This window comes from Pandoraea commovens (genome assembly GCF_024704525.1).
GTDB classification, from domain to species: domain Bacteria; phylum Pseudomonadota; class Gammaproteobacteria; order Burkholderiales; family Burkholderiaceae; genus Pandoraea; species Pandoraea commovens.
This window is the reverse complement of sequence record NZ_CP102780.1, coordinates 5,169,411-5,227,081: the sequence shown is the minus strand read 5'-3', so window position 1 is coordinate 5,227,081 and position 57,671 is coordinate 5,169,411. Positions and strand designations below refer to the sequence as shown.

50 protein-coding genes (2 of these 50 cut by a window edge) are annotated in these 57,671 nt (G+C 62.8%); 24 read left to right on the top strand and 26 right to left on the bottom strand.

The window, feature by feature from the left end; all coding sequences use genetic code 11:
• The 10 genes from leuS to NTU39_RS23480 all read left to right on the top strand — a co-directional run.
• A protein-coding gene (gene leuS / locus NTU39_RS23525; RefSeq protein WP_150666546.1) for a leucine--tRNA ligase crosses the window boundary here: on the top strand, positions 1–2,512 show its 3' portion. The gene continues 80 nt to the left of window position 1, outside the view; only the last 2,512 of its 2,592 coding nucleotides appear in the window; its start codon lies beyond the left edge, outside the window; the stop codon is at positions 2,510–2,512.
• A 110-nt stretch (positions 2,513–2,622) separates the two neighbouring features.
• On the top strand, positions 2,623–3,138 hold the full coding sequence (locus NTU39_RS23520; RefSeq protein ID WP_257958701.1) for an LPS-assembly lipoprotein LptE: 516 nt from the start codon (positions 2,623–2,625) through the stop codon (positions 3,136–3,138).
• A gap of 53 nt (positions 3,139–3,191) precedes the next feature.
• Positions 3,192–4,271: a DNA polymerase III subunit delta gene (holA, locus tag NTU39_RS23515; protein ID WP_150666544.1), complete on the top strand. Its 1,080-nt coding sequence runs from the start codon at positions 3,192–3,194 to the stop codon at positions 4,269–4,271.
• 91 nt (positions 4,272–4,362) lie between these two features.
• The gene (locus NTU39_RS23510) at positions 4,363–5,631 is read left to right on the top strand and encodes a glutamate-5-semialdehyde dehydrogenase (RefSeq protein ID WP_257958700.1); all 1,269 of its coding nucleotides are present in this window, start codon (positions 4,363–4,365) and stop codon (positions 5,629–5,631) included.
• A gap of 22 nt (positions 5,632–5,653) precedes the next feature.
• Positions 5,654–6,289, top strand: coding sequence for a HutD/Ves family protein (locus NTU39_RS23505; RefSeq protein ID WP_150666542.1), 636 nt, complete (start codon positions 5,654–5,656; stop codon positions 6,287–6,289).
• 205 nt (positions 6,290–6,494) lie between these two features.
• Positions 6,495–7,436, top strand: coding sequence for an AraC family transcriptional regulator (locus tag NTU39_RS23500; protein WP_150666541.1), 942 nt, complete (start codon positions 6,495–6,497; stop codon positions 7,434–7,436).
• A gap of 277 nt (positions 7,437–7,713) precedes the next feature.
• Positions 7,714–8,157 (top strand): (2Fe-2S)-binding protein, encoded by a 444-nt coding sequence (locus tag NTU39_RS23495; protein WP_150575938.1) that lies wholly within the window; start codon positions 7,714–7,716, stop codon positions 8,155–8,157.
• 76 nt (positions 8,158–8,233) lie between these two features.
• A complete protein-coding gene (locus NTU39_RS23490) occupies positions 8,234–10,435 on the top strand; it encodes a xanthine dehydrogenase family protein molybdopterin-binding subunit (protein ID WP_246184766.1) in 2,202 nt (733 codons plus the stop codon).
• A complete protein-coding gene (locus NTU39_RS23485) occupies positions 10,435–11,418 on the top strand; it encodes an XdhC family protein (protein WP_257958699.1) in 984 nt (327 codons plus the stop codon). Before NTU39_RS23490 ends, NTU39_RS23485 begins: the two co-directional genes overlap by 1 nt.
• Before the next feature lie 67 nt (positions 11,419–11,485).
• On the top strand, positions 11,486–12,541 hold the full coding sequence (locus NTU39_RS23480; protein ID WP_257958698.1) for a porin: 1,056 nt from the start codon (positions 11,486–11,488) through the stop codon (positions 12,539–12,541).
• Positions 12,542–12,615: 74 nt separating this feature from the next.
• Here the strand turns inward: NTU39_RS23480 and NTU39_RS23475 are convergent.
• A protein-coding gene (locus tag NTU39_RS23475) for an IS3 family transposase (RefSeq protein WP_257958696.1) occupies positions 12,616–13,994 on the bottom strand; the annotation gives its coding sequence in 2 pieces (ribosomal slippage) (positions 12,616–13,532 and positions 13,532–13,994; 1,380 coding nt in all).
• Positions 13,995–14,081: 87 nt separating this feature from the next.
• Here NTU39_RS23475 and NTU39_RS23470 point away from each other — a divergent pair.
• A protein-coding gene (locus NTU39_RS23470; protein ID WP_444511782.1) for an IS3 family transposase occupies positions 14,082–15,199 on the top strand; the annotation gives its coding sequence in 2 pieces (ribosomal slippage) (positions 14,082–14,331 and positions 14,331–15,199; 1,119 coding nt in all).
• 118 nt (positions 15,200–15,317) lie between these two features.
• On the opposite strand, the gene purH is transcribed toward NTU39_RS23470, so the two are convergent.
• The 7 genes from purH to NTU39_RS23435 form a co-directional block, all read right to left on the bottom strand.
• Positions 15,318–16,883, bottom strand: coding sequence for a bifunctional phosphoribosylaminoimidazolecarboxamide formyltransferase/IMP cyclohydrolase (purH, locus tag NTU39_RS23465; protein WP_150666683.1), 1,566 nt, complete (start codon positions 16,881–16,883; stop codon positions 15,318–15,320).
• A gap of 106 nt (positions 16,884–16,989) precedes the next feature.
• Positions 16,990–17,223, bottom strand: a complete 234-nt coding sequence (locus tag NTU39_RS23460; RefSeq protein WP_039393174.1) for a Fis family transcriptional regulator — start codon at positions 17,221–17,223, stop codon at positions 16,990–16,992.
• Complete coding sequence (dusB, locus tag NTU39_RS23455) at positions 17,220–18,200, bottom strand: tRNA dihydrouridine synthase DusB (RefSeq protein ID WP_052252314.1); 981 nt, start codon at positions 18,198–18,200, stop codon at positions 17,220–17,222. The genes NTU39_RS23460 and dusB overlap by 4 nt, the downstream gene beginning before the upstream one ends.
• A 200-nt stretch (positions 18,201–18,400) precedes the next feature.
• Positions 18,401–19,756 (bottom strand): UbiH/UbiF/VisC/COQ6 family ubiquinone biosynthesis hydroxylase, encoded by a 1,356-nt coding sequence (locus NTU39_RS23450; RefSeq protein ID WP_257958694.1) that lies wholly within the window; start codon positions 19,754–19,756, stop codon positions 18,401–18,403.
• Positions 19,757–19,777: 21 nt separating this feature from the next.
• Positions 19,778–21,109, bottom strand: coding sequence for an aminopeptidase P N-terminal domain-containing protein (locus NTU39_RS23445; RefSeq protein WP_373275333.1), 1,332 nt, complete (start codon positions 21,107–21,109; stop codon positions 19,778–19,780).
• Between the two features lie 52 nt (positions 21,110–21,161).
• Positions 21,162–21,902: an N-acetylmuramate alpha-1-phosphate uridylyltransferase MurU gene (gene murU / locus NTU39_RS23440; protein WP_257958691.1), complete on the bottom strand. Its 741-nt coding sequence runs from the start codon at positions 21,900–21,902 to the stop codon at positions 21,162–21,164.
• Between the two features lie 10 nt (positions 21,903–21,912).
• Positions 21,913–22,998: an aminoglycoside phosphotransferase family protein gene (locus NTU39_RS23435; RefSeq protein ID WP_150666679.1), complete on the bottom strand. Its 1,086-nt coding sequence runs from the start codon at positions 22,996–22,998 to the stop codon at positions 21,913–21,915.
• Positions 22,999–23,161: 163 nt separating this feature from the next.
• Between NTU39_RS23435 and NTU39_RS23430 the strand changes: the two genes are divergently transcribed.
• From NTU39_RS23430 to rsmA, 4 genes are read left to right on the top strand one after another with little or no spacing between them, the layout of a single operon-like run.
• Positions 23,162–25,525, top strand: coding sequence for an LPS-assembly protein LptD (locus NTU39_RS23430; protein WP_150666678.1), 2,364 nt, complete (start codon positions 23,162–23,164; stop codon positions 25,523–25,525).
• Positions 25,518–26,885: a peptidylprolyl isomerase gene (locus tag NTU39_RS23425; RefSeq protein ID WP_150666677.1), complete on the top strand. Its 1,368-nt coding sequence runs from the start codon at positions 25,518–25,520 to the stop codon at positions 26,883–26,885. Before NTU39_RS23430 ends, NTU39_RS23425 begins: the two co-directional genes overlap by 8 nt.
• 5 nt (positions 26,886–26,890) lie before the next feature.
• Complete coding sequence (gene pdxA, locus NTU39_RS23420; protein WP_257960128.1) at positions 26,891–28,003, top strand: 4-hydroxythreonine-4-phosphate dehydrogenase PdxA; 1,113 nt, start codon at positions 26,891–26,893, stop codon at positions 28,001–28,003.
• A 10-nt stretch (positions 28,004–28,013) separates the two neighbouring features.
• Complete coding sequence (gene rsmA / locus NTU39_RS23415; protein ID WP_257958690.1) at positions 28,014–28,847, top strand: 16S rRNA (adenine(1518)-N(6)/adenine(1519)-N(6))-dimethyltransferase RsmA; 834 nt, start codon at positions 28,014–28,016, stop codon at positions 28,845–28,847.
• Here the strand turns inward: rsmA and NTU39_RS23410 are convergent.
• On the bottom strand, positions 28,822–29,712 hold the full coding sequence (locus NTU39_RS23410; RefSeq protein WP_257958688.1) for a DMT family transporter: 891 nt from the start codon (positions 29,710–29,712) through the stop codon (positions 28,822–28,824). The two genes, rsmA and NTU39_RS23410, sit on opposite strands and share 26 nt — an antisense overlap.
• A gap of 307 nt (positions 29,713–30,019) precedes the next feature.
• Between NTU39_RS23410 and NTU39_RS26945 the strand changes: the two genes are divergently transcribed.
• Positions 30,020–30,466, top strand: a complete 447-nt coding sequence (locus NTU39_RS26945) for a rubredoxin (protein ID WP_308340626.1) — start codon at positions 30,020–30,022, stop codon at positions 30,464–30,466.
• Between the two features lie 111 nt (positions 30,467–30,577).
• On the opposite strand, the gene gloA is transcribed toward NTU39_RS26945, so the two are convergent.
• From gloA to NTU39_RS23325, 16 genes are all read right to left on the bottom strand, one after another.
• A complete protein-coding gene (gene gloA, locus NTU39_RS23400) occupies positions 30,578–30,979 on the bottom strand; it encodes a lactoylglutathione lyase (protein WP_150666672.1) in 402 nt (133 codons plus the stop codon).
• 117 nt (positions 30,980–31,096) lie between these two features.
• The gene (locus NTU39_RS23395; RefSeq protein WP_150666685.1) at positions 31,097–31,999 is read right to left on the bottom strand and encodes a M48 family metallopeptidase; all 903 of its coding nucleotides are present in this window, start codon (positions 31,997–31,999) and stop codon (positions 31,097–31,099) included.
• A gap of 87 nt (positions 32,000–32,086) precedes the next feature.
• Complete coding sequence (locus NTU39_RS23390; RefSeq protein WP_150666671.1) at positions 32,087–32,863, bottom strand: lysophospholipid acyltransferase family protein; 777 nt, start codon at positions 32,861–32,863, stop codon at positions 32,087–32,089.
• A 120-nt stretch (positions 32,864–32,983) separates the two neighbouring features.
• Complete coding sequence (gene gmhB, locus NTU39_RS23385; protein WP_150666670.1) at positions 32,984–33,568, bottom strand: D-glycero-beta-D-manno-heptose 1,7-bisphosphate 7-phosphatase; 585 nt, start codon at positions 33,566–33,568, stop codon at positions 32,984–32,986.
• Between the two features lie 27 nt (positions 33,569–33,595).
• On the bottom strand, positions 33,596–35,716 hold the full coding sequence (glyS, locus tag NTU39_RS23380) for a glycine--tRNA ligase subunit beta (RefSeq protein WP_150666669.1): 2,121 nt from the start codon (positions 35,714–35,716) through the stop codon (positions 33,596–33,598).
• Positions 35,713–36,663 carry a glycine--tRNA ligase subunit alpha gene (gene glyQ, locus NTU39_RS23375; RefSeq protein ID WP_150666668.1) on the bottom strand — a complete coding sequence of 317 codons (951 nt, stop codon included), beginning with the start codon at positions 36,661–36,663 and terminating at the stop codon, positions 35,713–35,715. Before glyQ ends, glyS begins: the two co-directional genes overlap by 4 nt.
• 206 nt (positions 36,664–36,869) lie before the next feature.
• Positions 36,870–38,417, bottom strand: coding sequence for an apolipoprotein N-acyltransferase (lnt, locus tag NTU39_RS23370; protein ID WP_257958686.1), 1,548 nt, complete (start codon positions 38,415–38,417; stop codon positions 36,870–36,872).
• A 24-nt stretch (positions 38,418–38,441) separates the two neighbouring features.
• Positions 38,442–39,317 carry a CorC family transporter gene (locus NTU39_RS23365; RefSeq protein WP_150666666.1) on the bottom strand — a complete coding sequence of 292 codons (876 nt, stop codon included), beginning with the start codon at positions 39,315–39,317 and terminating at the stop codon, positions 38,442–38,444.
• 185 nt (positions 39,318–39,502) lie between these two features.
• Positions 39,503–40,198, bottom strand: a complete 696-nt coding sequence (locus tag NTU39_RS23360) for a gamma-glutamylcyclotransferase (RefSeq protein WP_257958685.1) — start codon at positions 40,196–40,198, stop codon at positions 39,503–39,505.
• Positions 40,199–40,218: 20 nt separating this feature from the next.
• Positions 40,219–40,731, bottom strand: coding sequence for an rRNA maturation RNase YbeY (gene ybeY / locus NTU39_RS23355; RefSeq protein WP_257958683.1), 513 nt, complete (start codon positions 40,729–40,731; stop codon positions 40,219–40,221).
• On the bottom strand, positions 40,728–41,804 hold the full coding sequence (locus NTU39_RS23350; RefSeq protein WP_174985168.1) for a PhoH family protein: 1,077 nt from the start codon (positions 41,802–41,804) through the stop codon (positions 40,728–40,730). The genes ybeY and NTU39_RS23350 overlap by 4 nt, the downstream gene beginning before the upstream one ends.
• A gap of 50 nt (positions 41,805–41,854) precedes the next feature.
• Positions 41,855–43,198, bottom strand: coding sequence for a tRNA (N6-isopentenyl adenosine(37)-C2)-methylthiotransferase MiaB (miaB, locus tag NTU39_RS23345; protein ID WP_150666663.1), 1,344 nt, complete (start codon positions 43,196–43,198; stop codon positions 41,855–41,857).
• 237 nt (positions 43,199–43,435) lie between these two features.
• Complete coding sequence (locus tag NTU39_RS23340) at positions 43,436–44,389, bottom strand: metal ABC transporter solute-binding protein, Zn/Mn family (protein WP_150666662.1); 954 nt, start codon at positions 44,387–44,389, stop codon at positions 43,436–43,438.
• An 11-nt stretch (positions 44,390–44,400) separates the two neighbouring features.
• Positions 44,401–45,264 (bottom strand): metal ABC transporter permease, encoded by an 864-nt coding sequence (locus NTU39_RS23335; protein WP_150666661.1) that lies wholly within the window; start codon positions 45,262–45,264, stop codon positions 44,401–44,403.
• Positions 45,261–46,040 (bottom strand): metal ABC transporter ATP-binding protein, encoded by a 780-nt coding sequence (locus NTU39_RS23330; RefSeq protein WP_150666660.1) that lies wholly within the window; start codon positions 46,038–46,040, stop codon positions 45,261–45,263. Before NTU39_RS23330 ends, NTU39_RS23335 begins: the two co-directional genes overlap by 4 nt.
• On the bottom strand, positions 46,037–46,159 hold the full coding sequence (locus NTU39_RS23325) for a hypothetical protein (protein ID WP_257125706.1): 123 nt from the start codon (positions 46,157–46,159) through the stop codon (positions 46,037–46,039). Before NTU39_RS23325 ends, NTU39_RS23330 begins: the two co-directional genes overlap by 4 nt.
• Positions 46,160–47,112: 953 nt before the next feature.
• Between NTU39_RS23325 and NTU39_RS23320 the strand changes: the two genes are divergently transcribed.
• From NTU39_RS23320 to NTU39_RS23305, 4 genes are read left to right on the top strand one after another with little or no spacing between them, the layout of a single operon-like run.
• Positions 47,113–49,035, top strand: a complete 1,923-nt coding sequence (locus tag NTU39_RS23320) for a PrkA family serine protein kinase (RefSeq protein ID WP_150575965.1) — start codon at positions 47,113–47,115, stop codon at positions 49,033–49,035.
• Between the two features lie 18 nt (positions 49,036–49,053).
• Positions 49,054–50,316, top strand: a complete 1,263-nt coding sequence (locus tag NTU39_RS23315) for a YeaH/YhbH family protein (RefSeq protein WP_046289793.1) — start codon at positions 49,054–49,056, stop codon at positions 50,314–50,316.
• Between the two features lie 58 nt (positions 50,317–50,374).
• Positions 50,375–51,919, top strand: coding sequence for a SpoVR family protein (locus NTU39_RS23310; RefSeq protein ID WP_150666659.1), 1,545 nt, complete (start codon positions 50,375–50,377; stop codon positions 51,917–51,919).
• A gap of 10 nt (positions 51,920–51,929) precedes the next feature.
• On the top strand, positions 51,930–52,358 hold the full coding sequence (locus NTU39_RS23305) for a VOC family protein (RefSeq protein ID WP_150666658.1): 429 nt from the start codon (positions 51,930–51,932) through the stop codon (positions 52,356–52,358).
• 42 nt (positions 52,359–52,400) lie between these two features.
• Here NTU39_RS23305 and NTU39_RS23300 read toward each other — a convergent pair whose 3' ends face one another.
• The gene (locus NTU39_RS23300; RefSeq protein ID WP_257958682.1) at positions 52,401–53,768 is read right to left on the bottom strand and encodes a GGDEF domain-containing protein; all 1,368 of its coding nucleotides are present in this window, start codon (positions 53,766–53,768) and stop codon (positions 52,401–52,403) included.
• Between the two features lie 901 nt (positions 53,769–54,669).
• Here NTU39_RS23300 and NTU39_RS23295 point away from each other — a divergent pair.
• The 4 genes in view from NTU39_RS23295 to NTU39_RS23280 are tightly spaced (at most 49 nt apart) and all read left to right on the top strand, a layout consistent with a single transcriptional unit that may run on beyond the window.
• Positions 54,670–55,404: an ABC transporter permease gene (locus NTU39_RS23295; RefSeq protein ID WP_257958679.1), complete on the top strand. Its 735-nt coding sequence runs from the start codon at positions 54,670–54,672 to the stop codon at positions 55,402–55,404.
• Between the two features lie 20 nt (positions 55,405–55,424).
• Positions 55,425–56,348: a glycine betaine ABC transporter substrate-binding protein gene (locus NTU39_RS23290; protein ID WP_257958678.1), complete on the top strand. Its 924-nt coding sequence runs from the start codon at positions 55,425–55,427 to the stop codon at positions 56,346–56,348.
• A 49-nt stretch (positions 56,349–56,397) separates the two neighbouring features.
• Positions 56,398–57,045 (top strand): ABC transporter permease, encoded by a 648-nt coding sequence (locus NTU39_RS23285; RefSeq protein WP_039393117.1) that lies wholly within the window; start codon positions 56,398–56,400, stop codon positions 57,043–57,045.
• A protein-coding gene (locus tag NTU39_RS23280; protein WP_150666655.1) for an osmoprotectant ABC transporter ATP-binding protein OsmV crosses the window boundary here: on the top strand, positions 57,042–57,671 show its 5' portion. It continues 570 nt past the right edge of the window; the window shows 630 of its 1,200 coding nt (coding positions 1–630); its start codon is at positions 57,042–57,044; the stop codon falls past the right edge of the window. Before NTU39_RS23285 ends, NTU39_RS23280 begins: the two co-directional genes overlap by 4 nt.

Genomic DNA, 57,671 nt, shown 5'->3' with positions numbered 1-57,671 from the left:
TGAGCGCGCGGACAAACAGAAATTCTATTGCGTCTCGATGCTGCCGTATCCGTCGGGCAAGCTGCATATGGGTCACGTGCGCAACTACACCATCAACGACGTGATGTACCGTCAGATGCGCATGCGCGGCTATAACGTGCTGATGCCGATGGGTTGGGATGCGTTCGGCATGCCGGCGGAAAACGCGGCTATGGCCAACGGCGTGCCGCCGGCCAAGTGGACGTACGACAACATCGACTACATGAAGAAGCAGATGCAGGCGATGGGTCTCGCGATCGACTGGTCGCGCGAAGTCGCCACCTGCAAGCCCGAGTATTACCGCTGGAACCAGTGGCTGTTCCTCAAGATGCTGGAGAAGGGCGTCGTCTATCTGAAGACGGGCACCGTGAACTGGGATCCGATCGATCAGACCGTGCTCGCCAACGAGCAGGTGATCGACGGCCGTGGCTGGCGTTCGGGCGCGCTCGTCGAGAAGCGCGAAATCCCGATGTATTACATGCGCATCACCGAATACGCCGACGAATTGCTCGGCGACCTGGACGACCTCGGCTGGCCCGAGCGCGTGAAGGTGATGCAACAGAACTGGATCGGCAAGAGCTTCGGCGTGAACTTCGGCTTCCCATACGAACTCGACGGCGAGCAAAAGCTGCTGCGCGTATTCACCACGCGCGCCGACACGATCATGGGCGTGACCTTCGCCGCAATCGCGGCCGAGCACCCGCTGGCGACGCGTCTGGCGGCCGATCGCCCCGACTTGCAGGCATTCATTGCCGAATGCAAGCAGGGTGGCGTGGCCGAGGCCGATATCGCCACGATGGAAAAGAAGGGCATGCCGACGGGCTTCTTCGTCACGCATCCGCTCACGGGCGACAAGGTTGAAGTCTGGATCGGCAACTACGTGCTGATGGGTTACGGCGAAGGCGCTGTGATGGGCGTCCCGGCGCATGATGAGCGCGACTTCGCGTTCGCCCGTAAGTACAACCTGCCGATCAAGCAGGTCGTCGCCGTGCAAGGCGAGACGTATTCGACCGACGCCTGGCAAGCCTGGTACGGCGAGAAGGAAGGCACGCTGATCAATAGCGGCAAGTACGACGGTCTGGCCTTCGCGGCCGCCATCGATGCCATCGCCGCCGATCTCAAGGCGAAGGACGCTGGCGACAAGCAGGTGACGTTCCGCCTGCGCGACTGGGGCATCTCGCGTCAGCGCTACTGGGGCACGCCGATCCCGATCATCCATTGCGACACCTGCGGTGCTGTGCCGGTCCCGGAAAAGGATCTGCCGGTGGTGCTGCCGGAAGACCTCGTGCCGGACGGCACCGGCAACCCGCTCGCCAAGTCCGAAGCGTTCCTCAAGTGCGATTGCCCGAAGTGCGGCAAGCCCGCACGTCGCGAGACGGATACGATGGACACGTTCGTGGATTCGTCGTGGTACTTCTCGCGCTACGCCTGCCCGGACGCCGAGACCATGGTCGACGAGCGCACCAATTACTGGATGCCGATGGATCAGTACATCGGCGGTATCGAGCACGCGATTCTGCACTTGCTCTACTCGCGCTTCTGGACCAAGGTCATGCGCGATCTGGGCCTCGTGAGCTTCAAGGAACCGGCGCAGAACCTGCTCACGCAGGGCATGGTGCTCAACGAAACGTTCTACCGCGAAGACACGTCGGGCAAGAAGACGTGGTTCAACCCGCTCGACGTTCAGGTGCAGTTCGACGACAAGGGCCGCCCGGCGGGCGCCACGTCGAAGGCTGACGGCGCAGACGTGACGCTCGGCGGCATCGAGAAGATGTCGAAGTCGAAGAACAACGGTGTGGATCCGCAGTCGCTGATCGATCAGTACGGTGCCGATACGGCGCGTCTGTTCGTGATGTTCGCGGCCCCGCCGGAGCAGCAACTCGAATGGTCGGGCGCGGGCGTGGAAGGCGCGAGCCGCTTCCTGCGTCGTCTGTGGGGCTTCGGTCAGTCGCAAGCGGCGTTGCTGCGTCAGACGGATGCTGCCATCGATACGAGCAATCCGGCCGCTCAGGCGCTGCGTCTCGAGATTCACAGCGTGCTCAAGCAGGCCAACTACGACTACCAGCGCGTGCAGTACAACACGGTGGTGTCGGCAGCGATGAAGATGCTCAACGCGATCGAGAGCGACAAGGGCGCGGCGGGTGCCGGCGCGGTGCGCGAGTGCTACGGCATTCTGCTGCGCGTGCTGTACCCGGTGGTGCCGCACGTCACGCACGGTCTGTGGGTCGAACTGGGCTATGCCGCGCAATCGGGCGACCTGCTCGACGCGTCGTGGCCGGAAGTCGATGAGGCCGCACTGGTGCAGGACGAAATCGAACTCGTGCTGCAAGTGGCAGGCAAGGTGCGTGGCGCGGTGCGCGTGGCGAAGGACGCTTCGCGCGAAGCCATCGAACAAGCCGCGCTCGCACACGAAATGACCGCCAAGTTCGGCGAAGGCAAGCCGGTGAAGAAGGTGATCGTCGTGCCGGGCCGTCTGGTGAACGTGGTGGTCTGAGCGCGATCAGAGAATGCGGGGGCGGTGGTTGCCGCCCCAGTCGGTTGATGACGTTTGGTGAGAAGAGGGCACATCACGTGCAAATGACTTCCGGGCTACGAGGCGTCGGTGTGACGCGCAGGATTTTCGGCTGGATCGCGCTGCTGGGTTGCGCACTGACGTTGACGGCGTGCGGCTTCCAGCTGCGCGGCGCGAGCGAGTACGCATTCCATCGTCTGTACATTTCGGGCGGCGGTCAGATGTCGGTCGATATTTCGCGCTACATCCGCTACGGCAGCAAGGGCACGGTTGTTGTGACCGAGCCGAAGGATGCCGATGCGCGACTGGAGATCGTGAACATCACGAACACGCGTACGGCCGTGAGTCTGGATTCGAACGGTCAGGCGCGCGAGTACGAAATGCGCAGCGCCTATACGTTCCAGCTCGTGACGCCGGACGGTCGGCCGATCATTCCGCTGACCACGATCCGCCTGGTGCGTAACCTGCCCTACAGCGATAACGAGACGACCGCACGCGACACCGAAGCGGCTTTGCTCAATCGCGACATGCAGAAGGACGCCGTCGATCAGATCATCCGCCGTATGGAAGCTGTGAAATCCATGCCGGAAGCGAAGCCGGAAGAGTAATCACCGGACCCGCAGCACTACAGACGTCCGTTAAGGAAAGCCACACCGCCGCCATGCAATTGCGCCCCGACGCGCTCGACGCGCACCTCGCCAAGACGCTCTCGCCGATCTACACGATCTACGGCGACGAGAGCCTGCTCGTGCAGGAGGCGGTGGACCGCGTGCGTGCAGCGGCGCGTGCGGGCGGCTATACCGAACGCGACGTACTCAGCGTCGAGCGCAGCTTCGATTGGGGCGCGCTCGCCAACGCAGGACAGTCGATGTCGCTGTTCGGCGACAAAAAGCTCATCGAGTTGCGCATCCCCGGCGGCAAGCCGGGCAAGGACGGCGGTGCGGCGCTCAAGGCGCACGCCGACGCGGCCAACAGCGATGTGCTGACCATCATTACGCTGCCCCGGCTCGACGCCACGGCAAGCAAATCCGATTGGTTCACGTCACTCGACCGGGCCGGTGTGACGGTCAAGGTCGATCCGGTCGATCGTGCGCGTTTGCCTGACTGGATTGCGCAGCGTCTTTCCGCTCAAGGGCAACGGGTCGAAGCCGGTGAGCCGGGACGACGTGTCCTGCAATTCATTGCCGATCGCGTCGAAGGCAATCTGCTCGCGGCGCATCAGGAAATTCAGAAGCTCGGTTTGCTGTACCCGGCGGGCGCGCTCGCGTTCGAGCAGGTGCAGGATGCCGTGCTCAATGTGGCGCGTTACGATGTTTTCAAGCTCAGCGAAGCGGTGCTCTCGGGCGATGTTGCGCGGCTGGTGCGCATGCTCGACGGGCTGCGCGGAGAAGGCGAGGCTGCGCCGCTCGTGCTGTGGGCGCTCACCGAAGAGGTGCGCACGCTCGCCAAGATCACTCGCGGCATGGCGTCGGGCAAACCGCTTGGTGTGCTGCTACGCGAATACCGGGTCTGGGGCCCGCGTGAACGGCTGATGGAGCAGGCCGTGGGGCGTGTCACGGCCCCGATGCTCGCGCAAGCCCTGCAATTGGCAGCGCGTCTGGATCGTCAGGTCAAGGGTCTGCGCGCTGAAGGTCTGCCAAGCGATCCGTGGGACGGCATGCTGCAACTCGGCCTGCTGCTCGCCGGTGAGCGACCGCCGGTGGCGCGCGCCACTCGCGCCGCGCGCCCAGCACACGCCTAAAATCGCTCAACGCGTCCGGTCACGGCGGCAATGCCGCTCACCGCGCCCGGCATCCTGACATCTCGATATCCCGAATTCTCAGAACCACGATATGGACATCAAAGCCTACATGCAATCGCTGGGCCAGCGCGCCCGCGAAGCATCGCGCGCCATGGCGCGTGCTGACACTGCCGCCAAGAACCGCGCCTTGCTCGCCATTGCCGACGCCATCGAACGCGACGGCGCGAAGTTGCAGGACGTGAACCGTCGCGACCTCGAACGCGCGCGCGCCAATGGCCAGGACGCCGCCTTCATCGACCGTCTTACGCTGTCGGACAAGGCGTTGCGCACCATGATCGAAGGCCTGCGCCAGATTGCCGGGCTGTCCGATCCCATCGGCGAGATCAGCGACGTGCGTGTGCAACCGAGCGGCATTCAGGTCGGTCAGATGCGCGTACCGCTAGGCGTGATCGGCATCATTTACGAGTCACGTCCGAACGTCACCATCGACGCTGCGGCGCTGTGCCTCAAGTCGGGCAACGCCACCATTCTGCGCGGCGGCTCGGAAGCCATTGAAAGCAACACGGCGCTGGCGGCGCTTATCGCTCAGGCGCTCGCGTCCACGGGCCTGCCCGGCGACGCCGTGCAAGTCGTGAGCACGCCGGACCGCGCTGCGGTGGGCGAACTCATCACCATGACCGAGTACGTCGACGTGATCGTGCCGCGCGGCGGGAAGAGCCTGATCGCGCGCCTGATGCAGGACGCGCGCGTGCCGATGATCAAGCATCTCGACGGCATCTGCCACGTGTATGTCGACGGCCGCGCCGACCCGGTCAAGGCACTCGCGATCTGCGAGAACGCCAAGACGCATCGCTACGGTACGTGCAACACGATGGAGACGTTGCTCGTCGATCAGCAGGCCATCGATCAACTGCCTGCCATCGCCCGCATGTTCCAGAGCAAGCAGGTCGAACTGCGCGGTTGCGAACGTACGCTCGCCGCACTGACCGCAGCCGGTGTGAGCGGCGCGATGGCTGCGACCGAGGAAGACTGGTCGACGGAATATCTCGCGCCGGTGTTGGCGATCAAGATCGTCGACGGCATGGCACCCGCCATCGCCCACATCAACCGTTACGGCTCGCACCACACCGACGCCATCGTGACGGAGAACTACTCCGACGCCATGCAGTTCCTGCGCGAGGTCGATTCGGCGAGCGTGATGATTAACGCCAGCACGCGTTTTGCCGACGGTTTCGAATTCGGTCTGGGCGCGGAGATCGGCATCTCCAACGACAAACTGCACGCACGCGGCCCGGTCGGCCTCGAAGGGCTGACGAGTCTGAAGTACGTCGTGTTCGGACACGGCGAAGTGCGTCAATGATCGTGAACGAAGGCGTAGTCGCATGAAACTGCAAGCACTCGGCCCGGCCGATTTTCTGAAGATGCCGTGGAAGAACGGTCAGGGCGTGACGACGGAACTGGCGGTGGCGCGTCGCCCCGGCGAAGACGGCTTCGACTGGCGTATCAGCACGGCGACGGTCGCCGTACCCGGACCGTTCTCGGTGTTCGCGGGCATCGACCGGTCGCTGGCGATCGTTCGCGGCGGCACGCTGACGCTCAATGTGGAAGGGCGTCCGGACGTCACGCTAACGACACGCACGGCGCCGTATGCTTTCGGCGGAGAACTCGCGGTGAGCAGCACACCGGCGCTTGAGGCGGACGGCGTGCCCATCGACGACTTCAACGTCATGACGCGACGCGACGGCTGGCAGCACACGCTGACGCAACATCGTCTCGACGGCGATGCGCTGACGTGGGCGCTGCCTGTAACGGCCGACGCGCTCGCGTTCCTCTACTGCGCGCATGGACAAGTGCATGTGACGTTCCATGACGGCCGGACGGTGAGCGTCTGCGCAGGCCATGCCCTTCGTCTCGACGAAATGAACGCCACCGAAGCTTTCGACGCGACTCACGTCTGCGAACTGCGCGCTGGCGCACCCTCGACCGATGTCTTCCTGACGACGCTCGCCCGTCGCTGAGCGTCAGCGGCCTGTGCGTCGAAGGCTCGACCGCACGGGCCCATTTCGGTGTCCCTTCCCCGTATTTCACCCATCTCGACCGCCCTCAGGTCAAACCCGATATTTTTCCGCGCAGTAAAACGGCATACTTCGACGTAATTCATATATAAATCGAAGTTCCACCCATGAAACGACGAAACGATCATCCTGCGCGAGGCAGGGCGCGATGGATCCGCTAAGCGACGTGCTGAGCGACTTGCGCGCGGACGCGGTCGTCACTGGCCGCTTCACGTTCGGTGCGCCGTGGTCGCTGCGCAAACCGGCGCTCGACGGCGCACCGTTTCGCATGGCGATGGGAGCGCCGTTCTACCTGATCGTGGCGGGCATGACACCGGTGCGTGTCGAGCCGGGCGACTGCGTGCTGTTGCCGCATGGGCACGAGCACGTGATGTGTTCGTCACCGGACGAACCGCCGATAGTCTTCGAGGAGATGATGTCGGCGCAGGGCATCGAGCCGCGTCTGGACACGCCGCTGGCGTTCCGTGCGGGCGGGGACGGTCCCGTCAGCGATCTCTACACCGGCGTGGTGATGTTCCGCGACCGGCTGCGCAACCCGCTGCTGGCGTCGCTGCCGCCCCTGATCCATATTCGCGCAGGCGACCCGGCGGTGCCCGCGTTGCTGACGAACACCATCGCGGGATTTATCGAAGCGTCGATGCAGCGCGGTGCGGGATGGCGAGTTGTCGTAGCACGCCTGGCCGACGTCTTGTTCGTGCAGATCCTGCGGGCGTATCTCGAAGCCTGCGGCAGCGCCAGCACCCACTGGCTGCGCGGCATGACCGATCCGCAACTGGGGCGCGCCATCGCATCCATGCACGAAACGCCGCAGCGCTCGTGGACGGTCGAGCAACTCGCCGCCATCGCGGGCATGTCGCGCTCGAAGTTCTGTCTGCGTTTTCGCGAGCTCGTCGGCGAATCGCCGATGACCTACCTCACCACCCATCGCATGTACCTGGCGGCGGAGCATCTGTCGGGCGCAGGCGCGCGGATCTCCGATGTCGCGGAAGCGGTCGGCTACGCCTCGGAAAAGGCCTTCACACGCGCCTTTCGCCGCTGCTACGGCTTGCCGCCGCGCGAGTACCTGCGCAGCTGCGAACTGGGTCATTAGGCCGCAGTAGTCGCTTCTTCCTCCCTTTAATGCGTTCCGTCGCGCGCGCCGTTTGCGCGCGTTGTGCATGACGTCTGCATGCGGCTGACGGCTGCCGGGGATCGACGTCTGTGTGAGATCGACGGTTGCACAAGGGTTTTCCCGTCTCTGGACGAACGGCATCCTTTTCGGGCCGGGCGGCCGTTGTCCGGCAATTTCCTCGTTGTGAGAATTCACTCGCCATCTGCCCGTGCTGCGAGCGTCACCGTCGCACACGGCAGTCACAACGGGAGAGTCAATGGAATTCCAACTCAACGGGCGACCTTTCGTCTTCGACGGAGAGGACGACACGCCTTTGCTGTGGGTCATCCGCGATGCCGCGGGGCTGACCGGAACGAAGTACGGATGCGGCATCGGGGCGTGCGGCGCGTGCACCGTGCACCTCGAAGGCGTGGCCACGCGCACGTGCGTGTTGCCGGTCTCCGCCGTCGCAGGCAAGCGCATTACGACCATCGAAGCGTTGTCGCCCGCGCGCTCGCATCCGATCCAGCAGGCGTGGATAGCCAAAGACGTGCCGCAGTGTGGCTACTGCCAGTCCGGCATGGTGATGGCGGCTGCCGCACTGCTCGACAAGCATCCGCATCCGACCGACGCGCAGATCGACGAGGCGATGACCAACCTCTGCCGTTGCGCGACCTATCACCGCATCCGGGAGGCGATCCATGACGCAGCAAAGCGCTGAGCGCACGGCATCCTCCGTGAACGACACGTCCCTCACGGCGCCCGCTTCGTCGTCGCGCCGCCAGTGGCTCAAGGGCATGTCGCTCGCCGCTGGCAGCCTGCTGATCCCCATTTCCGCGTCGTGGCTGACAAGCCCTGAGGTCCGCGCTGCCGAAGCAGGAGACGGCCATCTCGTCGAGATCAACGACTGGATTCGCATCGACGCCGACGGCACGACGGTGCTCGGACTCTCGCAGTGCGAAGTCGGGCAGGGCGTGTACACGGGCTTGCCGCAAGTGTTGGCGGACGAACTGGACGCAGACTGGCGACGCGTGCGCGTCGAGTTCGTGACTGCACGCGACGCGTACCGCACGGCCGCCGCGAACGAAGCGTTACAGCAGTTCGTCGGCGCGTCGATGTCGGCGACGTTGTTCTACGAGCGACTGCGGATTGCCGGAGCGCAGGCGCGTGAGGCGCTCGTCGCGGTTGCGGCTCGCCGGTTCGGCGTTCGCACGACCAACTGCGTGACGCGCGACGGTCGTGTGATGCATCCGCAGTCGGGCCGTTCGCTTGGCTATGGCGAGCTGGTGGCTGAGGCGGCAAAGCAGCCCCTCAATCCGCATCCGCGTCTGAAGAACGAGGCCGCACATTCGCTGATCGGCAAAGCCGTCTCTCGTCTCGATACGCCCTCGAAGGTCGACGGCTCGGCTGTCTTCGGCATCGACGTGAAGGTACCGGACATGCTCATCGGTGCCATTCTCATGGCCCCGACGTCAGGCGGCACACCGGTATCCGTGCGCAATCGCGACGAGATCAAGACACGCAAAGGCGTGCACGATGTGGTGCTGGCGAAGGACGCTGTCATCGTCGTGGCCGACGATTACTGGCGTGCGAAGAAAGCCTGCGACGCGCTCGACGTCGAATGGAAAGCCGGTCCCGCAGCCGACAGCACGACGATCCTGTCGCAGCGCCGCGAGGCACTCGTCAAAGCGAAGGGTGGTGTCGCCACGAACATCGGCGACGCCCCCGCACTGATCGCCGCAGGCGGCAAAGTGGTGACGGGCGAATACCACACGCCGTACATCGTCCACGCGACGATGGAGCCGGTGAACGCCACCGTGCACGTGCGTCGCGACAAAGGCGAGATAGAAGTGTGGGGCCCGATTCAGGGACAGGACAAAGTGCGCTGGGCGCTGGGCGGCATCTTCAAGCTGCCGCCTGAGAAGGTCACGGTCCATACGACGTTCCTTGGCGGTAGCTTCGGACGCAAGTACGTGCCTGACTTCGTGATTCATGCGGCGGTGGCGTCGGCGGCCGTGGGGCGTCCCGTCAAAGTGATCCGCTCGCGCGAGGACGATATCCGTCACGGCTTCTATAGGCCCTGCGCATCGGGACGCTTTCAGGCCGTGCTCGGTGACGATGGCCTGCCCAAAGCCATGCACCTGCGCGTGGCCGGGCAGTCGATGTACAACGTCATCAAGAAGGATCACTACGAGAAGGCGGGTTACGACGAGACCATGCTCGACGGCCTGTACGACCTGGTCTACGCCGTGCCGAATCTGCGCGTCGAAGGCATCGACGTGCCGCAGCCGAATATTCCCGTGAGCTTCATGCGCTCGGTCGGCTCGACATCGAGCGTGTTCTTTCTCGAAAGCTTCATCGACGAGATGGCGGACGCCGCAGGCGTCGAGTCGATTGAGTATCGCAAGCGTTTGCTCAAGCACGATCCGCTCGCTACACGTGTTGTCGAAGAGACGGAGAGGGCGGCCGGATGGCGGACGAAGGCGAAAGCGGGCGTGCATCGTGGCTTCGGCTATTGCACTTACACGGGACGCGGCGCAGCGTTCTCGACGTATGTCGCCGTGGCGGTGGAGCTGCGTGTCGTGGGCGATCGCTTCAAGGTCGAACGCGTGGTGTGCGGCGTCGACTGCGGTCGCGCGATCAATCCGAACCTCATCCGCGCGAACATCGAAGGTGGTATCGGGTTCGCGTTGACGAACACGTTCAAGAGTCAGATCACGTTCGCGAAGGGTGGCGTCGAACAGAGCAATTTCGGCGACTACCCGCTGCTGTATCTCACGGAGATGCCGAAAGTCGAGACGGTGATTCTGCCGAGCGATCGTCCGCCGCAAGGCTGTGGCGAAGTGTCGCTGCCGCCGATGGCACCGGCGGTCGCGCAGGCAATCCGTCGCGCGACGGGCGTGCGACCGCGTTCGATGCCGCTGCCGCAAACGGTGACCGAAGCGCGCGCGCTGAGTCGGGCGGCCACGGTTGACGATATCGGCAAGGGGCAAGGGTAATGGACGGCGTCGATGCCGAGGTGCTGGACGCCATCGCGCGCTGGCAGTCGCAGGGCGACGACGTGCTGCTCGCGACCGTCGCCCGCACCTGGGGCTCGGCACCGCGGCCGGTCGGCGCGATGATGGCGCTCACCCCGCGCGGACGCGTCGCCGGATCGGTCTCGGGCGGTTGCATCGAGGACGATCTGCTCGCGAAGGTTGCGGGCGGCTTTCGCCCGGGATTGCGTCCGCATGTGCAGACGTACGGCCTCAGTGCCGACGAAGCGCACCGGTTCGGGCTGCCGTGCGGCGGCACGCTGGAACTCGTCGTCGAATGCGTCACGCCGCGCAGCGAACTCGACGCCATGCGCTCGGCCATCGCGGCCGGACGTCTCGGGGTTCGCGAACTCGATTTGCGCACCGGGCAGGCGCGCGTGCATGGCGTCGGTCAACCGGCGGCGTTCGCCTATACGCCGACCCGGCTGTCGGTTCCGTTCGGGCCACGCTGGCGAATCATCGTGATCGGCGACGGACAACTGACGCAGCATCTCGTGCACATGGCATTGCCGCTCGGCTATCAGATCGTGATCTGCGACCCACGCGATATTCATGACACCGAGCATGAGACACATGCGCACGTCACGCGCACGAAGGAGATGCCGGACGACCTCATCGTGCGCCTGCGTCCCGACGGCAATACGGCCATCGTGGCCCTCACACACGATCCCAAACTCGACGACATGGCGCTGCTCGAAGCGCTGAAGTCGGAGGCGTTCTATGTCGGTGCGATCGGCTCGCATCGCAATCAGGCGTCGCGGCGCGAACGGCTGGCGATGTTCGATCTGACCACCACGCAGATCGCACGATTGCACGGGCCCGTTGGCTTGCCGCTCGGCTCGCGCACGCCGCCCGAGATTGCGCTGGCGATTCTGGCGCAGATGACGGCGTTACGTAATGGTGTCAGGCATGGGGCCGAGGTGCATCCATGTGACAGGGCGGCGTGAGAGTGTGCCGTACTTGCAATCGGTGTTTCAAATGTAATTCGTAGTCCAATGTAAATAAGGGAATGTCATGAAACGCAAGGTTTGGATGGCAATGGCACTGACGCTCGCGGCAGGCGGCGTCAAGGCGGACGGGTTGCAGATCTACGGGATTCTCGACAATAGCGTCGAATATCTCAGCAACGCCGGTGTCGGCGCGAACGGCAGCAAACAATCGGTCGTGCGCGCGAACAACGGATCGCAGGTGCAGAATCGCTTCGGCTTCAAGGGATCGGAAGATCTCGGCGGCGGCCTCAAGGCCATCATGCAGCTGGAGTCCGGCTTCAACCTCAACAACGGTGTGTTGCAGCAGGGCGGGCGGATGTTCGGTCGTCAGGCCTACGTGGGGTTGCAGAACGAATGGGGCGCGCTGACCGTTGGCCGTCAGAAGAATCTGATTTATGACGCGTTCCTCGAACTCGACCCGCTCGGCTATTACAGCTACGCGTTGCCCGCACTCGACGCGCAGTTCGCGGGTAAGGCGGATAACTCGATCAAGTACGCGGGCAACTTCAACGGCTTCAAGGTCGCGGGGTTGTTCTCGACGGGCTACGACGCCACCATCGCCAACGGCGGACAGGTGCCGGGCGAGTGGCGCGTGGGCAAGGAATACAGCGTGTCGGTAGGGTACGCCAACGGGCCGTTGAATGTCTCACTCGTGTACGACCAGCAGCAGGGCACGGCCATCGCAACGCAGGGCAACACGACACAACGCGTGGCCGCCGGTGCGAGTTACGCGATCGGCAACTTCAAGCCCTACGTCGGTTATCAGTGGTATCTGAGCAATGTGCCGGGGGTGGCCGCCCGCAACGAGTTGTACTTCGCCGGGTTGCAGTATCGTCCGGTGACGGAGGTGATTCTCTCGGGCGCGATCTTCTACAACAACATCACGTCGACGAATCAGCATCCGTATCTGCTGGCGGCGAACGCGGCATATCTGCTCTCCAAGCGCACGCAGCTGTTTGCCGAAGTCGGCTTCTCGCGTAATCAGAACGGCTCGAATCTGGGTGTGACCGGTTACGGTATGAGCATCGTGCCGGGTAGCAATCAGCTCGGCGTGGCAGTGGGGCTGTCGCACTACTTCTGATCCGACGCCTGCCGCGCAAAGAAAAAAGGACACCCGAGTGAACTGACCCCAAAAAATTAGACGGTCAAGTTTGTTCAGCGGACGTCCACGGGCTGGGTTCTGTATTGCACAGGACTCAGCCCGTTTCGTTTGAGGCTGATGCGTTCGTGATTGTAGTAGCGAATGTATCGGCGCAAGCCCTCGCGTAATTGCTCGATGCTCTCGAACTGGTTCAGGTAGAAGAACTCTGACTTGAGCGTAGCGAAAAAGCTTTCCATAGCAGCGTTATCCAGGCAATTACCTCGTCTCGACATGCTTTGCTCGACGCCATTTTGTGCGAGTTTTCGCTGCCAGTCGCCCATCTGGTACTGCCAGCCTTGATCGGAGTGCAAGACGGGGCGTTGCTGGCCAGTCAGGCGCCGCATAGCTTGCTCCAACATCTTGCCTACGAAGCCGTAATGGGGCCGCTCATCGGTCTGCCAAGCGATGATCTCGCCGTTATATAAGTCCATCACTGGCGACAAATACAGCTTTTTTCCCTTGACGTTGAATTCCGTCACATCGGTGACCCACTTCTGGTTCGGGTGCTCAGCGCTAAAGTCGCGCGCAAGCAAGTTCGGCGCAATCCGGCCGACTTCCCCTCGAAATGAGCGATAGCGCTTAGGCCGCACGAGCGACTTCAACCCGAGCAATTGCATCAGTCGCTGGACCGTTTTGTGATTGACATGTTGCCCACTTGATTGAAGCTCGGCCGTGATGCGCCTGTAGCCGTAACGTCCTTTATGATGCGTATAGATCGCTGAAATCTTCGCCTTGAGCTCAGCAAATCGGTCACCGGCATCAAGCACCTTGCATTGATAGTAGAACGTTGCCCGAGCCAATTGGGCAGCCCTGAGCAAAAGCGCCAACGAGTATTGCGAGCGTAACTCGCGCACTATTTGCGCTTTTTCTTTTGCCCCGTCTGATGCTGGCCCTGCTCCTTTTGCTTGAGCAGGGCATCGAGCTTTTTTAGATACGCGTTCTCCGCACGCAAATATTCGAGTTCTTCGAGCAATTCCTCGCGGGTGCGAGTGTCGTTCTCTTTGCGCGGAGGTGCTGAGGGACTGATCGGGGGCATAACAGATGGCCGTCGGCCTTTGGGGCGCGGCTCCAGAGCGTGGATTCCGCCCTCATGATACTGGCGTTGCCAGCGAGAAACACTGGTGGCCTCTCGCAGATCGAAGCGCGCGCACGTCTGCTTGATCGACAATCGCTCGCTACACATGCACTTCAACACCGAAAGCTTGAACTCAGCACTATAGACGCTGTGTTTCTTGCGAATCCCCGCGACCCCATGCTTATCGTAAGCGGCAGCCCACCGACTCACCAGCCCGTGGTCAATGCCATGCCGCTTTGCCACAGCCTTGAGTCCCGCATCGCCCCGCAGATACTGCCGAACCACCCGCAGCTTGAATGCCTCGTCGTACTTCGTCATGAAATGACGTGTCCCCGGAATATCCGAACAGGTCAAAACTAGAGGTAAAGTTGCTTCTCAGCGCCCCGAATGGGGCGAGGAGTCGCCATGAAACGCTCGAGATTTAGTGAAGAGCAGATCGCCTATGCGCTGCGATTGGCCGAGAGCGGCACACCGGTGGTCGACGTGTGTCGGCAGATCGGTGTGTCGGAGGCAACGTTCTACACATGGAAGAAGAAGTACGCCGATTTCGGCGTTAGCGAGATGCGCAAGCTCAAGCAACTCGAAGACGAAAACGCGCGCTTGCGACGTATCGTCGCCGACCTGACGCTGGATAAACAGATCCTGCAAGAGGTGGTGCGAAAAAAAGTCTGAAGGCCGCCAAACGGCGCGAGCTGGCGGCTTGGATGCAAGAGCGTTTCCACATAAGCGTGCAGCGTTCCTGCGCGTTGGCGTTGCTGCAGCGCTCGACTTGGTACGCGAAGAGTCGTGCACGCGATCAAAGTGCGCTGCGCCAACGTATCCGGGACATCGCCTTAAGTCGTCCGCGGTTTGGCTATCGGCGGGTGCTGGTGATGTTGCGTCGCGAGGGCTGGGACGTGGGTAAAAAGCGCGTCTACAGGCTTTACAGCCTAGAGGGCCTGCAATTGCGGATGAAGGTCAAGCGCCGCAAGCGCATCGCGCTGCTGCGAGGCAAGCCACCGGCGCCCACCGGACCGAATCAGCACTGGAGCATGGATTTCGTTCATGACCAGATGCTTGATGGACGCCGCTTTCGCATTCTGACTGTCATCGATCAATGGAGTCGCGAGAGTGTTTGTCTGGAGGCCAACTTCCGACAGACCGGCCGTGCGGTGGGTCAGGCGCTGGATCGTTCTGCGGTCCTTCGCGGATGGCCCGAATCCATCACCGTGGACAACGGCACAGAGTTCACTTCTCGCGCTTTAGACGATTGGGCATACCGACGCGGCGTGAAACTCGACTACACGCGCCCCGGCAAGCCGACCGATAATGGATTGATCGAATCTTTCAATGGTCGGTTGCGAGATGAATTCCTGAACGTGCATGAATTCGTCACGCTATACGACCTCCGAGAGAAAATGACAGCCTGGCAGCATGACTACAACCATCATCGTCCACACGGCTCACTCGGCCATCTGACCCCGAGAGAGTTCGTCCAAAAATGGTCAGTAAAACCCAAAGAGGCAATCCCTCTCCAGTTTTAAACTGTCCAGTTACCGGGGACACGTCAGAAAAACACCCCAAAGGTTGGATTTATGTCCAACTTTTGGGGTGCAGTTCAGAGGGTGTCCTTTTTCTTATCGCGCTTATCGCGCTCAGTGCTTAGTGACGGAAGTGGCGCGTGCCCGTCATCAGCATGGCGACGTTGCGCTCGTCGGCTGCGGCGATGACTTCGTCGTCGCGCATCGAGCCACCCGGGTGGATCACGCAGGTCGCGCCTGCATCGACCACCACGTCGAGGCCGTCACGGAAGGGGAAGAAGGCGTCCGATGCCACGGCCGAACCGTTCAGCGACAGACCGGCGTTTTGCGCCTTGATGCTGGCGATACGGGCCGAGTCCACACGGCTCATCTGACCCGCGCCCACGCCCAGCGTCATGCCACCGGCGCAGAACACGATGGCGTTCGACTTGACGTACTTCGCCACGCGCCATGCGAACAGCAGGTCTTCCATTTCCTTCGGCGTCGGGTGACGCTTCGTGACCACGCGCAGTTCATGCGGTGCCACGTTCTTCGAGTCGGTCGACTGGACGAGCAGGCCGCCGCCCACGCGCTTGAAGTCGTACTGGTTCACGCCAGCGCCCATCGGCACTTCCAGCAGACGCACGTTCTGCTTGGCGGCGAACACTTGCTTGGCGGCATCCGTGAACGACGGGGCGAGCAGCACTTCCACGAATTGCTTGGCGACGGCTTGCGCAGCCACTTCGTCGACTTCGCGGTTGAAGGCGATGATGCCGCCGAAGGCCGACGTCGGATCCGTCTGGAAGGCCTTGGCATACGCTTCGGCGGGCGAGGCGGCCACGGCCACACCGCACGGGTTCGCGTGCTTGATGATGACGCAAGCCGGCGCTTCGAACGTCTTCACGCATTCCCACGCAGCGTCGGCGTCGGCGATGTTGTTGTACGACAGTTCCTTGCCCTGCAACTGACGGTAGTTCGCCAGCGCCCCTTCCGGCGTGACGATGTCACGGTAGAACGCGGCGCTCTGGTGCGGGTTCTCGCCGTAGCGCATGTCCTGCACCTTGGTGTACGCCAGGTTCAGCGTCGCCGGGTAGGCCGAGCGCTCGTCGTGACGCAGCGACTCGCCTAGGCTCGTCAGATAGTTCGTGATCGCGCCGTCGTACTGGGCAGTGTGAGCGAACACCTTGGTCGCCAGACGGAAGTTCGTGGTGTAACCGACGGTGTTGTTGTTCGACTTCATTTCGTCGAGCACCACGGCGTAGTCGGCCGGGTCGACGATGACGGTGACGTCGCGATGGTTCTTCGCGGCCGAGCGCAGCATGGTCGGCCCGCCGATGTCGATGTTCTCGATGGCGTCTTCGAGCGAGCAGTCGTCTTTAGCGACGGTCTGAACGAACGGGTACAGGTTCACGACGAGCAGATCGATCGTCGGAATGCCGTGCGTGTCGAGGGCTGCCATGTGCTCGGGCAGGTCGCGACGCGCCAGAATGCCGCCGTGAACCTTCGGATGCAGCGTCTTCACGCGCCCGTCGAGCATTTCCGGGAAGCCGGTGTAGTCGGCCACTTCGGTCACTTTCAGACCGGCGTCAGCCAGCAATTTGGCGGTGCCGCCGGTGGAGAGAATCGACACGCCTTGGGCCGCGAGCGACTTGGCGAAGTCGACGATGCCGGTCTTGTCGGAGACGGAAATGAGAGCTTGCTTGATCATGACGGACGGTAGTGAAACGGCAAAAACGGGCGGTTAATCACGGATTCGCACAGGTAGCGCGGATGGGCCGGAGCGGCCGGGGCAGCGGATGTTGCTGCCGCAGCCCTTACAGCAGACCGTGCTGCTGCAACTTCTTGCGCAGCGTGTTGCGGTTGATTCCCAGATATTCCGCGGCGAGCGACTGGTTGCCGTCGGCCTTGCCGAGCACGAACTCGAGCAGGGGTTTTTCGACGACGGAAACGACCATATCGTAGACATCGTGTGGCCGTGCGCCGTCCAGATCCCGGAAATACATATCCAGACTGTCGCGCACAGATTGTTCTATGTTTGCTTTGCTCATGCGGCTAATAGCTCCCTCGGAGATTCTTGTTCATAGCAGAGGCGGTCCGAGTGCACCTTCTGCTCTTCGAAAAACGCGTTGACCGCAGCCAACTGTTCCTGCGTGGTGTCGAGCGTATTCATACGCTGGCGGAACGTGGCTGCCCCCGGCAGGCCACGCGAATACCACGCGATGTGCTTCCGCGCGGTCCGTACACCGGTGTACTCCCCGTAGAACTCGTAATGGTCCACGAGGTGTTCGTTCATGATCTGCTGGATCTCGTCGACGCGCGGCGGCAAGGCGATCTCGCCCGTCGTGAGAAAGAGTTCGATGTCGCGGAAGAGCCACGGACGCCCCTGCGCCGCACGGCCGATCATGATGGCGTCTGCGCCCGTGACTTCGAGCACGTGCTTTGCCTTCTGCGCCGACGCGATATCGCCGTTGGCCACTACCGGGATGCGTGCAGCGGCCTTCACGGCGGCGATGGTTTCGTACTCGGCATCGCCGTGATACAGGTCGGCGCGCGTGCGGCCGTGCACGGTCAGCATGCTGATGCCGCACTCTTCGGCGATGCGCGCCACCGTGAGCGCGTTCTTATGTTCGCGGTCCCAGCCCGTGCGAATCTTCAGCGTGACGGGCACGACGTCGCCCACGGCGCCCACGACTGCGGACACGATACGAGCGACCAGCGGCTCGTTCTGCAACAGCGCCGATCCGGCGGCAACGTTACAGACCTTCTTGGCAGGGCAGCCCATGTTGATGTCGATGATCTGCGCACCGCGCTCGACGTTGTAGCGTGCGGCTTCGGCCATCATCTCGGGGTCGGCCCCGGCGATCTGCACCGAAATCGGGGCCACTTCACCCGCATGATTCGCGCGACGCATCGTCTTCTCGCTCTTCCACAGCTGCGCGTTGGACGCCACCATTTCCGACACGGCATAGCCCGCCCCCAGTCGTTTGCACAACTGGCGGAACGGCCGATCCGTCACACCCGCCATGGGGGCGACGAACAGGTTATTGCGGAGTTCGTGGGGACCGATACGCACGATGAAGGGGAAAAGCCGGAAAAAAGATCGCTATTTTACTGCGAAAACCCGCCCTCGTCGCCTAAAAAATGTGCAAAGTTCCGGGCGGGTCGGTCAGGACCGCATCGGAAAGACCTTGGGAGATGCCTGGTGACGGGCTTGAGATCTCGCGATCAGCCGCGCTGGCCGAACATCATCTGCCGGGCGAAGGCGGTTTTGAGCGGGGGAACGAGATCGAGGCTGGCGAGCGCCATGCCGCGCGCGAGGGCGACCGGCGAGGCGTCGATGCCGAAGAGGCGAGGCAGCAGATCGGTGATGCGGATCGTGAGCCCCCGGTCCGCGCGACGGCGGCGGGCGAACGCGCTCAGCGCAGCCGGACCCGCCACGCCCTGATGCGTCGTACCGGCGCGGGCATGGCGAACGAGGCTGTCGGCAAGGTCGAAGGCGTCGCGCAAGCCGAGGTTCAGGCCCTGACCGGCCACGGGGTGAAGCGTCTGGGCGGCATTGCCGATGGCAGCGACGCGCCCGTCGACCACCTGACCCAGTGCGTTCAGGCCGAGCGGGAAGCCCGCGCGGCCGGTAATCGAGGTAAAGCGGCCCATGCGGTCGCCGAACGCCTTGTGCAGCTCAGTGAGGAACCGGGCGTCGTCCAACGCGCGGCGGCGACTGGCCTCGGCGTTCGAGCAGCACCACACCAGCGCGTAGCCGTTCTCTTGCGGGAGGAGCGCCACGGGACCGTCGGACGTGAAACGCTCCCATGCCCAGCCGATGCGCGGACGCTCGCAGGTCACGAAGCCCACCAGGGCCGTCTGGCCGTAGTCGCGCGTGCGCGGCCGCGCCGTCTGCCCTTCGAACAATCCGCCTTCGGCGTTGACGGCGAGCGTGGCGTGCAGCGTGTGTGCGTGATCGTCGCCCACGCCTTCGAGCGTGAGCGTGACCTGCTGGGCGTCCTGACGCAGCGCGATGGCGCGATACGGGCGGAAGTGGTGCAGTCCCGGCGCGTCGCTGTCGAGCACGCTGAGCGCGGACGCTCGCGACGCATGCTCGAAGCGCGCCGGTAGCTGTGCCGTCGCGGTATCGAGCGCGCGCATGAGCGCGCCGTAACGCACCACATAGCCGAGGGCCGGTACGCCGTGATCGAGATAGTCGATCTCGGTGCTGCCGAAGCGTTGCGCCTGCGAGACGTGAATGTGCCGGATCGGCGTGCTCGGCAGCGCAGAACGCGCATTCGGATCGCGCGGCCATGCGCCCGCGCGCGCAAGAATCTCGCGGCTGCCGTGCGACAGGGCGAGCGTGCGCGGGTCGTCGTAGCTCGCTTGCGCGCCGCGCGCGTCCACCAGCGCCACGCGCAAGTGCGGTGCGCGCTGCGCGAGCAACAGGGCGAGCGCGGTGCCGACCGGACCGGCGCCGACGATGGCGACGTCGAAACGCGCGACAGGCCGTTCGGTCGCCGCGCGCTTCTCGGAAACGTCGGAAATTTCGGAAATGTCGGAGGTGCCGGAAGTACCGGAAGCCTGAGCGTTCGTCATCAGCCGTCAGTCCGAGATGCGTCAGCCGCGCATCAATGCTTCGATTTCGTCAGCATCGACCGGCACGTCGCGCGTGAGCAGCGTGCAGCCGTCGGCGGTCACCACGGCGTCGTCTTCGATGCGAATGCCGATGTTCCAGTAGCGTTCGTCGACGTCCGGCCCCGGTCGCACGTAGATGCCCGGCTCGATGGTCGTGACCATGTTGGCGGCCAGCGTGCGCCACGGACGCTCGCCGTTCGGGCCGTCCTCTCGGTACTCGCCGCAGTCGTGCACGTCCATGCCGATCCAGTGGCCGGTGCGGTGCATGTAGAAACGGCTATAGGCCTTGTTGGCGATGACGTCGTCCAGACTGCCTGCCGTGTCGCGCTTGAGCAGGCCGGTGTCGAGCATGCCTTGCGCAAGCACGCGAACGGCGGCCTCGTGCGGCGCGTCGAAGCGTGCGCCCGCGCGCGTGGCGTCGATGGCGGCCTGCTGCGAGGCCAGCACGATGTCGTAAAGCTCGCGCTGGGCCGACGTGAACTTGCCGTTGGCTGGGAACGTGCGGGTGATGTCGGAGGCGTAGCCATCGAGTTCGCAGGCGGCGTCGATCAGCACGAGATCGCCGTCGCGCAGCTCGGTGTCGCCTGCGCGATAGTGCAGCACTGTGGCGTTCGCACCGGTGGCAACGATTGAGCCGTACGCCGGAAATTGCGAGCCGTTGCGGCGGAATTCATACAGCAGCTCGGCTTCGAGATGGTATTCGCGCAGGCCGACCCGCGACGCCTTCATGGCGCGCACGTGCGCGTCGGCGGAAATCTTGCCCGCGCGGGCCATGATGTCGAGTTCGGTGCTGTCCTTGATCAGACGCATCTCGTCGAGAATCCCGCGAATGTCGCGCGCGGCCGACGGTGCCGACACGCCGGTGCGGCTCTGTGCACGCACGGCATTCAGCCAGTGACGCACCTGACGGTCCTGCTGTGCCGATGCCCCCAGCGCGTAGAACAGAGCGGGTGCGTCGGCCAGCAGTTGCGGCAGGCGCGTGTCGATTTCGTCGATGGGATAGGCGGCGTCGAAGCCGAAGGTCTCGCGCGCGGCGTCCGGGCCGAAGCGATAGCCGTCCCAGATCTCGCGCTCTTCGTTCTTCGCACGGCAGAAGAGAATCGAATGCCCCGTGCGGCTGTCGAGGACGACGACCGCTTCCGGCTCCGTGAAGCCCGACAGGTAATAGAAGTAGCTGTCGTGACGATACGGATAGTCGCTGTCGCGGTTGCGCGGCACTTCCGGCGCCGTGGGCAAGATGGCGACGCCGCCACCGGCCTTGCGCATCTGTTCGATGACTCGCTCGCGGCGGGCACGGTACGGGGAATCAGACATCGCGGGCTCCATTTCGGGGTATTGGTTCGAGTTCAGACGTATTGACCTGCGTTCAGGCGATTCTACTGCCGGGCGAGCGCGCGTGCCCGGCGCGCACTTCGGCGTCCAGTGCATCGAGCTGCGCCGGGGTGCCGACATTTTCCCAAATGCCGTCGAAGCGCTCGCCGCTCGCGTGTCCTGCGGCAATCGCGCGCTGGTACAGCGGCGTGAGCGCCATACGCGTGCCCGGGGCGATGCCGTCGAACAGGCGCAGATCGTACAGGGCGATGTTGCCGAAGGTGAGCGACTCGGCCGTCGCGGGCGCGGCGTCGCGCAAGAAGAGATGGCCTGCCGTGTCGAGCGCGAAGTCGCCCGTCGGATGGAAGGCGGGATTCGGCACCATCACCAGATGCATGCCCGGTGTGGGTTGTGCGGCAAGACGTTCGGCCTGCGTGCGAAGCGTGGCGTAATCGAAGTCGGTGAAGATGTCGCCCGACACGGCAAGAAAGACATTCCCGTCACCTTCGAGAAGTGCGCGAGCCTGGGCGATGCCGCCGGCCGTCTCCAGGGCTTCGGCCTCAGTCGAGTACGCCAGATGCACGCCGAAGGCGCTGCCGTCGCCGAGGGTGGCTTCGATCTGCACGCCCAGCCAGGCATGATTAATCACGATCTGCCTGAAACCGGCGCGGGCCAGCGCTTCGATCTGCCACACGATGATCGGCTTGCCGCCGACGGTGAGCAGTGGCTTCGGCACAGTGTCGGTGAGCGGACGCATGCGTTCGCCGCGTCCGGCCGCGAAGATCATCGCTTTCATGGGCGATGCCTCAAAATGTGTAGCCGACGTCGACCTGCTGGCCGGTCAACTCGTCGAGCAGCTTCGCCAGCGGACGCAGCGGCGCATAGCGGTCGGCGACCTTGCGGGCGTAGTCGAGAAAGCGCGGGGTGTCGGCGAGATAGCGGGGCTTGCCGTCGCGATAGTTGATGCGCGCGAAGATGCCCAGCACCTTGAGGTGACGTTGCAGTCCCATCCACTCGGCCTGACGGTAGAACTCGCCGAAGTCGGCGTCGACCGGCAGACCGGCCTTGCGTGCCCGTTCCCAGTAATAGGCGAGCCAGTCGAGCTGACGTTCTTCGTCCCAGCTCAGGAAGGCGTCGCGCATGAGCGAGATGACGTCGTAGGTGAGCGGGCCGTAGACGGCATCCTGAAAATCGAGAATGCCCGGGCCGGTAGTGCCCGGCAGGCCCGGCATCAGATTGCGGGGCATGTAGTCGCGATGCACGAAGACTTTCGGCTGTGCGAGCGCGCTGTCGATAAGCAACTGATTGATGCGATCGAGCGTGGCGCGCTGCGACTCGCTCAGTTCGACCTTCAGATGCTTGCCGATGTACCAGTCGGGGAACAGATCGAGTTCACGCTTGAGCAGTGCGGTGTCGTAGGCGGGCAGCACGTCGGTGCGCGAGCTTTTCTGCCAGAGGATCAGCGCGTCGAGTGCGGCGCGCATCAACGGGCGGGCGTTGTCTTCGGTCAGGACATCGAGATACGTTTCGTGCCCGAGGTCGGTGAGCAGCAGGAAACCCTGCGCGAGATCCTCGGCCAGCACCTTCGGCGCTTGCAGCCCGGCTTCCTCAAGCAACTGCGCAACGTGCACGAAAGGACGGCAATCCTCTTGCGGGGGCGGCGCGTCCATCACAATCAGGCTCGGATGCGCGGGGGCGTGGCTGCCAATGCGGAAGTAGCGCCGGAAGCTTGCGTCGGCCGACGCCGGTGCCCAGTTCGCCATGTCGAGCGAGAACTCGGAGGACAGACCGGAGAGCCAGTGGTGAAGGGCTTGCAGGCGGGGATCGGAGGTGTTCAAGAGTTCGCTGGAAGCGTTGGAAACACTCGCGGAGGTGCTGGGTTGTGCGGTCATGGTGGGGGCCGTAAACGTCTTGCCATATAATACCCGATCATGTTTTCCCGACGCCCTGTTTCTCGACCTCGATCGACCGTCCCGAATGTCCCGGTGAAGCCGGCTGGACAAGCGGGATTGGCTGCCCGCAAGCGGCGCCACGATTGTCTCGCTGTTTGCGTACATGCCGGATAAACAAGTCCATACGAATGAAGTCTCGTCGCTGCGGCGCATGATGCGCACGCGACGCAAGCCACTGGCGCTGCTGCTCTCCCTGCCGGGAGTGTGGTGTTCGCTCGCCGGTGCGCAGGAAGCTCCCCCACCCGATATCGCCAAGAGCGATGGCCTCATGCTGCGCACGGTGCCGGCGCTTGTCGACAACCCGCTCGGCGGCGGCGACGACGTGCCGATGTACGTGCGCGGCATGGCCCTCACCGGCCGGACCAACGTGGACGCCACCGTCGACGGTGACGCCGAAGCGCGCAAGTACCGCTCGTTCGTGAAAGGCGATCGCCTGACGTACGATCAGGACACGGACGAAGTGGTGGCGCACGGCAACGCGCGTTTGTCGCAGGGCGGCAACCTGTTCATCGGCCCCGAAGCGCATATGTATACGGGGGCGGGCGACGGCTATATGCTCACGCCGACCTACCGGCTCGTGACGGGCGGCGGCGGCAAGTCGGAGCGCGCCGATGTCGAAGGCAATAACGTCGTGACGCTGCAACGCGGCACGTACTCGGGCTGCGCGACCTGTGAGGAAGATGGCAAGACGCCTGCGTGGTACATCAAGGCGTCCGAATTCGAGTTCGATCAGGACCAGCAGGAAGGCACGGCCTACAACGGCATCCTGTTCTTCCAGGGCGTGCCGATTCTCGCCAGCCCGTATTTGTCTTTCCCAACGTCCAACGAGCGCCGTTCCGGCTTCCTGGCACCGACGTTTACGCAGTCGAGCCGTACCGGGTTCGAACTCGCCACGCCGTACTACTTCAATATCGCGCCGAACCGCGATCTGACGATCACCCCGCGTTTCATGACCAAGCGCGGCGTGATGGGCATCGCCGACTTCCGTTACCTGGAACCGACGTATTCCGGGTTATTCCACATCGAATACCTGCCGAAGGACCGTGTCACGGGCGACGCCCGCTACACGTTTACGTGGCAGCACAGCCAGTCGCTCGGCTACGGTGTGAACGCCTACGTTAACTTCACGAAGGTTTCGGACGATACCTATCCGGACGATTTCGGCTCCGGCACGAACTTCCAGACCGGCGTGCAGCGCGTGTACAACCGCGAAGCGGGCCTCACCTGGAGTTACGGCGACTGGTCGTTCCTGGCGCGCGTGCTGAAGTATCAGACGCTGGCCCCCAGCTCGCCGCAGTACGAGTCGGTGCCTGAACTCTCGGCGACGTACAACAAGCTGGATTTCCACGGCTTCGATTTCACGATGCCGATCAAGTACAACCGGTTCCAGATCGCCTCGTGGACGGGCTCTCCGAACGGCGAGCGTATCTACGCACAGCCGACGCTGAGCTATCCGATTCTGACGCCGGGCTACTTCATCGTTCCGAAGGTCATGTTCACCGCTGCGGCGTACAACGTGGACTATCCGAACGGATCGACGATGCAGTCGTCGATTACGCGTACGTTGCCGACCGTCAGTCTCGATACCGGTCTGACGTTCGAGCGTCCGTTGACGTTGTTCGGCACGGCGATGAAGCAGACGTTGGAACCGCGCTTGTTCTACGTCTACACGCCATACCGCAATCAGAGTTCGATTCCGATTTTCGACAGTGCGGTCGCCGACTTCAACCTCGCGGAAATTTTCAGCGAAAACTCGTTCATCGGCGTCGACCGCATTCAGGATGCGAACCGTGTCACCGCTGCGCTGACGTCCCGCCTGATCGATGCTGAGACCGGCGTGGAGCGCGGGCGTGTCTGGTATGCGCAGCGCTACAACATTCAGCAATCGCGCGTGACGATGCCGGGCGGTGTGCCCGAAGACGCCGGGGTCTCGGACTTCCTGGTGGGCGGCTCGGCGCTGCTGTATTCGAACATCACGTTCAGCACCGCCGTGCAGTACAGCCCGAGCACGTCGCAGTTCAACCGGTCGGACGTCGGTGTGACGTGGCGTCCGGGCGAGCGCAAGGTGTTCAACCTGTATTACCGCTACCTGCGCAATCCGCCGCCGGTCGTGGGCCAAACCGCATTGACCGTCACGCCGATCAACCAGATCGAACTTTCGGGGCAGTGGCCGATCACACCGCGATTCGGCATTGTGGGCCGTCTGAACTACAGCATTACGGACAAGACGTTCATCGATGCCCTGGCGGGTTTCGAGTATGATGCCGACTGCTGGGCCTTCCGGATTGGGCTCCAGCGCTATGCGACCAACGCCACCACGACAACTTCGCGCGTTTTCGCGCAGTTGGAGTTGAAGGGCTTGACCAAGTCGGGCAACAGCGCCACAGAAGCCTTCAAGGTCGGGGTGCCGGGTTACCAGCCGCCGCCGACGAACCAGATTCCTTCTCGATTCAGCAACTATGAATGACATGTTTGTGAAGCGTGCCTCGCTGCTGGCGGGCCTGTGTCTCGCCGCCGGGGTGGCGGTTGCGCAGCCGGCGCCGGTCAGCGCCAAAGCCGCAGGTGCACCCGCGTCGTCCGCCCGTGCCGTCGATTCCATCGTCGCCGTGGTCAACGACAGCGTGATCACCCGCAAGGAGCTCGACACGCGTATCGAGGAGGCCAAGCATCAACTGACGCTCTCCAAGCGCCCGATTCCGGACGCCGACCTGTTGCAGCGTCAGGTGCTCGAACAGATGATCGTCACGCAGGTGCAGCTTCAGCGCGCCAAGGAAGGCGGCATTGTCGTGAAGGACGCCGACGTCGAACAGGCCTTGCAGCGCATCGCCGCCGACAACCGTCTGAGCGTCGACCAGTACAAGGCGCGTCTGGCTCAGGCCGGTGTGCCGTGGGACGCCTTCCGCAAGGAAGTGCGCGAGCAGATCATCATGGCGCGCCTGCGCGATCGCGAAGTCGACAGCCAGGTGCAAGTGAGCGACTCGGAAATCAACGCATACCTCGCCGCGCAGCGTGGCGCCAATGCCGCACCGACCGAGACGGAATACCGCCTGAGCGAGATTCTCGTGAAACTGCCGGACGGCGCGACGCCGGACCAGGTCAGCGCAGCGCAGAAGAAGGCGACCGAAGCGCTGGACAAGGCGAAGGCCGGTGGCGATTTCGCGGCGTTGGCAAAGCAGTATTCGGATGCTTCCGATGCCGCGAGCGGTGGCGACATGGGCTTCCGCATTCCCGAACGTATTCCCGATCTGTATCTCAATCAGGTGCAGAAGCTGCAAGCGGGCACCGTTGTGCCGCAAGTGCTTCGCAGCAACAACGGTTTTCACGTCATCAAACTGGTCGACACGCGCAAGCAGGGCGGCGATCAGGGCATGACCGTGCCGCAGATCCACGCACGTCACATCCTGATTCGCGTGGGCGACGGTGTCTCGGAAGCGCAGGCACGTCAGAAGCTGCTCGACATCAAGGCGCAGATCGAAGCAGGCAAGGGCGACTTTGCCGACTTCGCGCGTCAGGTGTCGGTGGACGGTTCCGCTTCGCAAGGTGGCGATCTCGGCTGGATTTCGCCGGGCGAGACGGTTCCCGCATTCGAGCGCGCGATGTCCGAACTCAAGGACGGTCAGATCAGCGACCCGGTGCGTTCGGAATATGGCTATCACCTGATTCAGGTGCTGGGCCATCGCGAGTCGCAGGTCTCGGGCGATCAGGAACGTAACCTCGCCATGCAGGAATTGCGCGGCCGCAAGGCCGAACAGCAGTACCGCGACTGGTTGCAGCAACTGCGTGACAGTGCCTACGTCGACTACCGCCTGAGCAACGCGCAGCAGTGAGCATGATGTCCGACCGGTCCTTCGTCCTCGCCATCACCACCGGTGAACCGGCGGGGGTCGGGCCGGAATTGACGGTGCAGGCACTGGTCAAGTGCCTTTCTTCGGCACCGGCACCGGCGGCCGCTTCTGCGGCCGTTTTCGCGACCGCTTCCCCCGATCCTTCGATAGCCAACTGTCGCTTTGCCGTACTCGGCGACGCGTCGTTGCTCGCCGCACGCGCGCAAGCCGTCGGGCTGGGCGACGCCTGGCAGGCATTGCTCGACAGCGGACGCGTGCACGTGTCGCACCATCCGCTGGCAGCCGCCGTGACGCCAGGACAGCTCGACGCTGCCAACGGCCGCTACGTACTGGCGCTGCTGGACGATGCCATCGACGGTGCCATGGCGGGCACGTACGATGCGATCGTGACTGCGCCGTTGCAGAAGAGCACGATCAACGACTGCGGCGTGGCGTTTACCGGACACACCGAGTATCTGGCCGAGCGCACGGGCACGCCGCGTGTCGTGATGATGCTCGCAGGCGGCGGGCTGCGTGTGGCGCTCGCCACCACGCACTTGCCGCTCGCGCAGGTGCCCGGCGCGATTCGTCGCGACGATCTGCTGCAAACGCTCATCATCCTTAATCAGGATCTGATGCGTCACTTCGGGGTGACGCGCCCGCGTATTCTCGTGACGGGACTCAACCCGCACGCCGGTGAATCCGGCTATCTCGGGCGCGAGGAGATCGACGTCATCACCCCCGCGCTCGACGACGCACGCGCCGCCGGTATCGATGCACGCGGTCCCTATCCCGCCGACACGCTGTTTCAGCCCCGTCATCTCGAAGGCGCCGATGCGGTGCTCGCGATGTACCACGATCAGGGCTTGCCGGTGCTCAAATACGCGAGCTTCGGCGCGGGCGTGAATATCACGCTTGGGCTGCCGATCGTCCGGACATCGGTCGATCACGGCACCGCGCTCGACCTCGCTGGCACGGGACAAGCCGAGAGCGGCAGCCTGCTCGAAGCGCTGCGCACTGCGGCGACGATGGCGGCGAACGCTGCGTTACATGCGTCGACAGCCGCACAATTGACCGCCGGCGCGGGCGTCGATCCGCACGCCACGCCGCCGCGTTCCTAAGGAATTTCACATGAGTAGCGCATCGAAGCGCACGGGCGTCCAACAGGGCCACGTGGCGCGCAAACGTTTTGGTCAGAACTTTCTCGTCGACATGGGCGTGATCGATTCGATCATCAGCGCCATTTCGCCGCGTACCGACGACCTGATGGTCGAAATCGGCCCGGGCCTTGGCGCACTGACGACACCGCTCACCGAGTGGCTGGCGCATCTGCACGTGGTCGAACTCGACCGCGATCTGGTCGTGCGTCTGACGCGCAAGTTCGGCGAGCGCGTGAGCGTGCACGCTGGCGACGCCCTCGACTTCGATTTCGGCTCGCTCGTCCCGGAAGACCGCCGCGACGAAGCGCCGCTGCGCATTGTCGGCAATTTGCCGTACAACATTTCCAGCCCGCTGCTGTTCCATCTGATGCGCTACGCGGCGCTCGTACGTGACCAGCACTTCATGTTGCAGGACGAAGTGGTCGAGCGCATGGTGGCCCCGGCCGGTTCAAGCAACTACAGCCGCCTGTCGGTCATGCTTCAGTACCGTTACTGGATGGACAAGGTGCTGCACGTACCGCCGGACGCCTTCAATCCGCCGCCGAAAGTCGATTCCGCTGTCGTTCGGATGATTCCGCGCGCCGTGGCCGATCTGCCGCAGGTCGATCTGGACGTGTTCGAAGCGGTGGTGGCTCAGGCGTTTTCGCAACGTCGCAAGATGCTGCGCAACACGTTGCACAGCTACCGCGACCGTGTCGATTTCGACGCGCTCGGCTTCGACCTCACGCGTCGTGCCGAAGATGTGCCGGTCGACGAATACGTGAACCTGTCACGCGCGATCAGCGGCGCCGGTTCACAAGGCTGATCCCGGCGAAGACGAGGACGACGGCGCAGCCAAAGCGCCAACCGACCGATTCGCCGAGAATCAGCACGCCGAACGTCACCCCGAACAGCGGGCTGAGGAACGAGAAGGATGCGAGTCGGGCGGCGCTGTACCGCGTGAGCAACCAGAACCAGATCAGATAGCTCGCGAAGGCCACACCGATGGATTGGTAGACGAGGCTGATCCAGATGGTCGACGTCATCGGCCCGATTTGCACATTGCCTGTCGCGAGCGCCAGCGCGCACAGCAGCACTGCCGAGACGGCCAACTGGTACAGCAATGTCTTCGACGGTGCGGCGCTCGCCAGACGCGAAGCCCGCACGACGACCGTCGTCATCCCCCAGAAGATACCGGCCAGAATGGCCAGCAGATCGCCGGGCCACGTGGTGGCAAGATCTGCGCCACTGCCGTCCGAGAACGCCACGGCGATACCGCAAAATGCGATGGCCATGCCGAGCCATTGCATGGGCCGCAGCCGTTCGCTGGGCACCGTCCAGTGCAGTCCGATCGCGGTGAAGCAAGGGGCCGAGTACAGAAACACCGCCATGCGCGACGCGGTCGTGTGCGTGAGGCCAACGAAGATGCAGAGGAATTCGAGCGAGAACAGCGCGCCCGCGAGAATGCCTGCGGGCAGCGTGCCGTCGCCGGTGATCAGACGCTGACGTCGCCACAGCATCCACGCACCGACAAGCACCGTCGCCACGACGGAACGCAGTCCGGCCTGTAAGACGGCGGGCACGACCGGCACGGCCAGTTTGACGGCAACTTGCTGACCTCCCCAGACCATGCACAGCCCCAGCATGATGGCGAGCGCTGTGGCATCGATCGGACGCGGTGTGGTTTTCATGGAATTAATTCGGATGACGATGCATCGTAGGCGCGACGCGCAGAAGCGGTCATTGTCACCGATCCTGATACTCAACGCATCAAACCGATGCCGTCAGCGCGGGTAATCTTTGTGGGCGTTCGTTCGTCTGTCCGGGTGTGATTGTCTCGTCGAGCGGGACAATATGTCCCCGTCTCCCCCGTTTATTGCGTACTGTCGGACCGATACAATGCTCCGCGAGGCGGCTTTCGTCCTTCGTAGAGCAAAGCCGCAGTCATCGCTCAGCCATCTTTTTCACCGCTTTTTGCTTCAAATTCAGCACTCACGTATGTACAAGAAAGGCTCTGCCGTCGAATTGCAGTTTTCCCCGTCGCGACTCAACGACGGCGCTGGCGATCCCTACTGGGTCGATCTCACGCGCGACGAAGCGCAGGCACTGCTCGATGCACTGCAAGCGCATCTGAGCCGTCCGGCGACAGATGCCTCAGGCACGGAATCCCCGCTGGTCTTCACGTTGCCGGATCCGGGTGCGACGACGTCCGATACGCTCAGCGACGACGGTGCCGCAATGCACGCACCCGACGAAACGACTTGCGCAACGGACGCAGCATCGCGCCAGTGGGTCTGTGTGATTTGCGGATGGATCTACGACGAAGCGGCGGGATATCCGGAAGACGGCATTGCCCCGGGCACGCGCTGGGAAGATGTGCCGGACGACTGGCGGTGCCCGCTGTGCGACGTGGGTAAGGAAGACTTCGCGATGGTAGAGTTCTGAAGCATCGCGCGTGCTTAAAAAAACGACGGCCGCCCTAGGGCGGCCGCTGTCACATCAGGCACATGAGGCGCATCAGGCTCATCGGGCAGCGCAATCGTGCAAGCGCTCGTCTTACAGACTGCCCTTGCTCGAATGCTTCTGGATCAGCTCGATCTTGTAGCCGTCCGGATCTTCCACGAACGCGATGACCGTGGTGCCGCCCTTGACCGGGCCAGCTTCGCGCGAGATCTTGCCGCCTGCGGCGCGGATCGTGTCGCATGCCTGATAGGCGTCATCGACTTCAAGAGCCAGATGGCCGAACGCGGTGCCGATCTCGTACTTTTCCACGCCCCAGTTGTACGTCAGTTCGAGGACGGTGTTTTCCGACTCGGCACCGTAGCCGACGAACGCCAGCGTGTACTTGTACTCGGGGTTCTCGCTCTGACGCAGCAGTTGCATGCCGAGCACGCGCGTGTAGAAATCGATCGAGCGCTGCAGGTCGCCGACGCGCAGCATGGTATGGAGCATTCGCATGGTGTTTTCAGTGTGGGGACAACGAAAGTCAATTGTACCCGCGACCATGAAAATGAGCATCATTCATGTTGCGTTGAGAAATTTTTTGCTTTTGATGTAAAGCCTTGCGACGTTCGCTCAGAATTCAGGCAACCACTCGGGCGCATGTGATTTGAGCGTATCGCGGGCGGCTTCGAACTCCGGGAAGATCGACGCCACGGCCTGCCAGAAGCGTGGCCCGTGGTTCATCTCCTTCAAATGCGCCAGTTCGTGCGCCACAACGTAATCGATCACACCCAGCGGGAAGTGGATCAGTCGCCAGTTCAGGCGAATGCGTCCGTCGGCGCTGCAACTCCCCCAGCGCGTCGTCGCCGACGACAGCCCGAGCGCGGTGTAGCGCACGCCCAGTCGCTCGCCGTAGACGTCGAGGCGCGACGTAAAGAGCTTGCGTGCTTCCTGCTGCAACCAGCCCTGTACACGGTCGCGCATCTGTTCGGGGGCGGCTTGCGGCGGCAGATCGAGCCACAGCGTGTGTGTGTGGATGTCGTACTGCGCGGCACCTGAGCGTCCGCCAAGACGGACTGTCAGCGTGTGGCCCAGGTAGGGCAGCGATGCGCCGTCGACCCACGTCACACGCGGAATCACCCGGCGCGCGGCGCGTTCGCGGAATTCGGCGATCTTGCTGAAGATCCAGCGCTTCTTTTCGACGACAGCGGCTTCCACGTCCGCAATCGTGACCCAGCGCGGGGCGGTCACGGCCAGCCCCGATTCGTCGATCATGAAGCCGATGGTGCGGCGCGAGGAGCGCTTGAAACGGTAGTAGAGCGCGTGGCCGTCGAGCATGATGACGCGCTCGCCCGGCGCGGGTGCGCGACGCGGTCCGGCACCGGGGGCGAGCGATGCGGAATCGCTCGCGAGGGCTGTGGGCGCCGCAGTGTGAGCGGGCGCGCCGGTCGTGGCAGGTCCGGTCGAAGCTAACGGGGCGTCGGTGGCGACACCGTTGGCTTCGGCCGCTGGGCTGCCGAACAGATCGAGTTCCATCTGGGGTGCAGGGGTCTCATGCCGGGAGCGGCTATCGTGTGTGGCGGGTTGGGCTTTCGACATGAGACGGTCTCGCGTGAGGCGCAGTCAGGTCCGGGGCGTCGCGTCGGAGGTATCAGACGCGCTCGCCCTCGGTTTCGACGTATAAGCGGCGGGGTCGATACGTATCATCTCGCGCTCGATCCACTCGGCGACATCGGCGTTGACGGCTTCGGCCGTACGGCCTGCCGTCTCGATGACCGGACCGATCGAGACGATCACTTCCCCGGGAAATTTCATGAACGAGTTGCGCGGCCAGACACGTCCGGCATTATGTGCAATCGGCACGACAGGGGCGCCGGTCGCGGTCGCCAGACGCGCGCCGCCCGACTTGTATTTGTTACGCGAGCCGGTTTTCGTACGCGTACCTTCCGGGAACATGATGATCCACGACCCTTCCGACAGACGCTCGCGCCCTTGCTTCACGACCGATGCGAAGGCATCCGTACCCTTGCGGCGATCGATGTGAATCATGCTCAGCAGGCCCAGTGCCCAGCCGAAGAAAGGCACGTACAGCAACTCACGCTTGAATACGAAGCACAGCGGGCGCGGCATCAGCGCTGGCAGTGCCACCGTCTCCCATGCCGATTGATGCTTCGACAGAATGATCGCAGGCGTATCGGGCAGGTTTTCCCAGCCGATCACGCGATAGCGAATGCCGCAGAGCTTGTCGCCGACGCAAATCACGACTTTGCACCAGCCCACCGCGAACCAGTAGCGCTGCACCCGCGACAGGAACGGGAACGACAAGATGCACGCAATGGCGTACGGAATCGTCCAGACGATCTGGAAGATGAAGAAGAGAATCGAGCGGAGTTGACGCATGGGGTTTCGGGCCTGGAATCGATCGCCTTCGCGAGGTTTGCGCGTGACCGCGTCATCGTACGCGCGGCGGGGCGGCAGTTTAGCGAGGGCAGGGCGGTCGTTGTGCGATAGCGAGTGGGGTTACGCGTCCTCGTCGGCAAGCAGATCGTTGACGAACGCCGCCAGACTATCGTGCACGCGCGTACCGTCGGGCAGGTTGCCTGCGGCGAGCGTTTTCTTGCCCTTGCCGGTGAGCACCAGATGCGGCTGCGCGCCCACGGCCGCAGCCGCCTGAAGATCGCGCAGCGAATCGCCCACGGCCGGCACGCCGGTCAGGTCGACTTCGTAGCGTCGCGCGATTTCCTGGAACAGACCGGGCTTGGGCTTGCGGCAGTCGCAGGCATCCACCGAGGTATGCGGACAGAAGAACACGGCGTCGATGCGTCCGCCGGCGGCCGCCGCCAGCTTCGACATCTTCGCGTGCATCGCACCGAGCGTCGCCATGTCGAAAAGACCGCGCCCCACACCCGACTGGTTCGTCGCGACGACCACACGGTATCCGGCCTGATTCAGCCGGCCGATGGCCTCGAGACTGCCGGGCAGCGGCACCCACTCGTCCGTCGACTTGATGAATTGATCCGAGTCGGCGTTGATCACGCCGTCCCGGTCGAGAATCACGAGTTTTCGGGCGGCGGGGCCGAGGGTGCGATCTTTGCGCGAATCCATGAGTAGCTCAGTTGACTCGTTGGAACATCAGGCGGCGAGCTTCGAGAGATCGGCCACGCGGTTCATCTGGAAGTGCAGGTTCTTGAGCAACGCGAGGCGGTTGTTGCGCAACGCGTCCTCCTCGGCCATCACCATCACGTCGTTGAAGAACGCATCGACCGCATCGCGCAGCTCGGCCAGCGCGGAGAGCGCCTGCGCGTACTCGCGTGCTTCGAACTTCTGCTCGACCACCGGAGTGACCTTTTCGAGGGCAGCGTGAAGCGACTTCTCGGCCGATTCCAGCAGCAGGTCCGGCGAAATCGTGCCGTCGGCCGGCGGGGCCGTCTTCTTCAGGATGTTACCGATACGCTTGTTCGCCGCAGCAAGGGCTTCGGCTTGCGGCAGCGCCGAGAAGGCGCGCACGGCATCCAGACGCTCGATCAGATCGCCGAGATATTTCGGGTGATCGGCCAGCACCGCTTCGATCTCATTGGCGGCATAACCCTGCTCTCGCAGGTAGCCGCGCAGGCGGTCGAGCACGAACTGGTAGACGTCGTTCAGGTAAGCGGAATCGGCCACGCCCGTGGTGAACTGCTTGTACGTGACGTTCAGCAGCTCCGGCAGCATCACCGGCAGACGCTTCTCGATGAGCATACGCACGATGCCCAGTGCGTGACGGCGCAGCGCGAACGGGTCTTTCTCGCCCGTCGGTTGCAGGCCGATGCCCCAGATACCGACCAGCGTTTCGAGCTTGTCGGCCAGTGCCACCACCGTACCGGTGGTGCTGGTGGGCAGGGCGTCGCCAGCAAAGCGCGGCTGATAGTGTTCCGAGCAGGCCAGCGCGACGTCGGCCGCTTCGCCGTCATGACGTGCGTAGTACGTGCCCATCGTGCCTTGCAATTCGGGGAACTCGCCGACCATGTCGGTCAGCAGGTCGGCTTTGGCCAGCAGTGCGCCGCGCTCGGCGAGTTTCACGCCATCCTGATCTGCGCCGATCATGTGCGCGATCGCACCGGCGAGCTTCACCAGACGCTGCGTGCGCTCGAACTGCGAGCCCAGCTTGTTGTGATACACGACGTTCGCGAGCAGCGGCACGCGATCGGCCAGCGGCTTCTTCTTGTCCTGCTCGAAGAAGAACTTCGCATCGGCCAGACGCGGACGCACCACACGCTCGTTACCCGTCACGATCTGCTCGGGGTTGCCCGTCTCGATGTTGGAGACGATCAGGAAGCGGTTCGTCAGACGGCCACCGTCGGCCAGCGGCTTGTCGGTGAGCGCGAAATACTTCTGGTTCGTCTGCATCGTGAGAATCAGACATTCCTGCGGCACTGCCAGGAATTCCTTCTCGAAGTGGCAGGCGTAGATCGCGGGCCATTCGACGAGTGCGGTCACTTCGTCGAGCAGCGAGTCCGGCATCACCACGTGATCGTTACCGGCGGCGGCGAGCAGTTGCGTGCGGATCGCGTTGCGACGGCCCGTGAAGCTCGCTACGACCTTACCTTCGGTCTCAAGCGTGGCGGCGTAGGCGTCGGCATTGGCGACGGTGACCTCACCCTTCGACAGGAAGCGATGGCCCAGCGTCTTGTTGCCCGAGGCGAGACCGATGGCCGTTGCGGGCACGAGCGTGTCGCCGTGCAGCGCAATCAGGCCGTGCACCGGACGCACGAACTGCACCGTCTCGCCATCCGGGCGCTGATAGCTCATGACCTTCGGAATCGGCAGCTTGCCGAGCGTTTCGTCGAGCGAGGCTTGCAGCGCGTCGGCCAGTTGGGCGCCGGCAGCGGTGTAGGTGTGGAAGAAGGCTTCGGCCTTGCCATCCATCGCGCGCTCCAGGCTCGCGACCGGCAGGTCGGCGAAGCCCATCGCCGCGAGTTTCTTCGCGAGCGGCGGGGTGGGGTTGCCGTTGGCGTCGAGTGCGACGGACACCGGCAGCACCTTGGCGCGAATGGTGGCGTCCGGGGCGCGGTCGAGCACGTTCGTGATCGAGACGGCCAGACGGCGCGGCGTGGCGAACGGCGTGACGACGCTGGCGTGCGTGGTGAGCCCGCGCGTGCGCAGGCCGTTGGCGATGCCGTCGGCAAACGCGTCGCCCAGACGCGCCAGCGCCTTCGGCGGCAGTTCTTCGGTCAGCAGTTCGACCAGCAGGGTGCGTTGTGCGGTGCTCATCATGCGGGTTGCGTTTTGACTGATGTTTTGTTCGGGGCGGCGGGGGCGTTCAGCATCGGGAAGCCGAGCTTTTCGCGCGAAGCGTAGTAGGCCTGTGCAATCAGGCGCGACAGCGCGCGGATACGGCCAATATACGCCGCGCGCTCGGTCACCGAGATGGCACCGCGCGCGTCGAGCAGGTTGAAGGTGTGTGCTGCCTTGAGAATCATCTCGTAGGCGGGCAACGCCAGTTCGGCTTCGATGAGACGCTTGGCTTCGCTCTCGTAGTTGTCGAAGAAGCTGAACAGCATCGGCTGGTTCGAGTGCTCGAAGTTGTACGTCGACTGTTCCACTTCGTTCTGATGGAACACGTCGCCGTAAGTCAGGCGGCGCTTGACCGGGCCGTCGACCGTTTGCTCTTCCCACTCGGTCCATACGAGGTCGTAGACGTTCTCGACCTGTTGCAGATACATCGCCAGACGCTCGATGCCGTACGTGATTTCGCCGAGCACCGGCTTGCAGTCGAGGCCACCCACTTGCTGGAAGTAGGTGAATTGCGTGACTTCCATGCCGTTCAACCACACTTCCCAGCCCAGACCCCAGGCGCCGAGCGTGGGGTTTTCCCAGTCGTCTTCGACGAAGCGCACGTCGTTTTGGGTCAGATCGAGACCGAGCGCGCGCAGCGAGCCCAGATACAGGTCGAGGATGTTTTCCGGGGCCGGCTTGAGCACCACCTGGTACTGGTAGTAGTGCTGCATGCGGTTCGGGTTCTCACCGTAACGGCCATCCTTGGGACGGCGCGACGGCTGCACATAGGCAGCGCGCCACGGCTCCGGGCCGATCGCGCGCAGGAACGTGGCAGTGTGCGAGGTACCGGCGCCGACCTCCATGTCGTAAGGCTGGAGCAACGCACAGCCTTGCTTGTCCCAGTAATCCTGCAACGTCAGGATGACTTGTTGAAAGGTAAGCATGATGAATTCGCGCGGACGAACAGGAAAAAATGCGGATTTTGCGCAGTCTTTCGGCCCGGCCGCGAGCGCGGCCAAAAGACTAAAACGTTGAATTTTAGCGGGAATTCGACCCGAACGGGGCGCCGATGGCCCCGGGGTGGCACGACAGGGGGATTTTCACGTCCCCCTGTGTCGTTTTGACGATGCGACGCTGGCCGTTTTGCCGGTTAGCGCGAGCGACGCGTCATGGCCAGACCGAGGCCCAGCGCGATGAGCGCGAGCACCAGCGCAGGCACATTACCGAAGCGCACGTACGGCGTGAGCCCGGTGTAAGGCTGGACGTTGCCCGTGAGCGCACCGACCGTCATCGCGGGCAGACGCCCCTGCACGTGGCCATGCGCATCGATGATCGCCGTCGCGCCGGTGTTCGTCGCACGCAGCATCGGGCGTCCCGTCTCAAGCGTGCGCATGCGGGCGATCTGCAAGTGCTGATCGAGCGCGATGGTGTCGCCGAACCACGCGAGGTTGGTCGAGTTCACGAGCACCGTGGCCGGTTCCGGCATGTTGCGCAGGGCCTGCGCGATTTCCTCGCCGAACAAATCCTCGTAGCAGATGTTCATCGCGACACGCTGGTCGCGCACCGGGAAGCCGCTCGGCGTGGCGCTACCGCGCAGGAAATCGCCCAGCGGGATGTGCATCATGTCGACGAACCAGCGAAAGCCCCACGGCACGAACTCGCCGAAAGGCACGAGATGGTGTTTGTCGTAGCGGTAGAGCGTCTGGTCGCGCGGCGTGACGCCGAACAGGCTGTTGGTGAAGTCGGTGGGGCCGCGATCGGTGATCGTTGCGCCGACCGCGCCCAGCACGACGTGCGAGCCAGTGCGGTCCGCAAACTCGCGGATCGGTGCAGCGACGTCCGTCGGAATGCCTTGCAACAGTACGGGGAACGCCGTCTCCGGCGTCACGATGAGATCGGCCGGTGCGGCCAGGATCATGTCGCGATAAAGCGCCATGGCGTGATCGATGCCCGCGCGCTCGAATTTCATGTCCTGCGGGATATTGCCCTGAAGCAGCCGAACGGTCAGTGGTTTGCCCGAGGGTGTGGTCCATTCGTGACGCGACAGACCGACGCCCACGCCCAGCAGCGCCAGTACGCCGATCACAGCGGCGAGACGACGCGCCGCCGCCGTCGTCGCGACGACGGGCAGCAGGGCTCGCGCGAGCATGGCCGCTGCCAGCGCAGCGAGGCCGGTAATGCCGTACACGCCGAGCAGTGGGGCGAAGCCTGCGAGCGGGCCGTCGACATGGGCGTAGCCGGGCGAGAGCCAGGGGAACCCGGTGAAGACGGTGCCGCGCAGCCATTCGGCGAGCGTCCAGGCCCCGGCGAAGGCCAACGCACGCCACGGGCCGGTGGCAGGCACGGCACGCGTGACGAACGCGGCGAGCGCCGGATAGACCGCCAGATAGATCGAGAACAGAACGACTGCCGCACCGGCCATGACACCGGGCATGCCGCCGTAGGTGTGCATGCTGATGTAGAGCCACCAGATGCCGGAGACGAACGAGGTGAGGCCGAAACTGCCGCCCAGCCAGAGGGCGTTACGTCGTGAGCCGCTGCGCTCGACGAGCGCGAACAACCCCGCCATCGCGAGCAATTGCAGCCACCAGAGGTCGCGTGGCGCGAACGCCAGCGTTTGTGCGATACCGGCCAGACCGGCGAGCGCACGGGCACGCCAGGCCGGCCACGAGCGCCGCTCGGGCGCGTGGACGGTCATTTCCTGCATGGATCGATGAGTGAGTTACTCGGGCTGAACGGCGGGTGCCGGCTCCACGCGCCGCAACAGCAGCATGTGGACCTGACGGCCGTCGGCGCGCAGCACTTCGAACACGAGATTGCCGATGCGCAGACGTTCGCCACGGCGCGGCACACGGCCGAACTGGTGCGTGATCATACCGCCGATCGTGTCGTTTTCGGCATCGACAAACTGCGTGCCGAACGCTTCGTTGAATTGCTCGATTTCCGTGAGCGCACGAATGCGATACGAGCCATCGGGCGCGGCGATGATGTTGTCTTCTTCCTCGTCGAAGTCGTACTCGTCTTCGATGTCGCCGACGATCTGCTCCAGCACGTCTTCAATCGTGATGAGGCCGGCCACGCCGCCGTATTCGTCCACGACGATGGCGATGTGATTGCGATTGACGCGGAAGTCGTGCAGCAGCACGTTCAGACGCTTCGACTCCGGAATGAACACGGCCGGGCGCAGCATGTCGCGCACGTCGAAGTCGTGATTGGCGTAGTAACGCAGCAGATCCTTCGCGAGCAGAATACCGATGATGTTGTCGCGATTGCCCTCGTAGACCGGATAGCGCGAGTGCGCCTGTTCCAGCACGAACGGCATGAATTCTTCAGGGGTCTGTTCGATGTTGATGGCGTCCATCTGCGCGCGCGGCACCATGATGTCGCGGGCACATAGATCGGCCACCTGGAATACGCCCTCGATCATCGCCAGAGAATCGGCGTCCATCAGGTTACGGGCGTGAGCGTCTTGCAGAATTTCGAGCAACTCTGCGCGCGACTCCGGCTCCGGGGAAATCAGATCGGTGAGGCGTTCGAGCAGAGAGCGAGGTTTGTCGGTTTTTTTTGGACCGGGTCGACTGGGATAAGGGTCGTTCATGACGGCGCGTCCAAGTTGGGCGGACGCCGAGCTGTTACAGGAAGCTCAAGGATACACCAGATGTGCGGCATTACCGCGTCAGGCCGACTGCATTGCAACGCTTCGGGCGACACGCACAACGCTGTGCATATTTCAGGACATTTCAGCGCGCCGGATGCTGCATTGTGGTGCGCTCACTTTGGAACTTACTTCGCCTCGCAGCGGCGCAGCACCGCTTCGAGCGCGGGGTCGGGCATGCCCGCTTCGCGCAGCGCCTTGACCGTCCGGGTGACGTAGTCGTGCGTGGTGCCGTAGCGTCCCTGCGCCTGATCGAATACCTGGCGGACGATGGCGTCGGGCAGACGGCCCGCATAGCTCGCCGCCTCGCGTCGCATGACGAAGGCGAGGCCCGGCTTGGTGCGGCCGTCGGCCAGTTGGCAATTCAGCCACATCGGACGATAGGAGCCCATCGCCATTTCCCGATACCAGAGCGTTTCGAATTCCGTGCGGACGTGCTTTGCGGCCAGACGCATGGCCACACCGGCGCACGAACCGCCGCGATCGAGCGCCAGCACGAGTCCCGGCTGCTCCGGCGTGCCGCGATTGACGCGCGACCACAGGTACAGCCCCCGGTGATAGCCGTGCACGCGGGCGCGCAGGCATTCTTCGACGGGCATGCCGGGGTTCCAGATGAGGGAGCCGTAGGCGAAGATCCAGAGGTCTTCACGGCCGTCCCAGCCGACGAGCGCGGCGTCGAGCGATTCGCTCATTTCTTCCGGGCTCAGGTGCCGGGAGACGCCGAGGTCAGGAGGGTACCGGTCGCATCCCGGTCCGCTCGACGTGCTGGCCTGGGGAGCTTCAGGCGCTTCAGGGGCGGTCGGTCGGTCCGGAATGCGTTCCATACGGTTCAGTCGGGTCTCGGTCAGGTGCGGCGGGAAGTTGATTTTTGGGACTGCGACTTCTCGGATGCGTAGGGATCGGCGTAGCCCAGTCCGGCGAGAATCTCCGTCTCCAGGCCTTCCATCTCCTGCGCTTCGTCGTCTTCCTCGTGATCGTAGCCCTGCGCGTGGAGCACGCCGTGCACGATCAGGTGTGCGTAATGGGCTTCGAGCGTAATACCCTGCTCGTTCGCTTCGCGCTCGACCACCGGGCAGCACAGCACGATGTCGCCGGTCACGGGATCGCTTTCGTCCTGTGCATAGGCGAACGTCAGCACGTTCGTGGCGTAGTCCTTGCCGCGATAGCCGCGGTTGAGCGTCTGGCCTTCGTTGGCGTCGACAAAGCGCAGCGTCAGCTCGGCGTCGGCCAGCAGCGCGGCCTGCACCCAGCGACGTACCGCAGTGCGCGTGAGCAGCACCTTGTGCGACGCGAACGCCGGGCCCGCGACGAACTGGCTCGTCAGCGTGAGCGCGTGGCGCACGGCCCGCTCGCTCATGCCTTGCCTCCAGCAGCGCGTGGTTCACGCGGCCCACGGGAGCCGCGCTCGCGGCCTTGTTCCGACGCAGGCAGGTCCAGCCCGGCTTCCAGATGCTGCGCATGTTCGTCGTACGCTTCGACGATGCGTGCGACCAGCGGGTGACGCACGACGTCGACGCTGGTGAAGCGGGTCATGGCGATACCGCGCACGTTCTTCAGAATCACCTGCGCTTCCATCAGGCCGCTCTTCTGGCCGCGCGGCAGGTCGACCTGCGTGGTGTCGCCGGTCACGACGGCCTTGCTGCCGAAGCCGATACGCGTGAGGAACATCTTCATCTGCTCGGGCGTGGTGTTCTGCGCCTCGTCCAGAATGATGAATGCGTGATTGAGCGTACGGCCGCGCATGTACGCGAGCGGCGCGATCTCGATCATCTGCTTCTCGAAGTACTTCTGCGTCTTGTCGAAGCCGAGCAGATCGTAGAGCGCGTCGTACAGCGGACGCAGATACGGATCGACCTTCTGCGCGAGATCGCCCGGCAGGAAACCCAGACGCTCGCCCGCTTCCACTGCGGGGCGCGTGAGCACGATGCGTTTGACGGCGTCGCGCTCAAGGGCGTCGACGGCGCAGGCCACCGCCAGATACGTCTTGCCGGTACCGGCCGGGCCGATGCCGAAGGTCACGTCGTGCGAGAGGATCTGCTTCAGATAGTCGCGCTGTGCGGGCGTGCGGCCGTGCAGGTCGCTGCGGCGCGTGTGCAGCACGGGCGAGCCGTCTTCCGTCTCGCCGGCGGCAAACGGATTGTCGTCGCCATGACGCACGGTCGGCGCCAGCCCCTGACGCGTCTCCACGAGACCCAGCTGGATATCGTCGACGGACAGCGCTTCGGTCGCGCGGTTGTAGAAACTCTCGAGGGCTTGCGTGGCGACGGCGGCGCTCTTGCCGCGAATCGAGAAGCGATGGCCACGGCGGGTGATCGAGACGTCGAGCGCCTGCTCGATCTGACGCAGGTTCTCGTCGAGCGGGCCGCAGAGATTGGCCAGACGGCGATTGTCGTCGCGCGGGGCGGTGAATTCTTGGACGGGTGCTTTCAAGATAATCCGGTCGGTTGCCTGTTCAGGTCGTTCGATGTTCGCTGCGTCGTTCAGTGCGTGGTGACCAGTTCGCCGCGCAGCGAGTGCGGATACGCGAAGGTGATCACAACGTCGGTCATCTGCCCGATCAGCGCTGCGCGCTGTGCCTCGGGGGCCGGGAAGTTGACCACGCGGTTGTTCTCGGTGCGGCCTTGCAGCTCGTTCGGGTCTTTGCGCGACACGCCTTCGACAAGAATACGCTGACGCGAGCCGACCATGCTCTGGCTGATGCGTGCGGCGTTCTCTTCGATCACGGCCTGCAAATGTTGCAGACGGCGCAGCTTCACTTCGCGCGGCGTGTCGTCCTGCAAGTTCGCGGCCGGCGTGCCGGGACGCGGGCTGTAGATGAACGAGAAGCTGGTGTCGTAGCCGATCTCGTGAATCATCGCCATGAGCTTGTCGAAATCCTCTTCCGTCTCGCCGGGGAAGCCGACGATGAAGTCCGACGACATCGACATTTCCGGGCGCACCTGGCGCAGGCGACGGATGATCGACTTGTACTCCAGCACCGTGTAGCCGCGCTTCATGGCCGACAACACGCGGTCGGCGCCGTGCTGCACCGGCAGGTGCAGGTGGCTCACGAGCTTGGGCACTTTGGCGTAGGTGTCGATCAGACGCTGCGTGAATTCCTTCGGATGGCTCGTCGTGTAACGAATGCGTTCGATGCCCGGCACTTCCGCCACATACTCGATGAGCAGCGCGAAGTCGGCGATCTCGCCGTCGGCCATCAGACCGCGATAGGCGTTCACGTTCTGGCCCAGCAGCGTGATTTCACGCACGCCTTGTTCGGCCAGCCCGGCGATTTCGGTGAGCACGTCTTCAAACGGACGCGAGACTTCGTCGCCGCGCGTGTAAGGCACCACGCAGTAGCTGCAATACTTCGAGCAGCCTTCCATGATCGAGACGAACGCCGTAGCACCCTCGACCTTGGCGGGCGGCAGGTGATCGAATTTCTCGATTTCGGGGAAGGAGATGTCGACTTGCGAACGGCCGGTCGAGCGGCGCGCTTCGAGCATCTGGGGCAGGCGGTGCAGCGTTTGCGGGCCGAACACCACGTCCACGTAAGGGGCGCGTTGCACGATGGCCGCGCCTTCCTGACTGGCGACGCAACCGCCGACACCGATCACCAGATCCGGCTTGATTTCCTTGAGGGCGCGCATGCGGCCCAGATCCGAGAACACTTTTTCCTGTGCCTTTTCGCGCACGGAGCAGGTGTTAAAGAGGATGACGTCGGCGTCTTCGGGGGTGTCGGTCTTCTCGAGACCTTCGGCTGCGCCCAGCACGTCCGCCATCTTGTCGGAGTCGTACTCGTTCATCTGACAGCCGAACGTCTTGATGTAAATCTTCTTTGCCATTGAATGTGCGCCGTTCGCAGTGGTTAACCTGGGGGCGTCCGTATTTGTCCGTTGCCGGATGTTTCAGGGGTTCAAAAGGTCAGTCTTCGGTCGTGCAAGAAATGTGACGGCCAAAAGCGACGACCCAAACGCAAAAGCCGGCATGGCCGGCCTGTCCGGACCTCCGTAGCGGGGCCGGTGTGTGGTGCACGCATTATACCGCGTGCACCGAGGGGGAGCGTGGCAGCGCCGGGAGGATTACCGGTTGTCCTTCATCGCAGCGGCGAGCGCCCGGATGTTGTACTGGAACAACTGAAGGTAGGTCGTCGCTTCCGGGTTCTTCGACAAGGCGTCGGAGTACAGCTTGCCGTCCACGGTCACCTTCGCGTCGTGCGCAATGCGTTGCACCAGACGCGGATTGGAGATGTTTTCCATGAAGACGGCCTTGATGCCCGTGCGGCGGATTACGCGGATCAGGTTGGCGACGTCCTTGGCGCTGGCTTCGCTTTCCGTCGACACGCCTTCCGGCGCGAGGAACTTGATGCCGAAACGCTGGCCGAGATAGCCGAAGGCGTCATGCGAGGTCAGCACCACGCGGCGCGACTGCGGAATCGGGGCCAGTTGCTTGTTGGCCCAGACGATCAGGTCGTCGAGCGCGCCGCGATAGTTTTTGGCGCGATCCGCATAGTAGTTCGCGCCTGCCGGGTCGGCCTTCGAGAGGGCGGCGGCGATGTTGTCCGCCATCGTCTTCACGCGCTCGGGATCCTGAAACATGTGCGGATCGGTCACCGTCTTGCCATCGTCGACCATCGTGCGGGCCTTGAGGCCCTTCGTGACCGTGACCAGCTCGCCGGGGTAGTGGCTCGACTTCATCAGGCGGGGCAGCCAGCCTTCGAAGCCCAGACCGTTCACGAAGAACAGCTTCGTGCCCGAGAGTTTGGCGACATCCGCCGGGGTCGGCTCATAGGTGTGCGTGTCCTGATCGGGGCCGACGAGCGTGGTGACGTCCACGCGGTCGCCGCCGACGGCCTTTACGATGTCGGACAGAATACTGAAGCTGGCACTGACGGGCAGGCGCGTGTCCTGCGCGCGCGCCGGGCTGGCGAAGGCGAGGAAAAGCGCAAAAATCACTGCGAAAACTGCAAAGGGACCCGCGCCGAGCCACGATTTGCTGCGCGACGCGTTGCTGCCCCCAAGACCCAATCCGAACATGTTTTCCTCTCTTAAAGCGCAGACGCCTTGGCCGTACTGGCACCGCCAGGCGAAACCAGCAGCGCGCCCAGATAGGCGACGCCTGCCGTCAGAACGATGGCCGGCCCGGAGGGGCAAGCCAGATAGTACGAAAGCAGCAACCCGATCACGCTCGACGCGCTGGCCACCAGCCATGCGGTGAGCAGCATGCCGGGCAGCGTACGGGAGACGAGCCGGGCGGTGGCCGCCGGCAGCATCATCAGGCCCACGGCCATGAGCGTGCCCATCGCCTGGAAACCGGAGACGAGGTTCATGACCGTCAGCACGGTAAAGCCCAGGTGGTAGCGCATCACGCTCTTGCCCTGGCCCTGGCCGAGAAAGGTCGGATCGGCGCTGTCGAGCACCAGACCGCGATAGTGCCAGCCAAACCACAGCAGCGTGACGGTCGTGATGGCCGCCACGAGTATCAGCGACGGGTCGTCCACCGCCAGCACCGAGCCGAACAGCAGGTTCATCAGATCGACGCTGTTGCCCCACTTCGACACGATGACCACACCGCCTGCGAGCGCCAGTAAATAGAAGCCCGCGAACGATGCGCCCTCATCCAGCCGGGTACGGCGGCTCGACAGACCGGCGAGCAACGCCACGAGCAGGCCCGCGATCATGCCACCGCCCGCCATCCACGGCAGCGACAGCCCACCGATCAGATAGCCGACCGCCGCACCTGGCAGCACCGCGTGCGACAGCGAGTCGCCCATCAGGCTCATGCGGCGCAGCAGTAAAAATACGCCCACGGGCGTGCAACCCAGCGACAGGGCCAGACTGCCGACCAGCGCGTGGCGCATGAAGTCGAATTCCGCGAACGGGCCAATGACGAGATCGAGCAGCGCGCTCATCGACGGCCTCCGGGAAACGTGACCGGCGCAGCGGTAATCGACGGTGGCGTGGCGGCAAACGCGGTATAGCCGCCTGCTGTGGAAAGACCCGGATGGGCGCCCCCGGCCGCGCCGTCCACCGACGGGAACCCGCCCTGAAGGCAGGACGCCGGTGTGCCCGACGTCACCAGACGTCCGGCCATCACGGCCACGTGCGCGAAGCGTTCGAGCACCAGCGGCAAATCGTGGAGCACGGTCACAACGGTGCGTCCCTCGTTGCGCCATTGATCCAGCAACGCCAGCAACAGTTCCGCCGACGGTACATCGATGCCGGTCAGCGGTTCGTCCAGCAAAACGATCGGCGCGTCTTCGACGATCAGGCGAGCGAAGCGGGCGCGCTGCCATTGCCCGCCGGACAAGGCTTCCAGCGCCTGTGTGCGCTTGTCGGCGAGGCCCACACGGGCGAGGGCGTCGAGGGCGCGGTCGAACTCGTCGCGGCCGAGGCGACGGGCATCGCCCGTGCGACGCCACGTACCGGTCAGCACGTATTCTTCAACGCACATCGGAAAACGATGGTCGGTCTCGGGGCGTTGCGACAGATAGGCCACGGGGCCGTCGCTGACGATCTTGCCCGTCGTGGCCTTTTGGAGCCCGGCGAGCGCACGCAGCAGGGTGGTTTTGCCGCCGCCGTTGGGTCCGACGACCGCGGACAGCACGCCGGGCGCGAACATGGCGCTTACGTCTTCCAGCGCGACGTTCGGCCCGAAGCGGACCGAGAGATTCTGGCAACCGATCACGGGGCGACCCCTTTCAGCGCCCAGTAAACGAGCGCCCAAAGCGGGACGAGCACCAGCAGCGTGAGCGCCGTGCGTTCCCAGCCTGCGAGACGGTAAAGCCAAACGGAGAAGCGAATCATGGACAGATGGGGCGACGCCCGCACACAGTTTGCAACTGTGTAATAAATGCAACAAAGTTGCATTATTGCACGAATCGTTCCTGGCGCGGTGACGTCGGGGCCAGAGCGAAGATGCGCCGGGTGGGCGTGGGGTCACATCGCGTTACATATCCGCGCAGCAGATTTTGGCGAACGGGCGTAACATGGATTTCAAGCGCGGTCGTCTGGCACGTTGTTCGCTTCATTCCAGAGATCGCCAATTTGCAAGGAGGAGGTTCGTCCGTCAAGACATTCGTCCGTAGTCGACTTTCCATCTGCGACATGCGTGCTCCAGAGCAAGCCAGTCGCACGACCTTCGCGACTTCGCGCAGCCGCGACGCTTCGACAGGAAAGCATCCCCTTCGCGCCCACGTCTTCGCTGTCGTCGACGTCGTTGGGCCGCCCACTTTTTTTCCAGAAAACATTGCACGCGACGCATCTCGTCGGCGTGTGAAATTCGATGAGATAAATAGGAATACTGAATAAATAAACGAATGTCTCAAATGTTTCTTAATGCAGGCAAACCCGAGTGCGCAATGCGTGGGTGGTGGCTGCAAAAGTCGCTCGAAATTCGACCTATCTCGTGCGACATGCGCATTGCGTAGAGTGTGTGCGGAACACGCGGAAACCCTTGCGGGATGCGGGTTATCGAGAATGCTTAGCGCTGCGGAAAATATCTAGCGACAGTTTTTTTGTTTGTGCATATGATGAGTTAACGGTTGCAATTTTCACTGACAAGTTTAAAGTCAACCTAAACCGATTTTGAGTCGTTCATGTGAGGGAGGGGACAGTGCGAAAGGTTTCGCGTCAGTCGCTCCGGCATGCAGTGAGCCAGGTCGAAACCATCGTGCAGTCATCCGGGTCTTAAGCAACAGAGCGGGCATCGTATCGCGGTGTTTTCCGCGGTGTATTCCGATGAGGCGGGGGTGAGGCATATGGATATTTTCAGCCACTACACGACACGTTTCGAAGCACGCAGGGAAGAGGAATACAGCATCCAGGAATATCTGGAGATCTGTAAGAAGGATTCGACTGCGTATGCATCGGCAGCCGAGCGCATGTTGCGCGCCATCGGTGAGCCGGAGCTTATCGACACGCATCACGACCCGCGACTCTCGCGGCTGTTCTCCAACAAGATCATCAAGATCTATCCTGCCTTCCGTGAGTTTTACGGCATGGAAGACACGATCGAGCAAATCGTCTCGTTCTTCAAACACGCGGCGCAGGGCCTCGAAGAGCGCAAACAGATTCTGTATCTGCTCGGGCCTCCGGGCGGCGGCAAGTCGTCGCTGGCAGAGAAACTGAAGGTGTTGATGGAGGATGTCCCCATCTACTGCCTGAAGGGATCGCCGGTGCACGAGTCGCCTCTGGGCCTGTTCTCCTCAGAGGAAGACGGCAAGATTCTCGAGGAGGACTTCGGCATTCCGATGCGGTATCTCAATACGATTCCGTCACCGTGGGCCACCAAGCGTCTTAACGAATTCAACGGCGACATCACCAAGTTCCGCGTCGTGAAGGTGCGTCCGTCGGTGTTGCAGCAGATCGCGATTGCGAAGACCGAACCGGGCGACGAAAACAACCAGGACATCTCGTCGCTGGTCGGTAAGGTCGACATCCGCAAGCTCGAAGAATTTCCGCAGGACGATCCGGACGCCTACTCATACTCCGGCGGCCTCTGCCTGGCCAACCGCGGCCTGCTCGAATTCGTCGAAATGTTCAAGGCGCCGATCAAGGTGCTCCACCCGTTGCTGACCGCTACACAGGAAGGCAATTACAAGGGTACGGAAGGGTTCGGTGCGATTCCGTTCGACGGGATCGTGCTTGCCCACTCGAACGAAGCGGAGTGGCAGAGCTTCAAGGGCAATCGCAACAACGAAGCTTTCCTCGACCGTATCTATATCGTGAAGGTGCCGTACTGCCTGCGCGTGACCGACGAGGTGAAGATTTACGAGAAGCTCGTAAAGAACAGCTCGCTTGCGAACGCCCCGCGCGCGCCGAACGTGCTCAAGATGCTTGCCCAGTTCGCGGTGCTCACGCGTCTGAAAGAGCCCGAGAATTCCAACATCTTCTCCAAGGTCCGTGTCTACGACGGTGAGAACCTCAAGGACATCGATCCGAAGGCCAAGTCGTATCAGGAGTACCGCGACTACGCCGGGGTGGACGAAGGGATGACGGGCATGTCGACGCGTTTCGCCTTCAAGGTGCTCTCGAAGGTCTTCAACTTCGATAACACGGAAGTCGCCGCGAACCCGGTGCACATGCTGTACGTGCTCGAACAGCAGATCGAGCGCGAACAGTATGCGGGAGAAGTCGAGAAGCGCTATCTCGCCTACATCAAGGAATATCTGACGGCACCGTTCGTCGAGTTCATCGGCAAGGAGATTCAGACCGCGTATCTGGAATCGTACTCGGAGTACGGTCAGAACATCTTCGATCGCTACGTGAACTTCGCGGACCTGTGGATTCAGGATCAGGAATATCGCGATCCGAACACCGGAGAAATTCTCGACCGCACCGCGCTCAACGACGAACTGGAGAAAGTCGAAAAGCCGGCCGGGATTACCAATCCGAAAGACTTCCGCAACGAGATCGTCAACTTCGTGCTGCGGGCGCGCGCCAACAACGCGGGCAAGAATCCGCTCTGGACGAGTTACGAAAAGCTGCGCGCGGTGATCGAGAAACGCATGTTCTCGACGACCGAGGATTTGCTGCCGGTGATCTCGTTCAACGCGAAGTCGTCCAAGGAGGATCAGGAAAAGCACGCCAACTTCGTCAACCGGATGGTGGAAAAGGGCTATACCCCGAAGCAGGTTCGCCTGCTTGTGGAATGGTATCTGCGCGTGCGCAAATCCTCGTAGCAACCAATCGGGGCCACTATGTCAGCAATCATCGACAGACGGCAAAACGGCAAGAACAAAAGCGCCATCAATCAGCAGCGTTTCATCAAACGCTATCGCGACCAGATTCGTCGTGCGGTTGCGAAAGCGGTGTCTGGGCGCAAGATCACCGATATCGATGGCAGCGGACAGGTCTCGATCCCGGTCAAGGACATTTCGGAGCCGTTGTTTCACCACGGACCCGGTGGGCGGCGGGAGATGATTCATCCCGGCAACCGCGAGTTCGTGGTGGGCGACAACTTCGAGCGTCCGCCATCGGGCGCAGGGGGCGGCGGCAGTCGCGCCAGCGACTCGGGAGAGGGCGAGGACGATTTCGTCTTCAACCTCTCGCGAGAGGAGTTCCTGAAATTCTTCTTCGAGGACATGGCGCTGCCGGACCTCGCGAAACGTCGGCTTGCCCAGATTCCGGAGTTTCGCAAGGTACGTGCGGGCTATTCCATCGACGGTACGCCGTCGAACCTCAACGTCATTCGCACGATGCGCAGCTCGCTGGGCCGGCGCATCGCGCTCACCGCGCCCTATCGCAAGCAGCTCCGTGAACTCGAAGCCGAGTACGCGGACATCGTCTCGCGCGAGGGAGATACATCGCCCAGAGCCCTGGCGCTCGCGCACGAAATCACGCATCTTCGTACGCGCGTCGAGGCGATTCCTTACATCGAAAAACTCGATCTGCGGTATTCGAACCGCGTCATGCAGCCGCGCCCGCAAGCGCAGGCCGTCATGTTCTGTCTGATGGACGTGTCCGGCTCGATGGACCAGAGCCGTAAGGACCTCGCCAAGCGCTTCTTCATGCTGCTGTATCTGTTCCTGCGGCATAACTACGAGCGCATCGATCTCGTGCTCATCCGTCACCACACCACGGCGAAGGAAGTGAACGAGGACGATTTCTTCTACGCGCGCGAGTCGGGCGGGACGGTGGTGTCCAGCGCACTCAAGCTGATGAACGAGGTCATCGCGGACCGGTATTCGCCGAGCGACTGGAACATCTACGGTGCGCAGGTCTCCGACGGCGATAACTGGGACGGCGACTCGCCGATCTGTCGCGACATCCTGATGCAGTCGATCATGCCGGCCGTGCAGTACTTCGCCTACGTGGAGGTAGCGAGCGCAGAACCGCAGAACCTGTGGAACGAGTACCTGTCGGTCAAGCAGCAGCACTCGAACTTCGCGATGCAACGCATCATGGAGGCGGCCGAAATCTATCCGGTGCTGCACGACTTGTTCAAGAAGAAGGCGGCCTGAGGGCCGTCTCCTAGCGTACCGATACCGGCCCGTGCCGGTACCGAAACGAGGGCGCGTCATGGCGTATATATCCACAGGGTCGGAATGGACGTTCGAGCTGATTCAGCGATACGAGCATGAGATCGCGCGTATCGCCGCCGGCTTCAAACTCGACACGTACCCGAATCAGATCGAGATCATCACCGCCGAGCAGATGCTCGACGCCTATGCGACCGTCGGCCTGCCCATCGGCTATCACCACTGGTCGTACGGCAAGCATTTCCTGTCCTCCGAGCGCGGCTACAAGCGCGGGCAGATGGGCCTGGCGTACGAGATCGTCATCAACTCGAACCCCTGCATCGCGTATCTGATGGAGGAGAACAGTATGACCATGCAGGCGCTGACCATCGCGCATGCCAGCTACGGTCATAACTCGTTCTTCAAGGGCAATTACCTGTTTCGCACGTGGACCAGCGCCGACGCCATCGTCGATTACCTGCTGTTCGCGCGCAACTACATCACCGAGTGCGAACAGCGTTACGGTGAGCAGTCAGTGGAGTTGCTGCTCGACTCCTGCCACGCCCTGATGAACTACGGCGTGGACCGGTACAAGCGGCCGAAGCGTTTGTCGCTCGCGCAGGAGCAGGCGCGACAAAAGGAGCGCGAGAATTATTTGCAGATGCAGATCAACGATCTGTGGCGCACGTTGCCCAATCACGCCCTGCATGACGACGATGAGGACGACGGACTCGATCCCTCCGAATCGGACGAGCCGCCGTTCCCGGGCGAGCCGCAGGAAAACCTGCTGTATTTCTTCGAGAAGAACGCCCCGAAGCTGGCGCCGTGGCAGCGCGAGATCGTGCGCATCGTACGCAAGCTCGCGCAGTACTTCTATCCGCAACGTCAGACCAAAGTCATGAACGAAGGCTGGGCGACGTTCTGGCACTACACGATCCTTCAGCAGCTCTACAAGGAGAAGCTCGTCAACGACGCCTTCATGATGGAGTTCCTGCACGCGCATACGAACGTCGTCTATCAGCCGTCGTTCGACAGCCCGTACTACAGCGGTCTGAATCCGTATGCGCTGGGCTTCGCGATGTTCCAGGACATCCGTCGCATGTGCGAGGAGCCAACCGACGAGGACCGTCTGTGGGCCCCGGATATCGCTGGCTCCGACTGGCTGACGACGCTCGACTTCGCCATGCGCAACTTCAAGGACGAGAGCTTCATTCAGCAGTTCCTCTCGCCCAAGGTGATTCGCGATCTGAAGTTGTTCTCTGTTCTCGACGACGATCGTGACAGCCGCTTGCGTGTGACGGCCATCCACAACGATTCGGGCTATCGCGAGATTCGCGAGATGCTGGCGCAGCAGTACAACCTCAGTCAGCTCGAACCGAATATTCAGGTGGCGCACGTCGATCTGCATGGCGACCGGTCGCTGACGTTGCGGCACGTGCAAAGCGAACGCAAACCGCTCGACGACAGCTTCGAAGAAGTGCTCAAGCACGTGGCGCGTCTGTGGGGCTTTACCGTGCGGCTGGAGACGGTGTTCGAAGACGGCCGCAGCGAAATGACGCACGAGACGAAGGTCGAGAAGCGGCGTCGCTACGCGCTGAGCGCCTGACGGGGGCGCGATGAAGATTCCGTTCGTCGCGCTCGATCACGTGGTGTTGCGGACCAACGATGTGGCACGCTTGCGGCACTTCTACATCGAGGTGCTGGGCTGCACGCTGGAAAAGGTGCAGGACGACATCGGACTGGTTCAGTTGCGTGCTGGCGACGCGTTGATCGATCTGGTCGACGTCGCAGGCAAGATCGGTCGTCAGGGCGGTGTCGCGCCCGGTCCGGAAGGACACAATCTCGATCACTTTTGTCTGCGCGTCGAACCGTTCGATGACGAAGCCATTCGCAAAGAACTTGCGTCGCACGGCGTGACTCTGGGGGACGTGGTGCAACGCTACGGTGCACACGGGGAAGGGCCGTCCTGCTATCTCAGCGATCCGGACGGCAACACCGTGGAACTCAAAGGACCGGCAACGTCGCCGCCGGTGGGCAAGCACTGATGTCGTTCGCCGCGCCAAACGTCACGCAGCGCACACCGCCAATCACGCCGCCATCTGCCCCATCACGCTCTGATCCCGCCCCTTGTGCTTCGCCTGATAAAGCGCCTTGTCCGCCTGGTCGAGCATCGTGCTGATCACGAGCGGCTCGCCCGGTTGCCATGAGGCAATGCCGACGCTGATGGTGATCGCCTCGCCCTCGTCGCGCGCGGCTTGTGGCAGCAGATCCGTACTCGCGCGCTTGACGGATTCGCGAATTCGGTCGGCCACACGTAACGCGGCGTGCTGGTCGATCTCAGGCAAGACCACCGCAAATTCCTCGCCTCCCAGACGAACGGCAAAGTCGCTCGGCAGTCGGATGCAATGCTGGATGGTCGTGGCGATGCGTTGCAGGACGGCGTCGCCGAACGGGTGTCCGTAGCGGTCGTTGACCTGCTTGAAGAAATCGATGTCGATCAGCAGAACGGACAGCGGAATCGCACGCTGTTGCACGCGTTCGGCGACGAGCCGGATGCGATTGTCGAAGTAACGGCGGTTATAGATGTGCGTGAGCGGATCGATGAAAACCTTCTCCACCAGATCCGTGTTGGTGAGCGCGAGCGATTGATACTGCCGTGTGATTTCCCACACCAGGGCGAGCGTGGCAACACCCGGCGACGCCAGCGCCAGCAAACGCGCCGCATACCATTGATACGACGCTTCGCTCGGTGCCGTAAGCGAGAGCAGCAACTGACACAGCGAGATCGAGACCACGACCCACACGAGCAGGAACAACTTGTGCGACAGGCGCGTGACGGCCGCGATACGCCACCACAGTGCCACGTAGGCGACGAAGAGGGCGGCGAGCGCGATCGTCTCGATGCCGACGCCGCCGGTCAGATGCGGCGTGACGAGCGTGCGTCCCGCGCCCACGATCGACAGCGAAACCGTCACCCAGATGATGAGGACCGTCGCGCCGTAACGCGCCGCCTCGGAGTAGCCGGGACGCGTGTGCGGGTCCATGCGCGTGCGAGAGTAGCTGCGCACGCTGAGCATCACATACGCGGCGAAGCTCGCTTCGGCAACGAGCCAGAGCCAGAAGGGCGCGCGGGTGACGTGTGCCGAGATGCCTGCCAACTGATTCGCGAGCAACACGCCTTCGGTAAACATGAACAGTCCGCGTAGCAGAAACGCGCATCCGAACTGCGCAAAATAGCGCTTACCGTTGTAGAGATATTGAACGCCTAGCAGACACGCCGTGGACAGATTGAGAATGCCGCCTGCCGAGACGAGAAAGAAGGTCAGCAAAGGATTGACTGTGCCTTCGAGCGTGCGCGCGAGGAATCCGGCAAGCGTGAGTGCGGCGCACGCAGCCAAAATGGTGGTCGCGGCGACGCGATTGCCCTGTTCGGTACGGCTGATGGTACTTTTCATAGTTGTTATTCGCCATTCAACGACCTCGTGCCCGCGCACGATCGCTTTCCTACCGTTCAATCACCGCGCCCGCAAACCGTCGCAAGATCGTTGCCTCGCGTTCCCGTTGCGTTTCCCCGATTTTGCGCTAAATGATTGAAAACTAAGATAAACCTTGGAGAATACACGAGTTTTTTCGAGTTGGCACTGGTTTCCGGGGAGGTACTCTAATTTCCCTTCGGAGACCAGATAACATGCGGATTCCGGACGGTCGGGACGTCGCTTGCCGCACCTGAATTCGCTCGCTTCGTGTCCCGGAAAATAAATCGCTGCGACACATCGATCCGCTGTGCGAAACATCGAAATTTCAGATTTCGGGACATTGAAAAACTGCATTCCCTTCGCAACTTTTCAATTCGCCGCAACGCCAGTGATGACGGTGGATTCGAGCGCACGCAATTAATAAGGACTGCGATTCATATGAGAAATGTATCGTGTAATTGCGTGTAAATACGCCGGATTCAAGACTAAAAACGTGCTACGGGTTGGCATCGACGCACTATCTGTACTAGAATAAAAAAAGCCAATCGCTGCGGTTGGCCCATAGAAACAAAAGCGTTGCCGGTGTTCCTCGTTGCGCCGGCGTCCGTTACATCACGCAATGAGTCTGTGCAGTAAAACTTTCGCGCGCTTTCAATAAGCGTGTATCGAGAGGCCCAGGCGCCCACGGCGTCGAAAGCTCGTCTCTCATGTCGCATTTCGCGACGCCTCGTTCGTCGCCGTTGTCTTTCACAGACCTTCGGATCGAACACACCACAATTCGCAAGGCAGCTAACAGTTGTCATGCTTGATTGACCGCGTTGTCACGTGGGGCGATAGCTATTGCCGCGCGCGCAGCGCTGCCAACCCATTCAAAGGGAGCATGAACGTGGCGAAGCAGTATCGCATTCTCTATCTGGCCGGCTTCGGACTGCTCGGTGTTGCCGCCGCAGTCACCGGTCTGGTGTATTGGCTGGGCGTTGATTCGCTCGTCAAGTACCGGGGCGACCTGATGTATTACACCCAGCAGCATCTCAAGCTCGTGGCCATTTCGATGACATTGGCCATTCTGGTCGGCGTGCCTGCGGGCGTGCTGATCTCGCGTCCGATATTCGCGAAACACGCCGAGCGCGCGGTGCAGATCTTCAATATCGGCAATACGCTGCCGTCACTCGCCGTGCTGGCGTTGTCGATGGCGGTGCTCGGTATCGGCGACCGCCCGGCCATTCTGGCGTTGTGGCTGGCTTCGTTGCTGCCCATCGTGCGTAACGCGTACGAAGGCCTTCGGCAGGTGCCGCCCGCATTGCGGGAGTCGGCGCGCGGCATGGGCATGACGCCGGCGCAAGTGCTGTTTCGCGTCGACCTGCCCAACGCCATGCCGGTCATTATCGGCGGCGTTCGCACCGCGCTCGCAATCAACGTCGGCACTGCGCCGCTCGCTTTCCTGATCGGCGCGGACAGTCTGGGACAACTGATCTTCCCCGGCATTTATCTGAACGACCAGACCAAGCTGCTGCTCGGCGCGGCCGGCACTGCGCTGCTTGCGCTGGTGCTCGACGGCATCGTCGCCTTCGCCAGCGGGCTCTGGTTCGCGCGACACGGCACGCCGGCGCGCTGAAACATAGGAGACCCCTACGTATGCAAGTTTCGTTTTCTCGTACGCTCGCAGCGAGCGCGCTTCGTCTTCTGAGCGTCGTTGCCGTCGCGCTGGGTGTGATCGCGACGAGCGCTACCGCGCAGGCCGCCTCGCTCACCATCGGCGGCAAGAACTTTACCGAACAGTTGATTCTCTCGGAGATGACGGCGCAGTACCTGCGCAGCAAAGGGTATGACGTCGAACTGAAGAACGGCCTCGGCAGTGTGGTGATGCGCCAAGGCATGGAGAGCAATCAGCTCGACGTGGTCTGGGAGTACACCGGTACCTCGCTGATCGTCTACAACAAGGTCACGGAGAAGCTCGATCCGCAACAGACTTACGAGCGGGTCAAGGAACTCGACGGCAAGATCGGTCTCGTCTGGCTGAATCCCGCTGCGCTGAACAACACGTATGCGTTCGCCATGCCGGGCAAGATGGCGCGTGACGAAGGCATCGAGACGGTGTCTCAGCTCATCGAAAAATTCCGTACGAATCCGGACATGCAGTTCGCGTTCGACATGGAGTTCGTCGGTCGTTCGGACGGTCTGGAGCCGATGGAGCAACTCTACGATTTCCATCTCGCACGCCGCAACATCAAGCAGATGGACCCGGGCCTCGTCTACACCGCGCTCAGGAACGAGCAGATCGACGCCGGTCTCGTCTACACCAGCGATGGTCGCAACAAGGGCTTCGATCTGAAGGTGTTGGCCGACGACAAGGGCTTCTTCCCGGCTTACGCGGCCACGCCCGTGGTGCGCAAGGAAGTACTCGATGCAAACCCGAAGCTCGCCGACGAACTCAACGCGCTCTCCGCGAAGATCAACGACGAAAACATGCGCGACATGAACGCCAAGGTCGATATCGACCATCGTGCGGTGTCGCGTGTGGCGAGCGACTTCCTCAAGCAGGAAGGGTTGGTGCAGTAAGCGCGCATTGCGCGTTGCTGCTCCCGATAGTTACCGATTGAGGAGTCCCATGATTGAATTTTTGACGCACAACTGGCACCGCATCCTGACCCTCACCGGTCAGCATGCGTGGCTGGTGGCAGCCTCGGTTGGCGCGGCCATTGTGGTCGGCGTGCCGCTGGGCGTGCTGGTCACGCGTTTTCGCTGGCTGTCCGGCGCCGTGCTGGGTCTGGCGACGGTCGTGCTCACGATCCCGTCGATTGCCCTGTTCGGCCTGATGATCCCCGCACTGTCCGTCTACGGCATGGGGATCGGCCCTGCGCCTGCGGTAGCCGCCGTCTTCCTGTATTCGCTGCTGCCGATCATGCGCAACACGAGCCTCGCGCTGCGTCAGATCGATCCGAGCATTCGCGAAGCGGGGATTGGTATTGGCATGACGTTCTGGCAGCGTCTGCGCCTGGTTGAATTGCCGCTGGCCGTGCCGGTGGTGCTGGGTGGCGTGCGTACTGCCGTCGTGATGAATATTGGCGTGATGGCCATTGGTGCCATCGTCGGGGCCGGCGGTCTCGGGGTGTTGATCACCCAGGGGATCAGCCAGAGCGATACCCGACAGCTTGTCGTGGGTGCGGTCATGGTGAGTTTGCTCGCCATCGTCGCCGACACCCTGTTGCACCGCCTGCAGCGCGTGCTGACACCGAAAGGAATCCGAACCGTATGATCAAACTCGATAATCTCACCAAAAGCTTCGTCCAGAAGGACGGTACGCGTGTGACCGCCGTGAATTCGGTCAGCCTCGAAGTGCCGCCGGGCGAAATCTGCGTCTTCCTCGGCCCGTCGGGCTGTGGCAAGACGACCACGCTCAAGATGATCAACCGGTTGATCAAACCGACCTCCGGGCACATCCTGCTCAACGGCGAAGACACTGGCAAGATCAACGAAATCGAATTGCGCCGCCACATCGGCTACGTGATCCAGCAGATCGGTCTGTTCCCGAACATGACCATCGAGGAGAACATTACTGTGGTGCCGCGTCTGCTCGGTTGGGACAAGAAGCGCTGCCGCGAGCGTGCCACCGAACTGATGGCTATGGTCGCACTCGATCCGAAGCGTTACCTGTCGCGCTATCCGCGCGAACTCTCGGGTGGTCAGCAGCAACGTATCGGCGTGATCCGCGCGCTGGCGGCAGATCCGCCCGTGCTGCTGATGGACGAGCCGTTCGGCGCTGTCGATCCGATCAACCGCGAATCGATCCAGAACGAGTTTTTGCAGATGCAGCGTCAGTTGGGTAAGACCGTCATCATGGTCAGTCACGATATCGACGAGGCGATCAAGCTGGCGGACCGC

Excerpts from the sequence above, each read along its gene's own strand:
- holA (WP_150666544.1), top strand. The coding sequence starts at position 3,192 with ATGCAATTGCGCCCCGACGCGCTCGACGCGCACCTCGCCAAGACGCTC.
- NTU39_RS23510 (WP_257958700.1), top strand. The coding sequence starts at position 4,363 with ATGGACATCAAAGCCTACATGCAATCGCTGGGCCAGCGCGCCCGCGAA.
- NTU39_RS23505 (WP_150666542.1), top strand. The coding sequence starts at position 5,654 with ATGAAACTGCAAGCACTCGGCCCGGCCGATTTTCTGAAGATGCCGTGG.
- NTU39_RS23500 (WP_150666541.1), top strand. The coding sequence starts at position 6,495 with ATGGATCCGCTAAGCGACGTGCTGAGCGACTTGCGCGCGGACGCGGTC.
- NTU39_RS23495 (WP_150575938.1), top strand. The coding sequence starts at position 7,714 with ATGGAATTCCAACTCAACGGGCGACCTTTCGTCTTCGACGGAGAGGAC.
- NTU39_RS23490 (WP_246184766.1), top strand. The coding sequence starts at position 8,234 with ATGTCGCTCGCCGCTGGCAGCCTGCTGATCCCCATTTCCGCGTCGTGG.
- NTU39_RS23485 (WP_257958699.1), top strand. The coding sequence starts at position 10,435 with ATGGACGGCGTCGATGCCGAGGTGCTGGACGCCATCGCGCGCTGGCAG.
- NTU39_RS23480 (WP_257958698.1), top strand. The coding sequence starts at position 11,486 with ATGAAACGCAAGGTTTGGATGGCAATGGCACTGACGCTCGCGGCAGGC.
- purH (WP_150666683.1), bottom strand. The coding sequence starts at position 16,883 with ATGATCAAGCAAGCTCTCATTTCCGTCTCCGACAAGACCGGCATCGTC.
- NTU39_RS23460 (WP_039393174.1), bottom strand. The coding sequence starts at position 17,223 with ATGAGCAAAGCAAACATAGAACAATCTGTGCGCGACAGTCTGGATATG.
- dusB (WP_052252314.1), bottom strand. The coding sequence starts at position 18,200 with ATGGCGGGTGTGACGGATCGGCCGTTCCGCCAGTTGTGCAAACGACTG.
- NTU39_RS23450 (WP_257958694.1), bottom strand. The coding sequence starts at position 19,756 with ATGACGAACGCTCAGGCTTCCGGTACTTCCGGCACCTCCGACATTTCC.
- NTU39_RS23445 (WP_373275333.1), bottom strand. The coding sequence starts at position 21,109 with ATGTCTGATTCCCCGTACCGTGCCCGCCGCGAGCGAGTCATCGAACAG.
- murU (WP_257958691.1), bottom strand. The coding sequence starts at position 21,902 with ATGAAAGCGATGATCTTCGCGGCCGGACGCGGCGAACGCATGCGTCCG.
- NTU39_RS23435 (WP_150666679.1), bottom strand. The coding sequence starts at position 22,998 with ATGACCGCACAACCCAGCACCTCCGCGAGTGTTTCCAACGCTTCCAGC.
- NTU39_RS23430 (WP_150666678.1), top strand. The coding sequence starts at position 23,162 with ATGCCGGATAAACAAGTCCATACGAATGAAGTCTCGTCGCTGCGGCGC.
- NTU39_RS23425 (WP_150666677.1), top strand. The coding sequence starts at position 25,518 with ATGAATGACATGTTTGTGAAGCGTGCCTCGCTGCTGGCGGGCCTGTGT.
- pdxA (WP_257960128.1), top strand. The coding sequence starts at position 26,891 with ATGTCCGACCGGTCCTTCGTCCTCGCCATCACCACCGGTGAACCGGCG.
- rsmA (WP_257958690.1), top strand. The coding sequence starts at position 28,014 with ATGAGTAGCGCATCGAAGCGCACGGGCGTCCAACAGGGCCACGTGGCG.
- NTU39_RS23410 (WP_257958688.1), bottom strand. The coding sequence starts at position 29,712 with ATGAAAACCACACCGCGTCCGATCGATGCCACAGCGCTCGCCATCATG.
- NTU39_RS26945 (WP_308340626.1), top strand. The coding sequence starts at position 30,020 with ATGTACAAGAAAGGCTCTGCCGTCGAATTGCAGTTTTCCCCGTCGCGA.
- gloA (WP_150666672.1), bottom strand. The coding sequence starts at position 30,979 with ATGCGAATGCTCCATACCATGCTGCGCGTCGGCGACCTGCAGCGCTCG.
- NTU39_RS23395 (WP_150666685.1), bottom strand. The coding sequence starts at position 31,999 with ATGGAACTCGATCTGTTCGGCAGCCCAGCGGCCGAAGCCAACGGTGTC.
- NTU39_RS23390 (WP_150666671.1), bottom strand. The coding sequence starts at position 32,863 with ATGCGTCAACTCCGCTCGATTCTCTTCTTCATCTTCCAGATCGTCTGG.
- gmhB (WP_150666670.1), bottom strand. The coding sequence starts at position 33,568 with ATGGATTCGCGCAAAGATCGCACCCTCGGCCCCGCCGCCCGAAAACTC.
- glyS (WP_150666669.1), bottom strand. The coding sequence starts at position 35,716 with ATGATGAGCACCGCACAACGCACCCTGCTGGTCGAACTGCTGACCGAA.
- glyQ (WP_150666668.1), bottom strand. The coding sequence starts at position 36,663 with ATGCTTACCTTTCAACAAGTCATCCTGACGTTGCAGGATTACTGGGAC.
- lnt (WP_257958686.1), bottom strand. The coding sequence starts at position 38,417 with ATGACCGTCCACGCGCCCGAGCGGCGCTCGTGGCCGGCCTGGCGTGCC.
- NTU39_RS23365 (WP_150666666.1), bottom strand. The coding sequence starts at position 39,317 with ATGAACGACCCTTATCCCAGTCGACCCGGTCCAAAAAAAACCGACAAA.
- NTU39_RS23360 (WP_257958685.1), bottom strand. The coding sequence starts at position 40,198 with ATGGAACGCATTCCGGACCGACCGACCGCCCCTGAAGCGCCTGAAGCT.
- ybeY (WP_257958683.1), bottom strand. The coding sequence starts at position 40,731 with ATGAGCGAGCGGGCCGTGCGCCACGCGCTCACGCTGACGAGCCAGTTC.
- miaB (WP_150666663.1), bottom strand. The coding sequence starts at position 43,198 with ATGGCAAAGAAGATTTACATCAAGACGTTCGGCTGTCAGATGAACGAG.
- NTU39_RS23340 (WP_150666662.1), bottom strand. The coding sequence starts at position 44,389 with ATGTTCGGATTGGGTCTTGGGGGCAGCAACGCGTCGCGCAGCAAATCG.
- NTU39_RS23335 (WP_150666661.1), bottom strand. The coding sequence starts at position 45,264 with ATGAGCGCGCTGCTCGATCTCGTCATTGGCCCGTTCGCGGAATTCGAC.
- NTU39_RS23325 (WP_257125706.1), bottom strand. The coding sequence starts at position 46,159 with ATGATTCGCTTCTCCGTTTGGCTTTACCGTCTCGCAGGCTGGGAACGC.
- NTU39_RS23320 (WP_150575965.1), top strand. The coding sequence starts at position 47,113 with ATGGATATTTTCAGCCACTACACGACACGTTTCGAAGCACGCAGGGAA.
- NTU39_RS23315 (WP_046289793.1), top strand. The coding sequence starts at position 49,054 with ATGTCAGCAATCATCGACAGACGGCAAAACGGCAAGAACAAAAGCGCC.
- NTU39_RS23310 (WP_150666659.1), top strand. The coding sequence starts at position 50,375 with ATGGCGTATATATCCACAGGGTCGGAATGGACGTTCGAGCTGATTCAG.
- NTU39_RS23305 (WP_150666658.1), top strand. The coding sequence starts at position 51,930 with ATGAAGATTCCGTTCGTCGCGCTCGATCACGTGGTGTTGCGGACCAAC.
- NTU39_RS23300 (WP_257958682.1), bottom strand. The coding sequence starts at position 53,768 with ATGAAAAGTACCATCAGCCGTACCGAACAGGGCAATCGCGTCGCCGCG.
- NTU39_RS23295 (WP_257958679.1), top strand. The coding sequence starts at position 54,670 with ATGAACGTGGCGAAGCAGTATCGCATTCTCTATCTGGCCGGCTTCGGA.
- NTU39_RS23290 (WP_257958678.1), top strand. The coding sequence starts at position 55,425 with ATGCAAGTTTCGTTTTCTCGTACGCTCGCAGCGAGCGCGCTTCGTCTT.
- NTU39_RS23285 (WP_039393117.1), top strand. The coding sequence starts at position 56,398 with ATGATTGAATTTTTGACGCACAACTGGCACCGCATCCTGACCCTCACC.